The following is a 52,801-nucleotide window of genomic DNA, read 5'->3' as shown; positions in this document are numbered from 1 at the left end:
GCCAAAGCCAGGTCAAGCAGGCTGGTGTTAATGGTGAGCGTACGATTATTACCCGCCAATATGAATCTAATGGAGAATTAGTTCATAGCGAGGAAATCTCTAACCAGATTACCAAAGAAGCTGTTAAGGAAATTATTGCCGTAGGTACTGGCACAACTAGCCAGGTTCCGGGTGATGCGCCGAAACATGAGTTGCCAGAGGCAGTTGTAACTTCTAAAGATGTGACGACTGTAGAAAGTCTTCCTTATCAAACCGAGCAAGTGGAAACAGATGAATTGGCTCAAGGCCAAAGCCAGGTCAAGCAGGCAGGTGTTAATGGTGAACGTACGATTGTTACCCGCCAATATGAATCTAATGGCGAATTAGTTCATAGTGAAGAAATTTCTAATCAAGTTACCAAAGAAGCTGTTAAGGAAATTATCGCTGTCGGTAATGGTACAACTAGCCAAGTTCCAACTGACGCGCCGAAACATGAATTACCAGAGGCGGTCGTGACAACTGAAGATGTAACCAGCACCGAAAGTCTGCCATTTGCGACTCTTGAAGAAGCGAGCGAGGACCTGGCGGAGGGAGTTCGTGAGATTGCCCGTCCAGGTGTTGCGGGTCAAAAAACGACTGTTACCCGTATTTATAAGGTAGATGGTCAAGAAGTGGACCGCCAAGTAGTTTCAAGCCAAGAAACTCAAGCCCCAGTAGACCAAATTGTTAAGGTCGGCACAGCCAAAGCTAGCCAAGTTCCTAGTGAAGCACCCAAGCATGAGTTGCCAGAGGCGGTTGTAACTTCTAAAGATGTGACGACTGTGGAAAGCATTCCTTACCAAACCGAGCAGGTAGAAACAGACGAATTGGCTCAAGGACAAAGCCAGGTCAAGCAGGCTGGGGTCAATGGTGAACGTACGATTGTCACCCGCCAATATGAATCTAATGGTGAATTGGTTCATAGCGAGGAAATCTCTAACCAGATTACCAAAGAAGCTGTTAAGGAAATTATCGCTGTCGGTACTGGCACAACTAGCCAGGTTCCTGGTGAAGCACCCAAGCATGAGTTGCCGGAGGCAGTCGTAACAACTGAAGATGTAACCAGCACCGAAAGCCTGCCATTCGCGACTGTGGAAGAAGCGAGCGAAGACCTGGCAGAGGGGGTTCGTGAAATTGCCCGTCCAGGTGTAGCAGGCCAAAAAATAACTGTTACCCGTATTTATAAGGTAGACGGTCAAGAAGTGGACCGTCAAGTAGTTTCAAGCCGAGAAACCCAGGCGCCAGTGGCCCAAATTGTTAAGGTCGGCACAGCTAAAGCTAGTCAGGTTCCTGGTGATGCCCCTAAGCATGAGTTGCCAGAAGCAATCGTAACTTCTAAAGACGTGACGACTGTGGAAAGCATTCCTTATCAAACCGAGCAGGTAGAAACAGATGAATTGGCCCAAGGCCAAAGTCAGGTCAAACAGGCTGGGGTCAATGGTGAGCGTACGATTGTCACCCGCCAATATGAATCTAATGGTGAATTGGTTCATAGTGAAGAAATCTCTAACCAGGTTACTAAAGAAGCTGTTAAGGAAATTATCGCTGTCGGTACCGCCAAGCCTAATCAAGTCCCGGGTGATGCACCAAGCGAACCTACCAAACCTAGCTTGGATCTTCTGCCGCTCTATCAATTATTGACGGAAGCTGATGCTACTAAAGATAGTGTGGTCTACTACAATGCTTCAGAAGTGCAGCAGAAAAACTACCAAGAAGCAGTGTTGGCTGGACAGAGCCTGTTAGAAAAATCAACAGTTAGTCCTGAAGATTTGAACAAGGTAACTCAAGCACTGCGCCAATCGAAAGCGCAATTACAAGGCCAAGCAACTAATAAGTCTGCCCTCCAAACTGAGTACAATCTCAAGGACAACACTCAATCTTCCAGCGCTTATTACAATGCGACTAGCGCCCAACAACGTGCCTACACTAGCCAGTTGAGCGCAACCAAGCAGGTCTTGGACAACCAAAAAGCTAGTCAAGCCCAGGTTAACCAAGCCCTGCAAAACCTGCAAGCAGCCCGCGCTAGCCTCCNNNNCCAGGTCTTGGACAACCAAAAAGCTAGTCAAGCCCAGGTTAACCAAGCCCTGCAAAACCTGCAAGCAGCCCGCGCTAGCCTCCAAGGTCAAGCAACTAATAAGTCGGCCCTGCAAACCGAGTACAATCTCAAGGATAGTACTCAATCTTCCAGCGCTTATTACAATGCGACCAGTGCGCAGCAAACTGCCTATACTAGCCAGTTGAGCGCAGTCAAGCAGGTCTTGGATAATTCACAAGCTAGCCAAGCCCAAGTAGACCAAGCTCTCCGCAGTCTCCAAGCAGCCCGCGCTAGCCTCCAAGGTCAAGCAACCAATAAGTCTGCCCTGCAAACCGAGTACAATCTCAAGGACAGTCTGCAAAAGCAGGGACTTTACCTCAATGCCCAGGCTGCTAAGAAGGCTAATTATGACCGCAATCTATTGGCAGCTAAGCAGGTCTTGGATAAGGCCCAGGCCAGTCAGACCCAGGTTAACCAAGCTCTAAGTAATCTGAGCCAAGCCCGCACCGCTCTAGACGGTATCAATAAGACCAAGCCAAATCTAAGAATTGTTAACTTGACTAAGGACGAGATAAATAAAAGGGTGACTATTGACTACCGTTTGGAGGATCCAACAGGCGCTTACAAGGGCGCCCAGGTCAAGCTCTATCAAGAGGGCAAGTTAAGTAGAGAATTTGCTTTGACTAATCCCCAAGGACAATTAGTCTTATCAGATTTGGACTATTATAGTCCTTATCGCCTAGTGACCGATATGGCCTATAGTCTGGATCAGGGGAACTTTACCAGTCCAGCTGAGGCCAGCCAAGACTTTGACTTGGCCTTCAAGCGGATTGAATTAAAGGATATTCAAAAAATGGAGCTCTACAGCAAGCAAGGGTCCGATTATCGGCCTATCTATAGCCTAGCTGAACGCCCAAGTGATTTATCCAAGTATTTTGTCAAGATTCAATCTAAAACAATGAAGGACTTGCTCCTACCAGTAGCAGCAATCGAAGAGCAAGACTCAGACAATTATCAGGTGACAGCAACCCTAGAAGGACTGGTTCAAGACCGAGGACAGAACTACCAGGAAAATTATTCCTTTAGCCTAGCCAAGGATAGGGACCAAGGCAATGTCTATACAAACTTTGCCCGTCTGCTTGAGGCCATGAAGCAAAATCTAGCAGGTCATTTCTTCCTGGGAGCAGATATGTCAGCAGACGATCTCCAGCAAGATTCAGCAGATGAAAGCTATGTGACAGGTGTCTTTACAGGAAGTTTGACAGGTGTCTACAATGGCAAACAACACCATATCTATGGCCTAAAGAAACCGCTCTTTGCCCAGCTTAAAAATTCCACTATAAAGGATTTAAGTCTACAAGATGTGGCTATTTCCAGCGAAACAGATACAGCAGCCCTGGCTCTTAAAGCTGAAAATAGCAAGATAAGTAATAGCCATGTAGCTGGAAATATCAGCCTAAGAGGAGAGCAAGCGGCTAGTATGGCAGGTCTTCTCTTAGAAGGAATCGACTCACAAGTAGTGGATAGTTCCTTTACTGGAGTTCTAAAGGCTAGTCCAACAACGGAAAAAAAGACAGCCAATGTCGGCGGTTTAGTTGCTAACCTTAAGGGAGCCAACTCCCTGGTTGAGCGTAGTTGGGCTGATTTGACCATTCATTCGGTTACCAATAATACTGGCTTTAGGATTGGTGGCTTGATTGGGACTCTAAGTAACAATGCCCGCCTCCTCAATTCCTATGTCAAGGGAGCAATTAACAATAATAATAACTCTGGTCAAGTCGGTGGTGTGATTGGTTCGACCTATGGTGGTGGCGGCGGAAGAGTGGATCAGGTCATTAGCGATATTCATGTCGAACGTGGCTTTGCCATCACAGGAGATCAGGGCTATAAGAATGCTAGCATTCGCAATGCCTTTGCCCTAAGCGGCAAGAAAACACGGGCAGCAGATCCATTTGCCACAGCCAATCTCAGTGAGCAAGAGGCTGCAAGTAAATTAGCTAGCTGGCAACTGACCTCCAATCCAGCAGAAGCAGTGACAGAGGCTGCCCTTGACTACCTCGGCCAAGCCAGGGCCCAGGCAGACCGTCGCATAGCCTATGAAAATATGCAAAGACTGTTACCTTTCTACAATAAGGAAACAATCATCGCTTATGGAAATCAGGTAGCCAAGGATAACAAGCTCTATCACAGCAAGCTCTTATCTGTCCTACCGATGAAGGACCAGGAAATCTTGACCAACCTTTACGGTCGAGAAAGAGAAGTCAATCGTCTCATGCTCCATTTTGCTGATAATAGCCTGGACTATTTGGACCTTTCCTATCAGGGAGCCTTCCAAAATCCAGCCATCAGTGAATACCGGATTGCCAATAGTTCCCTCATCTATACACCAGAGCAGCTAACTAACAGTTATCAGGCTATTTTAGACAAGGTCCTACCTAGCCTGCAAGCCCTGCAGTATGACTCGGCAGAAATTCGCCAAAGTCTTGGTCTAGCTGAAGATGCGGACTTGTCAGAGCTCTACCTAGCAGACAGCTATCAGGAAGTTCAGCAAAACCTAGCTCGAGAGTTAGGAAAGGTCCTAGCCATGGACCAGGCGGTCATTGCAGATAGTCCAGCCATTAGTGACTATCTGAGCCAGAAGATTTCAGCCAATAAAGAGGCGATTATGCTTGGTCTTAGCTATCTCAACCGTTGGTACAATATCAACTATGATGACCTCAATATCAAGGATTTGGCTAGCTATAAGACAGACTTCTTTGGTGAAAGTGATAAATCCCCTCTCGATACCATTATTTCCTTGGGACAAGCGGGTATGGACCACCTCAAATCAAAGAATAACTACCAGACCCATGAGCGTTACCTAAACAAGGCCCATCAAAAGGCTGACCTCTTTGACTACTTGGAAAGCCTGAGACAGCTCTTTTTACCACACAAGACCAATAATGAATGGTTTAAGACCAATACTAAGGCCTATGTGGTTGAGATGAAGTCAAATGTAGCCGAAGCGCGGCAACTACAAGACCAGGCAGCTGATAAGAGCAAATACTCTGTCGGAGCCTATGACAAGCTTACTAGCCCCAAATGGGGAGAAAAGGGAATGTTGCTACCTCTTTTAACCATGAAGGAAAAAGGGGTCTACATCATTTCTAACCTGTCTACCATCAGTTTTGGTTCTTACGAACGTTACCGCGACGCCGATGAAAAAGGCCAAGTAAGGACTGGTCAAGACTACTATGACTATGTAGAGGGCTTGGTTGACCGGACAGCTACCTTCCAGAGGGACCATTATGACTTCTGGTACAAGACTCTGGAGCCAGAGTTCAAGGATAAACTCTTTAGAAGTGTCCCTGTCTATGATAGCTTCCGCTTCAAAGACGAACAGGGCCAAGAATACTGGTCTAGCCAGCATGACAAGCGTTCAAAAGCCATACAAAACTTCTTTGGACCAGTTGGTAAATGGGTTAACCATGCTGGAAATAAAAACGCCTATGCTACAGGTAGCATGGTCCAATTCGAATGGGCTAAACTCTTGGAAGACTACGGTAGCTCCGTCTACACTCATGAGATGACCCATAACTCAGATGGAGGCATCTACTTTGAAGGCTTTGGTCGGCGTGAGGGACTGGGAGCCGAGCTCTATGCTCGCGGTCTTCTCCAAAATACGCCAAACATGTCAGATGCGACCATTACCCTAAATACCATCTTCCAGGACGATCCAAATTCGACCAGTCGCCTGCATGCCTACAATCCAACTGAGCGCTTCAAAAATGCCGAGGATTTACATGAGTATGTCCATGGTATGTTTGATATGATCTACACCCTAGACTATCTGGAGGCCAATTCCCTCCTCAAACAGTCAGATGAGGTCAAGTCCAAGTGGTTTAACAAGATTGAAAACTACTATGTGACTGAAAAAGACGGCAGACAAACCCATGCCGGCAACCAAATTCGCCAGTTTACCGCTGATGAAATCAAGCAATTAAAGACCTTTGAGTCCTTGATTGATAATGATGTCATCAACCGCCGTGAATACTGGGTGGAGAAAGATGTCAAGAATGGTATCTATAGCTATAAACGAAATAGTTACTATAGCCTAAGTAGTCTATCGCCGATTTATTCTGCCCTCAGCAACGAAAAGGGAGCGCCAGGAGACATCATGTTCCGCCGCATGGCCTATGAACTCCTAGCCGCCAAGGGTTACCATGAAGGTTTTGTCCCTTACGTTTCCAATAAGTTTGCAGACCAAGCCCTGGCTAAAGGTGAGGTCGTTTGGAATGATTGGTATAAGAAGAATTTGCCACTGGTTAGCGATAAGCTAGTACTGGAAAATATCTTCCAGGGTCAATACAAGACTTGGGGCGATTTCAAGAAAGCCATGTACCAGGAAAGAATTGATCAATTAGCCAATCTCAAACCAATTACAATTGAGTATGAGCTCAATCAACCAAAGAGTCAGAAAAAGGTGACTATCAACTCCTTCGCCCAATTACAGGAGATGATGGATGCAGCGACTGCTCAGGATATTAAAAATATTGATCGCTCTACTAGCAAGGTAGAGACCAGCTGGGTCAACCTACTCAAGAAGAAGGTCTACAATGCTTATCTGCGCCTGACAGATGACTTTAGAAGCTCTATCTTCCAGAAAGACTAGTCCCTTTCATGGATAAGAAAGAAGCAGAAAAAGTCTGACCGCTAGAAGCAAAAAAAGAACAAGCTGATTGGCCATTTGGCTTTTCAGACTTGTTCTTTTTGATTTTTTCAAGAGTGCTCTTACTGATAAAAAAACAGTAAAATAAGTTTCCTAGCTATCATAGACCAGCCCCAAAAGCAGTAATTATCTAACTTAGGGGGCTGTTTGTTTCTTCAATTTTAAAAGGGAAAAATCCTTTTGGATAAAAATAGTGAAGATAGGATGCTATCAAAATTGCCAGAAGCGAACTTCTTAGCTTAAAATTTTCCCTGCAATAGCTTTAAAATTCGATTTTCTAATTCGGCCTGGGACTGGCGGCCATTGCTTTCTAGATAAGCCTTGGCAATTCCCATCAGACCGCCAGCCAGAAAGCTCAGGATAAAATTGCGGTCCAGCTCGTCCTTATTTGGGAGCAGGAGCTGGTTTTGGCTGAGCTTGAGATAGAGATTATCATAGAGCAGATAGAGAAGCTTTTGCTGTTTTAAAATTTTTAGAAAAGCAATATTTCCCTTGAGATAGAAGCTAAAGCGAGTAGCCAGAAAGGGGAGATTAAATTCCTGGTTAGCCGGGAGGACTTCCTGGCCCTCAAGTAGGCTAAGGAGAATATTATCCTTGGCCTGGTAGAGACTGTAAAAGGTCTGGCGTGAGACCTGGGCCTGGCGACAGATTTGACTAACACTAATCTTGTCAAAGGAGTCTTCCTTAAGCAAGGCCAGAAAGGCTTGACTGATTTGTTCTTGCGAAGCAAGGGCTGTTTTATTGGTTCCTCGGTACATGGCAGTCTCTTTTCTATCTATATTTTACTAATCAAGCCAAAGGAGTAGGAGTCTGGTTCTCAACTAGCTAGTCTTGATTTTCTTTGACTATGATTGTAGCAAAAAGTCGGACAAGTGTAAAGTATTTTTCTTAGGCTTTCTTAGGTTTTTCCAACTCTTTTTTAGGAATATCGAATTAGTCCCAATGAAAGTTTAATTTTCATCTATTTTTCAAGAAATAATCTGCTTCAAAGACTCCATTTTATAGACAAATATGGTACAATTGTAGTGGATATCTAAAAATGAAAAAGGACTGAGTTTCAGACTTAGAGGAGATTCATTGGAAGATAAATTTTATTTTAGGAGGAGTAGACATGCAAACAGTCAAACAGGCTAGCAGCAAGTTTTCCAGAGCTTTGATGTTAGCCCTTTTGTTAGTGGCGAACTTACTTCCTATCTTGCAGCTGGGCAACCGAGTCAAGGCAGATGAGATAGATTCGTCCAAGTACAGTCTAACGACCCGTTTTTTGATTAACAATAATACGGTCAAAAACGGAAGCGAATATGGAGAAGGGAAGTTCTATTTTGAGCCAGCCTTCACCTTTACCAATGATGCGGTTCTTAAGAATGGGGACACCCTCAACTATACCGTACCTAGTACCTTTGCCCTAGAGGCCTCACCGGTAACCAATCTGACTGGTAGTGATGGCACCGTAGTGGGAACCCTAACGGTTAATCCAACGACCAATGTAGCCACCATTACTATTACCAATGAGGACTACTTCAAGGCCCACCCAGATGATAAGACCATTAAGGCCCTCTTTACAGCTACTTGGGCTCCAAGCGTTCCTCGTAACGTTGAGCAGACCTTCACCGTTCCTGGTCTAGGTGAATATAAGCTGACCCGGGTTGTTCCAGACAATGACCCAACCGGCTATACCAAGTGGGGTGGTCAGGACAAAAATGACCCGACCCTAGTGAACTGGCGGGTCCGGGTCAACCGCTATGCTAGCGAAGATGTAACCAATGCGGTGATTAAGGATACCATTCCAGCCAACCAGACCCTGGTCGGAAATGTCACCGGTTATTACTTCGACTCTTGGAGTGTTACTGGTAAGATAACTGGCCAAAAATCCTTTAATCAAAGCATTGTCACTGAAAAGACCGACAATAGCTTCACCGTTACTCCGGACGGCCAAGGCCTTAAAGGACGGGGGATTTACCTCATCTATCAAACCAAGATTACAGGGCCAGTCGATTTAGTCGAAAAGAAGGTCTACAATAGTGGGGTTGTAACTTCTGCTGAAGGAGACCATCCTTTTGACGGCTTTGCTGCCCTGACTGTTACCGACGGTCTAGGAGGAGCGACCAGCGAGGTTGAGGCTAGCCTGGCCGTTACCAAGAAGCTTGAAGGTCGTAGCCTACAAGCCGATGAATTTAGCTTTGAACTTTTTGACCCAACTTCTAACCGTGTTCTCCAAACCAAGAAGAACCAAGCAGACGGAACTGTTAAATTTGATAATCTCAAGTTTACTAATGTTGGTACTTACACCTATAAGATTCGTGAGCTAGCAAGCAATCTTCCAGCCGTGCAAAATGATGCCAATAGCGAAATTACAGCTACGGTGAATGTGACCGAGGAAAACGGTGAGAAGAAGGTAGCAACCATCTATGATCGACCTAGCTTTACTAATACCTACACCCCAAGTCCAGTAGATGTGACCCTTGCAGCCAAGAAGATTTTCTTGGGTAGCAAGTTGCTAGAAAAGGGCCAATTTACTTTTGAATTACTCAATCAAGCCGATTCTAGTGTCCTAGCCGAAACGACAAATGAAGCTGACGGAAGCATCGTCTTTCCTAAGTTAAGTTTCAAAAAAGCCGGTGATTACTACTATCAAATTAGAGAGAAAAGTCTAACCAATACCCTGGGCATCACCTATGACCAAACAGTGATTCCAGTACATGTCAAGGTTACAGATGACAATCAAGGAAATCTATCAACCCAGGTAGATTATGGACAAACTCCTAACTTCACCAATAGTTATAAACCTCTGGATGGCAGCCTCCAATTCAAGGCCAAAGCTAGTCTTGAAGGTCGTGATTTGAAAGCAGGAGAGTTTAGCTTCCAAGTCAAGGATGAGAATGGGAAAGTTGTCGACACCATTAGCAATGACGCTAATGGCCAACTCAATTTCAAGTCACTTAACTTTTCAGAAGCAGAAGTAGGCAAACATACCTACACCATTTCCCAAGTCAAGGGTTCTGACCCAACCATTACCTATGATGAGAAAGAAGTCAAGGTAACGGTTGATGTCAAGGATAACAATGGTCAGATTGTTGCCACCCCAACCTATGAGACCGAGGCTGAATTTAAAAATACCTATAAACCAAGTCCGACAAGTGTCCAACTTAAGACTCAAACAAAATTAACTGGTCGTGACCTCAAGGAAAATGAATTCCAAGTAGTCCTTAAAGACAGCCAAGGAAACACCTTGCAAGAAAAGCCAAATGCGGCAGATGGCCAAGTTAACTTTGACCAGTTGACCTTTGATAAGCCTGGCACCTACACCTATAGCTTGCTACAAAAATCAGCAACTATCCCAGGTGTGACCCTTGATTCTAAAGAAGTTCAAGTAACCGTTACTGTGACCGATAAAGATGGCAAGTTAGAAGCTCAGGTTAGCTACGATGGTCAAGATGCAACTAGCTTTGATAACCGCTATGAGCCAGCTGCTACCACAGCTGACCTAAAGGCTCAGGTTAAGCTGACTGGTCGTGAGCTCAAGGAAGGTGAATTTACCTTTAAAGTCGTTGATGAAGCAGGAAATGAGTTGACTGCGAAAAATAAGGCAGACGGTAGCTTAGACTTTACCCCTCCAGCCTTTACCAAGCCTGGCACCTATACTTATACTGTAAGTCAGGTCAAAGGAAGTGAGCCGGGTATGACCTACGATGAATCTAACCAAAAGATTACAGTGACTGTGACTGATGATGGTCAAGGTCAGCTGAAAAATACTGTTTCAGCCGCTCCAAGCTTTAGCAATCATTTTGCAGAGCCAAATGCAGCCACTCTTCATGCCAAGGTCAACCTGAATGGTCGCGAGCTCAAAGAAGGTGAATTTACCTTTAAAGCAGTCGACCAAGACGGAAACGAAATTTTTGCTAAAAATAAGGCAGATGGTAGCTTGACCTTTGTTACTCCAGCCTTTACTAAGCCTGGTACTTACACCTACACTTTAAGTCAAGTCAAAGGAGATGATCCAGGTGTGACCTATGATGGATCTAGCCAAAAGATTACAGTGACTGTGATTGATAATGGTCAAGGCCAACTTGTAGTAGAAGTATTAGGAACAGCCCCAAGCTTTAATAATAGCTACAAGGAACCAAATGTTCCAAATCAGGACGATTCTGATCCAAGTAATAGACCTACAAGCCAAGGTCGTAAGACCGTTCTTCCAAGAACAGGACAAGCTATGAGTAGCTTCCTAGTCTTGCTAGGACTAAGCCTACTTGGTCTAGCCCTTGTCTTTACTAAGTGGAAAAAAGCCTAATTTAAGGAAAGTCCTAGCTTTTAGCTAGGGCTTTTTGGTATAATACTTAGAGGAGTTCAGAGCAAGGATGTGTCTCAATATAGCGGGACAGCTTTCTTAGTATCCTTAGATTTAGTTTAGCTAAAAAGCTCTTAGTAAAAGCAAGCAGGGAAAGTGATTTTCCAAAGATAAAAGGAGACCAGAAATGACAGAAACATTGACCTATTTACAAGAATTGCTAGCCATTCCTTCACCAACTGGCTATACTAGGGAGGTAACCGATTATTTATTGGCTACCTTGAGCCGTCTAGGCTATGAGCCTAGACGGACAGCCAAGGGAAATGTAATGGTTACTGTTAAAGGGGCAGATCAGAGCAAGCACCGGTTGGTGACAGCCCATATTGATACCTTGGGGACCATGGTTCGGGCTATCAAGGCTGATGGCCGTCTCAAATTAGACCGAATTGGGGGCTTTCCCTGGAATATGATTGAGGGGGAGAATTGTCTGGTCCATATCGCAGCTAATGGTAAAACCGTCAGTGGGACGATTTTACTACATCAGACATCTACCCATGTCTATAAGGATGCAGGAACAGTGGAGCGGACCCAGGATAATATGGAAGTGCGCTTGGATGAAAAGGTGACTACGGAAGCTGAAACCAGGGCTCTAGGCATTGAGGTAGGAGATTTTGTCTCCTTTGATCCAAGAACGACGATTACAGAGACAGGCTTTGTCAAAAGCCGCTTTCTAGATGACAAGGTTAGTGTGGCAGTGCTTCTACATCTTTTACAAGTTTATCAAGAACAAGGCCTCAACCTGCCCTATACGACCCATTTCCTTTTCAGTAGTATTGAAGAGGTGGGAAATGGAGGCAATAGCTCTATCCCTGACGAAACCGTAGAGTATTTGGCAGTGGACATGGGAGCCATGGGGGACGACCAGCAGACCGATGAATATACAGTCTCCATCTGCGTCAAGGATGCTACGGGACCCTACAATTATGACTTTCGCCAACACTTGGTAAAGCTAGCCAAGGACCAAGAGATTCCTTTCAAGCTGGATATCTATCCCTACTATGGTAGTGATGCTTCAGCTGCTATGGCAGCCGGTGCAGAGGTTAAGCATGCCTTGCTCGGGGCAGGTATTGAGTCCAGTCACTCCTATGAGCGGACTCATAAGGATTCGATTGAGGCGACTGAGCGCCTGGTAGACGCCTACCTAAAAAGTAATTTGGTGGAATAAAGTCAAGCAAGACAAGAAAAGAGAGCATATGAAGTACCTTTTACTCTTACGCGGTATCAATGTCGGTGGCAGGCACAAGGTAGTCATGGCTGACTTGCGAGTAAGTTTGGAAAAGCTAGGCTACAGCCAGGTGTCTACTTATATCAACAGTGGCAATATTTTGCTTACTAGCGATCGTCCTGTAGCGGTTTTGGAAAGAGAAATCACGGATTTGCTAGCGCAAAAGTATGATTTTCCCCTACCTTTTATATTGATTGCTAAGGAAGATTATTTGGCGGAGAAAGACAGCCTTCCTACTTGGTGGCAGGAGGATTTGGAGCGCAAGAATGTACTCTTTTATACCCGTGAGACAGACCCCCGCTTGGTTCAAGAGGATATTGCAGGCTTGAACTTGCGCAATGAGCTGGTGCACTTTGGAAAACTAGCTGTCTACTGGGGCGAATACAATCGCAATAGTGCCTATGCAGAAGATTTCATCAAGCGCCCTGCTTATAAGCAAGTTACCATTCGCAATGCCAATACCTTTCACAAGTTAGCCCAGCTTTTGCAAGAAGAAGGTTAGGAGAAAACGAAAGCAAAAGAGATGTTCTAAGAACATCTCTTTCTTATTTGAAAGATTCATTTTAAGCCTAGCTCCTCCAAACAAAATAATTGTTAAATTCCCTTTCTTATCGTAAAATAAGACTAATCAAACGATAAGGAGCTGGAAGTATGAAATTATACTATGCACCGGGTACTTGTGCCCTTGCTTGTTGGATTGCCTTTGAGTGGGCAGGAGCTGATTACGAGGTAGAGAAGGTCAACTATGCCTCAGAAGAATATCAAAAAATCAATCCCCTAGGTCTGGTTCCAGCCTTAAATATTGGTGGACCACGGGCCATGACCCAGGCTGATGCCATCTTACAGTTCATTGCGGCTAGTTATCCGGAAGCTGATTTGGCTGCCAACCCTGGTTTAGAAAACCAGTTTGAATTTAATGAAACCATGGCCTTTTTAACTGGAGATTTTCATCCAGCCTTCTGGCCTATGTTTGTCCCAGCTCGCTATACTAGCCTCAAGACAGCTAGTGCTCTAGAGGCGGCCCAAGAAGCGAGCTATCCTCGTATTGACAAGGTCATGGAACACCTAGATAGCCTGATTGGTGATAGTCGACATGTCTATCAAAATAAGCGGACAGTAGCAGATGCCTACGCCTTTGTAATGGCTCTCTGGTCTGTTAAAACTCCTAAATCTTGGAAGGAATATCCGCATCTAGCTCCCTTTATGGAGGAAATGAAAAAGGATCCCGCTGTTCAAAAGGTTCTCAGTCTTTCCAAACAGTAAAGATATGGGACACTTTTTCCTGTAAAAGGGAGACATTTTAAGAAAAATATGCTAAACTAGTTTATATTAGACAAGGAAAAGTGTAGGGGGTTCTAGCACCTACACTTTTTTTCTTGCTAAGTAGTGAAAAATTACATCTGCAAAAAAGAGTTTGGGCCTAGGAATTATCCTAATAGGTTTAATGTCTGAGTAAGTAAACAATGTTCATTAAAGGAGAGAAGAATGGGAAATTTAATGGAACTTGGGGAACTTTATAAGGATCTCCGTCTAGCTAGAAAGGTAAAGCTGAAAGATGTCGCCAATGAGCATATATCTATTTCTCAGCTTTCCAAGTTTGAAAATGGTCAGTCTATGCTATCAGCAGACAAGCTTTTTGCTGCTATCTCTGGTATTCAGATGAGCTTTGCTGAGTTTGGTCATGCCTTCAATAACTATGAGCAGAGAGATTTCTTTAAATTGAGCCAGAAAACTGGCCTTTTACGCTCCCAGCAGGATATTGCTGGACTCAAGAGGCTCTTGGAGGATTATTGCCAAGAAAAAGATAGGCCCCTCCTTTATGACCAGCTCAATCAACTAGTCATCAAGGAAAGTATCTATTCTCTAGACAAGGACTTTAGCATTCCCCAAGAGGAGGTAGACCAGCTGACAACCTATCTCTACGATATTGAGGAGTGGACTGAGTATGAACTCTATCTTTTTGCCAATACCCTTTCACTTTTGAGCGATCGTGATTTAATCTTTTTGGGTAAGACCTTTGTCGAGCGTGACAAGCTCTATCACGCCCTTCCCAGCCATCAAAACACTGCTAAGATGACCTTTTTAAATCTGATTATGGCTCTGATTGAAAGGGGCTTGTTTGAGCAAGTGGACTATTTTACCAAAATTTTAGAAGCTTCTTTGACTTTTCAGGATATGTTTGTCGCCAGCAGCCTCAACTTTCTAAAATTACTAGTTGACTATGTCCAGGATGCCAATGAGGAGAAACTAAGGACTCTCCAGGACTATATTCAAAAGGTGGAAGAAATCGGCAACCCCATTTTAGCCCAGCACCTACGCTTAAGTCTGGAGCAGTTTATCAATCAAGAAGTTGAGGAAAAGTAGTTGGCCACCTTTGCCAAGTATGCTTATTTTTCCCAGCGCCTAGAAATAGAACCATTAAAAATCCTTCTATGTTAAAATATAGAACCATTAAAAATCCTTCTATATTTTAACATAGAAGGATTTTTAACTTATATAATATTCTTAACAGGCAGGAACATGGATAAAGCCCAACATTCCCTCACCTGAGTATCCTCTGAAGGTGAAGAAGTCAATAAAAGCAAACATAAATTACCTCCTTATTCATGCACTAGAAAGTAAGACTATCCAGGGATAATCTTACTTTCTACCTAAGTATCTTGAACCTTGCTTTGAAAAAGGGGGGAGAAAACAAGATTCGTACGATATAAATGGTGAACGTAACTATCTCAGCCACTATTCATTTAAATTATACCATTTATATCCCCCTTTAAAGGTCATTATCATATATGAAATTAAAATATTTTTAAAAAGAAAAGGTTGAAATTTTATTCTTTTAAATGAATAAGACCTTGGATATTTTTCTCTTTTCTTGTTAAAGAAAAGAAATTTTTCTTTTTTTTCATAATTTTCTAAAATAAACCTTGAATTGGAAGCGCTTTAATTATATAATAGATGCGTGAGCTTTCCTAAAAAGGCTAAGAAAAATAGAAAAGGAAGTTTTCTGATGAAAAAGAAAAAACTACTAACCGTCCTTTTGCCGAGTCTCTTATTGGCACCAATGGTTCTGGCCCAGGTGGTCCAGGCTGAGGAAGTCAAGGCCCAGACAGAGAATGTCGAGTCTGAGCCAGCTGACCTGGCAGCCTCTAGTGGGCTGATAGTCCAAACAAATCCTAGTCCAGACCAGAGCCAGGAGAACCAAATCTCTAAGGAGCCTGTCCAGCCCTTGGAACCAAGCCAGGACCCTAAAAATGAGGACCAGGAGAAGGTCAGGTCTGAAGTTCAGCCTCAGGCGGAAAAAGAGCAAGAAGGCTTGCCTTCTGAGCCCAATCGTCCCGCTATAAAAGAGGCCAGTGTCTTAGCGACAGCTCCGGCTGGTTTATCGGCCAAGGATTTGGCTGGCTACACCGGTCAGGCTAGCGATGGCTTATCTGATCAAGTCTTGAGCGTTCAAGAAGCTGTTTACCAGCTCCTAGATTGGGCAGCCCTTAAAAAGGAACAGTTGGGTAGCTCTCAAGAAGATTACTTGAATTTTGCTAGAAGTCTGGGGATGATTAGTCCTGATCAGGATTTAAGTCAGCCAGTAGATGCCAGTCAGGCCCAAGCCATGTATAGCATTGCCCAAAAGCTCTATCAGGCCTATCGGGCAGATAAAAAGGCTCCGCTCTTTCTCAATGGTCGGGCCCAGCCTATCTTCCCTTATAGTAGTGGTCAAAAAGACAAGGACGAGGATTATTCCTATGAGAATAGTGATATTGTCCGCTTTACTGTTTATGTGGAAACCGACTATGACCTAGACGGTGATGGCAAGCGGGATTTGGTCAAAACCCTGGTCCAGCTACCTAAGGCTGTTGCCCAAGGAGATTTCAAGGCTTCGACCATTTTTGAGGCTCGTCCCTATGTTGCAGGTACCCTGAATGAAGACTATGTGACCTTAGAAAAGCTAGGTATGCAAAGTAGTGGTCCCTATGATTTGGAGGAGGTTAGAAAAAATCCGCCAGCCAAGCGTACCCCTTTGGGCAGTAAGACAACAATTGAGGCGGCCAAGGAAGCCAAGGCCTCTGACTGGTACTACTATAGTCCTTGGGAGTACCTATATGACTATGAGGATTTGACCTGGTATGATTACTTCCTAGTTCGAGGTTATGCCTTTGTCAGCAGTGCTGGTCTAGGTACCAAGGGGTCAGAAGGTTTTAATACGACTGGTTCTGACCTTGAAATTGCGGCCTTTAAAAATATTATTGAATGGATCAATGGCAAGCGTGTTGCCTATACCAATAAGACAGACAATATCCAAATCAAGGCAGACTGGGCTAATGGTAAGGTAGGAATGACAGGTCTTTCCTGGGCTGGGACAACAACCTTTGGCGTAGCGGCAACGGGAGTAGAAGGACTTAAGACCATCGTTCCTGCTGCTGGAATTGCTAGCTGGTATGACTATTTTAACAGCCAAGGAAGCGCCTTTAGCAATCCGCCTTTTAGCGACTTATCCTGGTTGTCCTTATATGTCGCTTCCCGTATTCTTGACCCCGATGATTGGAATGCCATTCAGGGCAAGTATGCAGACTACATCAACCAATTAAACAAGGACCAGGCAGCTCATGGCCATCATTACAGTGATGTTTGGCAGGAGCGTGACTATACACTTGATGCTCCTAATAAGCTGAAAACCAGCGCCCTCTTGGTTCATGGTCTTAATGATGACAATGTCAAAACCAAGCATTTCGAGCTCATGTATGAGGCTCTTAAAAAGGCCGGTCAGAAGGTCAAAATGTACCTGCACCAAGGAGACCATATCTATCCGGCCAAGATGTCCTTGGGCTATGGCATCAAGGCTAATGGCCAGGATTTCTATGATTTACTCAATACTTGGCTGTCCCACTATCTCTATGATGTGGACAATCAAGCTGAAGATTTGCCAGCAGTTCTGGCTCAGAACAACTATGATCCAAGCAAGTGGACTAGCTATGATAGCTGGGAGTCTAAGAATCGCTTGACCTTATCAGCCCAGTCCAAGGATCAGGAGGTAACGATTAGTAGCGATTATGAAAAAGCTGGTATCAGCGACCCTCGCACCAACCGTAATCAGGCTGTCAGTCATCAGTCATCTAGTGCCAATGCCACCTATGTGGTCCAAGTTCCTAAGGATATCACGATTAAAGGGAATATTCCTGTCCAGTTTAGGGCAGCTCTAGCCAAGGGACAAGGCAGCAATTTCCAAGTCAATGCCATGTTGGTTGACCTTGCTGATGAGGACTTCTCCGTTGTAGGAACGGGAGCAGTAGAGGCTAATGGTCAGAAGGGAGCTTTCTGGATGGGCAGCAATCTGGAAAATCTAGACATCAAAACCTTTGCTACCAATCCAAGTAAATACAAGGTGATTGCCAAAGGTTGGCTCAACCTAGCTAATCCAGGCTCTGGTTATGCTTCCGCAAGTTCTCGTCAGAGCATTGAGCCTAAGCCAGGAGAGTTTCATGACTATACCATGTATCTCCAACCCAATGTCTATCAGGTCCGCAAGGGACATAAGCTAGCCCTGGTCCTTAATACCTACGATCCGACTGATTTAACTATTGATAGTCATTATGAGGTGACCTTTAAGACCGATTCTATCAAGGCCCTTATTCCAATCGTTGAGGACTCCTTGGCCCTAAACGCTGGCTATCTCAGCTACCTGCCTGAGGAGATGAACCAGACCAAGGAAGAGGATCCTGGAAGCAGCAGACCAGAAAGACTGGAGCAAAGTCCAGAAACCCCTCAAGTAATCAAACTTGGAGTGGGACAAAGCTGGCTCGGCAATTCTCCAGCTCAAGGTGCTCAATTACCAAAGACTGGAACCAAAGAAAACTCAAATGTCTTCTGGTTGGCGGCCCTAGCTATAGCAGCCAGTCTAGGCTTGAACTTTTCTAGAAAAAAAGAGGATTGTTAAGGCTAATCATCCTTGACTAGAAGTCTGAAACAGTGAAATTCTTGAGGCGACAAGCTAGATAGATTTCACTGTTTTCTGCTAGTCGACCCTAACTTTTGCAAGTTGGCGGCTGTATTAGCCTATACGTTTTTGAAAGTTTTCTAGCCTCGGTTGTCCAAGTATTTTATAGTTAGGCTCTATCCCACTATTTAGATAATATGAAAAGAGTTGTCCATGAAAGAAACTATTTTAAAAATATTTAAAGAAAGTATGGCCATCAAAAGCTTTAGTCATACGGAATCAGAAGGCGATATTGAGGCCTTTATTGACCGAAAGTTACGGAGCCTGCCCTACTTTAAGGAGCGGCCAGACCTCTGTGGTCGCTACGCTTTAGCAGATGATGTTTTAGGTCGCAGTCTCAACTGGGCCCTGGTCCAAAATGGTGGAGCTGATACAGTTATTCTTTTTCACCATCATGATACGGTGGATATCGAAGACTTTGGTTCGCTCAAGCACTTAGCCTTTGATCACGACAAATTGCAAGTAGCCCTTGCAGCCACTAGTAAGGATCCGACAGTCTTGGCCGATATTGCCTCCCAAGATTGGTATTTCGGTCGCGGTTCCTGTGATATGAAGGCCGCCCTAGCCCTCCAGTTAGGGGTTCTAGCAGAGTATAGCCAGTTGGACAAGCGTAAAGTCAATCTTCTTTATCTTTCAGTTCCTGATGAGGAGAGTTATTCTCAAGGCATGCGAGCAGCAACTGGCCTACTGCTAGAATTAAAGGATAAGTACAGGCTTAACTACCTGCTCGCCATTGATTCAGAACCTTTTGAGAGCAATTCGGATCAAGAGAAGGTCCTCCATATCGGGACTGTCGGCAAGATTTTGCCAGTCCTTTTGACCCAAGGGATTCTATCCCATATGAAAGAGCCATTGACAGGTGTCAATGCAATTTCCCTACTTAGCCGCATTGTTGAGAAATTGGATTTGAACCCAGCCTTGGCTGATCAGGCTCTGGGAGTTCAGGCACCCTTGCCTTCCTGGTCCTATATGCGTGACCTCAAGGATAATTATGATGTTTCGACCGTTCTTCATGCTGCTGCCTGTCTCAGCCTCCTCTATCTCAAACGAAGCCCGGCTGATTTGCTTACTAGCCTTAAAGATTTGATTGAGGAAGCTATTGATGATTTTTATAATCAACTCCAAACTTTGCAGCAGGCCTGGGGAGAAAAGAAGCAGATTGAGAGGCCCCGCCTTTTAAGCTACCAGGAGCTCCTAGCAGAATGCCAAGAAAAAGAAGGGTTTACAAGTGTCAAGGAAGAACTTGATTCGATGGCTCGTGAGGCCTGGAGGCAGGGGCAGTCCTACCAGGAGATTACTATTTTTAAGATTCAAAGACTCCTAGATTTTTACCAGGAAAAGGAGGCCTTGGTTATCCTAGCTCTGGCCCCTCCTTACTATCCTTCCTTATCTTGTCGTAAGCTCCAGGAGGCTCCCATTAATATTGAGGCCTTTATCAAGCTCTATGAGAATTTTTTGGCTCAAGAGGAGCAGGAAGTTAAGCTTGAAGAGTATTTTATGGGGATTTGTGATCTTTCTTATTGTGCCCTAGACCAACCCCTTGAAGTCTACCAAGACCTAATGGCTAGTCTGGCCCTTCCAGCGGATTTATACCATATTGACTTTGAGCAGATTGCAGCCTTGCAGATTCCAGCGGTCAATCTAGGCCCTTGGGGTAAGGACCTACATCAGATTAGCGAGAGAGTTTATAAAAAGGATATGCTAGAGACTATTCCGAACTTTCTGCTCTATTTACTGGAAAATATCGAGCAAATTAAGTCTGGTTTAGATACTTGATAGTTGTCTAACTTTTCTAGAAAACGTTTACAAAAATCTAGATAAAGGCTATAATAATAGATAGAAATATCGAGTGAATTTTGGGGGAGGATTTACTTTTTTATAGAAAGGTGACTGCTTATGAATAAAAGTCAGAAACAGTTAACCTGGATTATGGTAGGGCTCATTGCCTTTAACATGGTCTGGGGACTGGGAAATGTCGTCAATAACTATGCCCAACAGGGTATCTCGGTTATTGTCTCTTGGATTTTAATCCTTGCTATTTATTTTGTGCCTTATGCCTTGATTGTCGGCCAATTGGGATCGGCTTTTAAGGAAAGTGGCAGTGGGGTGAGTGACTGGGTTGAGCATACCAGTGGTAAGCGGATTGCCTACTTTGCTGCCTGGACCTACTGGGTAGTCCACATTCCCTATCTGGCTCAAAAACCACAAGGAGTCTTGATTCCCTTGGGCTGGGCCCTCCAGGGCAATGGTCGCTTTCTAGATGGTCTGTCTATGCCAGTCATCGTACTTTTGAGTTTGGTGATTTTTGCTGCCTTTCTCTATCTATCAACCAAGGGACTAACCACCTTGAAGGTCATTGGCGGCTTGGCAGGTAGTGCTATGTTTATCATGTCCCTTCTCTTTATCCTCTTGGCAGTAGGAGCACCCATGATAAAAGCAGACTTGCAGCTGGCTACCCCTCACATGGACCAGCTATCGACCTACCTACCAAAATTTGACTTTAAGTATTTCACGACCATTTCCCTTTTGGTATTTGCAGTTGGTGGAGCGGAGAAAATCTCTCCCTATGTTAATCAAACCCGCAATCCAGCCAAGGAGTTCCCTAAGGGAATGATTGCCCTAGCAGTTATGGTCGGTATCTGTGCTGTCTTAGGCTCTTATGCCATGGGCATGCTTTTTGATAGTCAGAATATTCCACAAGATTTGATGCGTAATGGGGCCTATCTAGCCTTTCAAAAATTAGGGAACTACTATGGTTTAGGCAATCTTTTGATGATTATTTACGCCTTGACCAATATGGTAGGGCAAATTGCAGCCCTAGCCTTTTCAATCGATGCTCCTCTACAAATCTTGCTCAGCAATGCCGACGCCCAATTTATCCCTGCTTGGCTGCGCAAAAGAAATCAAAAAGGGGTCCTGGTCAATGGCTACATTTTGACCGGTATTCTGGTTAGCTTCCTCATCATCCTACCAATTTTTGGTATTCAGGAAATTGATGGCCTAGTCAAATGGATGACCAATCTAAATTCGATTGTCATGCCTATGCGTTATCTCTGGGTATTCTTTGCCTACATGCTACTAAATAAGGCCTGGAAGAAGTACCAAAATGTTGAATATAAGTTTATCAAAAATCCCAAATTAGGCTTTCTTGTGGGGGCTTGGTGTTTCATCTTTACCGCCTTTGCCTGCATTATGGGAATGGTACCCAAGGAAGACTACGCAGCCAATCCAGCTGCCTGGCATTTCTCTCTCTTGACTAATATCTTAACCCCCATTATCTTAGTAGCTCTAGGAGCAATCCTGCCCCTCCTCGCAAAAAGAGATAGGAAAGAGAAGGTAGCAGAGCAAGTAAAGGAATGAGCATAGCCGATACAAGGATTTAAAAAGTAGGAGGTGAGAGCAAGAAGGCCCACCTCCTTTCTTTTTGAGAAAAATCCCCAGCTGTCAGTTGAGCGAGGAACAGAATGAGTTGATAAAGGGGGGGCATTTGAAAATCCATGAAAAATACTTTAAATTTTGTTACAATGATTGAAAATGTTTGTGTGAAAGGAAAGGTAATGAAACGGATTTTAATGGTGAACCTACCTTTTTCTGGGCATACCAATCCAACATTGGACTTGGCTCGGACTTTTGTTGACTTGGGGCATGAGGTGACTTACATTCATTCGCCGACTTGGCGCGACAAGATAGAAGCTACTGGTGCGATTTTTATACCTTATGATCATTACGAGGCAGGAAAAACAGCAGAGATAAAAAGTTGGGCCTGGGCTTATGAAACGATAAAAAGGATTGGGCAGAATTTTGATTGTTTGGTTTATGAAATGCTGTTTACGGCAGGGAAAGCCTTGGCTGACCAACTCGGTATCCCTTCTTTTCGCTTGTTTTCGACCTTTGCTTTAAATGAGCAGGTGCTAAGCGATTGTGGACGGACAGGCGGTTTTTATCTGACGCTGATTTTTCGTTTTCCAATCTTGCAGCGCCTTTTATCGCGTCCATTGGCTAGGCGTTTCGGCTGGCGCTATACTGATATGGTGCGTGAAATGATTGATAATGCCCCTGAGTTTAATTTTGTTTATACAGTCAAGGATTTTCAGATTTATCCTGACCAATTTCCGGCCGAGCACTATTATTTTGTAGGTCCTTCTATCGGGCCTAGACAGGAAAATAATCTTGATTTTTCAAATTTTCCAGACCCCATTGTCTATATCTCGCTAGGAACCTTGCTCAACGACTCGCCTGATTTTTTCAAAAAATGTATCCAGGCTTTTGGCAATCAAAAATTGTCGGTCATCATGTCGATAGGTGACAAGATTGATGCGAGGAAGCTCGGAGACATTCCAGACAATATTTTTCTGGCTCCTTTTTTGCCTCAGTTGCAGATTTTGGAGCGCGCTAGCCTTTTTATTACCCACGGTGGCATGAACAGTGTCAATGAAGCACTTTATTATGGCGTGCCTATGCTGGTGGTTCCCATGGGAAATGACCAGCCCAGAGTTGCCCAGCAGGTAGTGGATGTGCATGTGGGAAAATGTCTAAATAAGTGTAGCTTGACAGCCCAGCAATTGCAAGAATCGGCAGAGGAGCTACTTAAGAATAAGTCTTATCGAAAACGAGCGCAGGCTTTCCAAAACAAGTGTCGAGCCGCCGGCGGCAATCAGAGAATAGCCCAGCAGATTTTGACAGCATTGAACAAATAAAAATTTCTATAAAAATTTGCTATGAAAGCGTTTTGATTATATAATAAAAGAGGACTTGTTGATTTATTAAAACAAACCTAAACAGAAAGATTGGTGACAGATGATTTATCTGATAACAGGAGCTTCCCACACGGGGAAGACGCTTTTGGCGCAGAAAATGTTAGAAGAGTTTGGTTATCCTTATTTATCGCTGGATTTGCTGAAAATGGGTTTGATAAGAAGCGGGCAAACGGACCTGACAGTAGCAGATAGCGACTTGCTGACCGACTACTTGTGGTCTATTGTCAAAGAAATGATTCAGACGGCGCTTGAAAATCAGCAAGATTTGATTGTTGAAGGTTCTTATATTCCCTTTGACTGGCAACAGGATTTTTCGAGTACTGACTTGAAAAATATCCACTATATTTGCTTAATCATGAGCGATGAGTATATCAAAAAATCTTTTCCAACTATAAAAAAGCATGCTTGCGATATAGAAAAGCGAGTGAATGACAGCTATTTTACGCTGGATTTTGCTTTGGCAGAAAACCAGAAATATCTTCGTTTGTGCCAAGAATATGACTGCCCTTATCTATTGCTGGAGAAGGATTACCAGCCTGATTTGATTTTTGAAAAAGTAAAAAAGAGACAAGATGAAAGAGAAAATTCTCAAAATATTTAAGGAAAGTATGGCAATCGAGAGCTTCACTCATACCAGCTCAGAGCGTGATATTGAAGCCTTTGCTGTCGGGCAAATAGCTGCGCTGGCTTTCTCAATCGAGCAAATCTTGCTCAACAATGCAGATGAGCGATTCGTGCCGTCCTGGCTGCGCAAAAGAAATCAAAAAGGGGTCCTAGTCAATGGATACCTATTAACCGGCATTTTAGTCAGTGCCCTGATTATTCTACCAATTTTTGCTATCCAAAAGATCAACAATCTGATGCAATGGATAACCAATCTCAATTCGATTGTCATGCCGATGCGCTATCTCTGGGTTTTCTTTGACTATATGCTTTTAAACAAGACTTGGAAGGACTACAAGAACGCCGAATACAAATTTGTGAAAAATCCCAAACTCGGCTTTGTTATCGGTGCTTGGTGCTTTATCTTTTTTAACCGATATTCTCACGCCGATTATTTTGGTCGCGCTCGGTGCTATCTTACCGATGATTGCAAAGCGGGAGAAAAAGCAAAAATCATAAGCAATACCAAAAACAAGTTTTTCTTTTATCAAGAAGAACTTTTTGCTGTCAAAAAAATTGAATTTTTTGGTCAATATGTCTTTATTTTTGCACTTTTTTATTATATACTTAGTATATGAAATAATTTGTGTAAAAATGGGAGTTATGTTTATGAAAAAGATAGTAAACAAGGGATTAAATCTATTTGCTTTATCCCTCTTAATGCTGGGATCTTTTTCTCCGAGCTTGACAGTGCTAGCTCAAGAACAAGGATCAGACCATGTGCTTGCTGATAAGGAGGCTTTAGAAGCTAGCCAGGTCAGTCCACCTAGTCTTCCGCCTTCTTCAGAGGAACCTCCTAGCTCTTTTGAAGAAGCTCCAGCAAAAGAGGACTCTCAAGTTTCCGCCTCTAGGGAGCAAGAAGGAGTTAAGGAAGAGGCAAAGGAGGAGTCAGCGGGTGGAGCAGCCTTTCGTAGCAAGACCATACAGGGCTCTCTAACCATGACCCTGAAGAATTCTTCAGGAACTGAGGCTCAATACACCAGCCAGATTAGAAATGGAACGATTAACCTAGATGGCTCTAATCTGACAGAAAACCTCCAAGGGGCCTTTGCGGAAATTCGTCTACCAGCAGCCCACATCGAGGAAAAGTCTATTACAGTAGCCAAGGGTGGGCTGGTCAAGGACTCGGGCACTGTGACCCAAGAGGGAACTGATTTTATCTTAACCGTTCCCTTGGCCGAGATAAGCACAACAACATCCGGTGGTTTCTTCTTTAACTTTAAATTTAAGGACAGATTGACACCAGATGGTTATACGATTCAACCAAAAATTGTCATTCGTCAAGCAGACAATAGCATGATTACCTCTGTGGATACTAGCTTGTCTTACAAGGTCAAAACAGATCCGATTAAGCTGAAAAAATACGTCCGCAGCAATGCAGATGCCAGTTTTAGCAATGACAATCAAAATGTCTATGCCAGCAAGTCCATTCCTTTCTTTTTCGGTCTTAGTAGTCAGTACTCGGAGCCAGGTAATCTCCAAAACTGGGGTGCCGGTCTATCCAAGACTAGGATGATAAAAACAATCAAAATTACCGATACTCTACCGACCTATACCAAGAAGGATAACAGCCAAGCCAAGGCAGTCTTTGACCCTGGTAAAAACCCTAATTGGACCCAAAATCCAGATGGGACTGTCTCTTATACAGTTGAAGCGACTGCTATGACCGACGAGGGAGAAGCTGCCCGCCAGCTTCCTAATGTAAAGTTGGTCTTGGACTTTCCAGATGTCAAGGACCAGACTAATTCGGTGAATAGTGCTCAGTTGGAGTTGATCCCCTTTGAACAAGGAGACCAAGAGCCTGTCCAGACCCTGACGGATTCCATCACTTATAAGCTAACCAATCAACTAGTTCCTGCTGGGGCCCTTAGTAAGAATAATAATAATGGCCAGGTTATGAACTTGGAGCCAGGGGCCAACCACTTGGTAACGACCAATTGGACCATCACCCTCCAAAATACCTCGGTCTTTCCTATGGAAAATCTGGTTTTGGCGGATCAAGACTTTGATGAACGACTCTATATTAAATCGGCCAGTCTCTCCTCTAATCCTCATCGCCATACCATCGATGTTTACGGAATCAAGGCTGACGGCAGTGAGGTCAAGCTGGGCAGTCTTAGTAAGGAGAAGGACCAAATCAGTCAGATTGACCAGAAGGCCATTCAAGCCATTGATGACCAGGTCAGCAAGGTCCAAAAGGGAAGTTTGAAAAAGGAGGAGGCTCCTCAAGTAGAGCGAGATTATGTTGGTCTGCGTTACAAGCTTGCTGACGGTCAAAGCCTCCAACCGTCTGAAAAAATTCAAGTCATCCTAGAAACGGCTTTGCGCAAGCCCTATGATATTGATCATATTTTACAGAAAACCCGCTTTGAAAACCAAGTGAGCATGACTGGTCAAGTCAATGATGAAGGGAAAAAAGAAGATTTTTCCTTTAGCAGTAAGAGTGGAGTAACTGCCCGCCTCCTTCCAGAAACAGTGAGAATCAGCAATGTCACTCAAAGAAATTCTAAGGGAGCAGTTGGTGAGGATATCGCCTATGTGGGAACCCTTTATCTAACCATTTCTCGAGGTCATGCCCTCCATAATCAAAAGGTGGTCCATATCCTTCCTCCGGGTATGCAGGCAACTTCTACCTTTATTGATGTGGCCAACCGTCCTTTTATCGCTAAGGAAGAAATCATCCAAGATTATCAGGGGACAGGACGTAGTGCAGCCATCTTTTATCTCAAAGATGCCGGACCAGGAGAGGCCAGACCTAACTTTCGCTATATTGTCAATGCTAAAATTACCGAAGATGCCATTCCAAGCGCCATCCAAAAGGAGGGAGACCCTGAAAAGGATGGTCAGGACTATGTCTACTATCTGGTAGACGAACTTGAGGAAGTCTTAAAAACAGCCAATAATCAAAGTTCTTTAACCAACTACTTTAAACTAGCTAGCAGTGATGGAACAGTGTTGGAACATCTTGTTGGAGCCAAAACCAAGACAGTTGTCAATGTTCCTTATAAGCTTAGTTCGGAAAAGAAAATCAGTCTATCTGATGATTGGACTAGCTTTAAAAAGCAAAGTCTCCTAACAGACTATGAGCAAGCTTTCTATTATAGCTTGGAGACCAAAAACTATACGCCGACAGCTATTGATACCTTTACCCTCTACGATAAATTGCCTGCAGCCAATGATAAACAGGGAAGTCAGTTTGCCAATTATCTGACGGGGCCAGTCCAGGCAGATAGCCGATTTACTGTCTATTATTATGAGGACCAAGGCCTTTCAGATAATCCGGCAGAAGCAGTCAAGACTAGTGGTTGGACGACTAGTCTAGCAGATTATAAAAAGGCCAAGGCTATTAAGATTGTTCTCAATCCTGATTCAAAGATTGAGCCAGCCGAAATTCTTCGCTTTATTCTCCCTATGAAAACGCCGGCCTATACTAATGGAGCAATGAATGGAGCTCAGGCCCACAATAGTTTCTACACCAATCGAGACAAGGACAACCCCGATGACTTTGGGGAGACCAATCGAGTCAGTAACCAGCTTCCTCAGCGCTTTGCTGTCCAAAAGACTTGGCAGGGAGAGCGTAATCTTGAAGAAGTCAGCCTAGAATTGTATCGACTATCTGACCCTGAAAAAGGTCTTTCCAGAGCCCTTGTCAATAGTTTGAATAATTGGTATTATCTCTTCAGCAAGGATAACCAGGGTCAACTCCTGTCCCCTCTCTTTTCAGACTATGCCATCAGAGAAATTTTGCCTGAAAATTACAGTGCAGACTATACTATTTCTCAAAAAGGCTCAGTGACTGATAAAGACGGTATCCAAATCACCAACCAACGCAAGACAGTTTCCTTGACAGTTGTCAAATCTTGGGAGGGTGGAAAGGCAGACCAACGCCCAGCAGTTACCGTCCAGCTTATGAGAGACGGTCAAGCCTTGGCTGGTAAGACTCTTGAGTTATCAGCTGCCAATAATTGGACGGCTAGCTTTGAAGACTTAGCCAAATCAAATAATGGCCAGGATTATAATTACAGTATCCAGGAAATTACCAGTCCCAAGGGCTATTTGGTCGATCAAGGTCAGGTTGATAAAATCTCAGATAGTCAATATCAGGTTAGCATTACAAATAAGTTTGTCCAGCCTAGTGCTAGCGATGTCAAAAGCATTGATATTCGTGGAGCCCAGCAAAGTGGTCAACCACAATTTGAGCCTGGTAAGGTTACTATTAAGGGGCAAGAAGTGAGCGTAGCGCTTGATGATACTCTAGCCGCTAAACTGGAAACAGCAAGTGGAGATTTGGTCTCAAGTCTAGATGTGGCCGGTCAGGGTCATTATCAAGTTGATAAAGCTGGCCGAGTCACCTTTACTCCGCTAGCTAGCTTTGTTGGTCTAGCTGATCCAGTAACAGTTGTTCGGGCCGACAAAAATGGAACCCTAGCTCGAGGTCACTACCAGGCAGAAGTTGTGGATGCTAGACCCAGTGCCCAAGATGCAGAAACTAGCGGTTTTCAAGGTTTGAGCCAGACTGGAATTTTAAACTTCATCGTAGGCAAAGCAACTATTGAGGGTCAAGAAAAGACCGTTCCTCTGAAAAACAAGTCCCTGCATTTCCTTGCTGCTGACGGTCAATTAGTGACTGATACAGAAGTTCCTGCTCTAGATAGCAAGGGCCAGGTCATTGGGACCTATCAGATCAGTCAAAAGGACCAGCAAGCGACCATTCTTTTCCAACCTAAGAAGGACTTTGTCGGAACTCCTCAAGCCATTAGGGTCCAAGCAGAAGATGAAAATGGTCTGACTGCAGTAGCCAGCTACACTCCTCATGTTATCGGTGTTAGACCAAGTGCCAACAGTGTGGCAACTAGCGGTCTGCAAGGTCAAACCCAGAGCGCCAAGCCCGTTTTTAGCCCTGGTCACAAGGAGGTCCCTATGGACGACAAGCTCCCAGCCAAGCTAAAAGATGCAACCGGCCAGGAGGTAGACCAGTTGACTATTCCTAACCAAGGGACCTACAGCATTTCAGCTGATGGAACAGTGACCTTCAAGCCAATCAAGACCTTTGTCGGGACAGCTCAGACAGTGACAGTTATCCGCCGTGATCTCAATGGAACTCCTGCCGAAGGACACTATACTCCGACTGTTATTGCGGTAATCCCGCAAGGTCAAGATGTGGAAACCACTGGCCTGCAAGGTCAGGTCCAAACCGGTCAACCAATCTTCAATCCAGGTCATAAGGATATTCCTATCCTTATCAACCAGAACCAACCAGCCCAGTTCCTGGTTAATGGTCAAGCCGTTAGTGAAACGAAGCTGCTAGCTACCAAGGACGGCCAGGAAATCGGGACCTATAGTTTGGATGCTCAAACGGGCCAAGTGACTTTTAAGCCCAAGAAAGACTTTATAGGAACTGCAGACCCTGTCAGCGTTCAGGTCAAGGACCAAAATGGCACAGCAAGCAGTGCCCGCTACACACCAACTGTTCTTGAGACCTCTCGTTTGGGGGTAGACCAGCTAACGACTGGTTTACAAGGTCAGAGCCAAGTAGCTCAGATGGAATATTTCTATAATCCAGACCCCAAGAATTCACTTCAAAAAGAAAAGATTCTTATTTCTAAGTCCAATCAGGCCCAGTTTGTTCATCAAGGGCAGGTACTTAGCCAGACTCGTCTAGCTGCTAGCAAAGATGGGCAGGAAGTAGGCTATTATGAGCTTGATTCCCAATCTGGACGTGTAACCTTTGTTCCAAAGAAAGATTTTGTCGGGACAGTGGATGCTGTCACTATTCAGGTCAAGGATCCTAACGGGGTTCAAGTCACAGCGACCTATACCCCAACTGTAACACCTGTTCGTCCACAAGGAGAGCAAGTTATTTCTACCGGTCTGCAAGGCCAGACCCAGAGCGCCAAACCCGTCTTTAGCCTAGGCCATAAGGATGTCCCAATGGACGACAAGCTCCCAGCCAAGCTAAAAGATGAGACCGGCCAGGAGGTAGACCAGTTGACTATTCCTAACCAAGGAACCTACAGCATTTCAGCTGACGGCACAGTGACCTTTAAGCCAGTCCAAAGCTTTGTCGGGACAGCTCAGACAGTGACGGTTATCCGCCGTGATGTTAATGGGACAGTCGCTGAAGGTGGCTACACTCCGACTGTTATTGCGGTAACCCCGCAAGGCCAAGATGTAGAAACCACTGGCCTGCAAGGTCAGGTCCAAATCGGTCAACCAATCTTCCATCCAGGTCATAAGGATATTCCAATCCTTATCAACCAGAACCAACCAGCCCAATTCCTAGTTAATGGCCAGGCTGTTTCAGAGACGGACCTTCCAGCTATGAAGGACGGTCAAGAAGTCGGTCGCTACGTGCTGGATCCTGATACTGGTCAAGTGACCTTTACCCCTAAGAAAGACTTTGTTGACACGGCTGAACCGGTTACTGTTCAAGTTAAGGACCAAAATGGCACAGCAACCAGCGCTCGCTATACTCCAACGGTTTTGGCTGTTACTCCGACAGGAGAAGCAGTGACCTCAAGCGGTAAGCAAGGTCAGACTCAGAATGCCAAACCTCTCTTTAGCCCAGGCCATAAGGATGTTCCAATGGACGATAAGACCCCAGCTAAACTCAAAGACGCCCAAGGCCAAGAAGTGGATGAATTGACCATTCCAGACCAAGGAATTTACAGCATTTCGGCTGACGGCACAGTGACCTTTAAGCCAGTCCAAAGCTTTGTCGGAACAGCTCAGACAGTGACGGTTATCCGCCGTGATGTCAATGGGACAGTAGCAGAAGCTCGCTATACCCCAAGCGTGACCGCAGTTGCGATTACTGGCTCAAATGAAAGTTCCCAAGGCCAGCAAGGGCAAAGTCAAAGCCAAACCTTAATCTTTAAGGACCAAGACGGTCAAGAAATTAAGCCAAGCAAGGAACGACCAGCTAGATTTATTGACCCTAAAACCGGTCAGATAACCGAACAAACCAATCTTCCAGCCATGAAGGATGGCCAAGAAGTCGGTCGCTACATTCTCAATGCTTTAACCGGTCAAGTAACCTTCCAACCAAACCCAGACTTTGTGGGTCGTCCTGATCCGATTCAAGTCGTGGTTACTGATGAATATGGCAACCAAGGTCTAGCTAGCTACAGTCCAGAAGTCAAGCCAAGTCCAGTAGCAGACAAAACTAAGACGAAAAATCAGGCAGTGAGCCAGCAGCAGGAAAAACACCAGGCCACAAGCTCAAGTCGCTCAGGTCGAACGCTACCTAAAACAGGGGCCCACAGCTCAGAGTATCTCTTGCTCTTAGGCTTCTTAGTCCTTTGTCTGGTAGATTGGCTGATTCGCAAACGCAATAGCTAAGCTAATAAAAAGTCGTTGAAATCCAGTTTCAACGACTTTTTATTAGGGATTTTTTAGCCAAATTTTCAAGTAGGAGCAGCAGAAAACCGCCAGTTTACTTGGCGGTTAGTAGGTCTTGAAGCTTTCATTATCGTTTGGGGATAGTGATTTTTACTAAGCTAGTCAATCCAACTCAAGTCTCTCCTACATAAAGTAGACAATGGCTAGATATTGGAGGGCAGAAGCAGCTAGGATAAAGAGGTGCCAAATCATGTGAAAATAGGGGCGTTTTTTGGCGTAGAAGCCAGCTCCCACAGTGTAGCAAAGTCCCCCAGAAAGCATGAGTCCCCAAAAGACTGGCCCTGTTTGGCTGATGATTTGCGGAATGACAAAAACTACTGACCAACCCATGAGAAGATAAAGAAAGAGACTAAATTTCTCATTGATTTTTTTGGCAAAAATCTTGTAGAGAATGCCAAAAATGGTTGCCCCCCACTGCAAGACGATAATCAAATAGCCCAGCCAATTATTCATCAAAGATAGGACAACCGGAGTGTAGCTTCCAGCGATAGCAATGTAAATCATACTATGGTCAATGATTCTTAGGATGTACTTGTGAGTCGAACCATAGGACATGGAGTGGTAGATGGTCGAGGATAGAAACATGAGAAAAAGGCTAATGACAAAGATAGAAACGCCAACCGCAGAGAGGAAGCCATTGGTTTCGTAGCTATAGATAGCCGAAATAGGCAGCAAAATCAAGGTTAAAAGTGCTCCGACAGCGTGGGTGACAGCATTGGCAATTTCTTCACCAAAGCTGAGTTGTTTACTTAGTTTGAGACTGGCTGGTTTCATTGCTTGAACCTCCTTCTAGTTGCTTAAAGAGAGTCTGGGTCTGGTGGTAGACCTTAATGGTCTGACAGGCCGAAAGAATCAGTGGATGGTGCTGGCTCTTTGGCTCTTCCCCCTGCATACAGGCGACAAAGTCATTGTAGTAGAAGGCAGATAAATCTTCCTTGGTGACCAAATCTTGTACAGCTAGGATAATATCCTGGATAGAAAAGACCGGTTTTAAGGCTGTTAGGATAATCAACCTGGCTACTTGATGCCGGCTGTACTTTTTCTTGATAGGCTTGGGCAGGTGGCCATGTTTGACATAGTTATTGACCATAGAGGCCGTTAAGGCCTTTTCTTGGCCCTCAAAGGCCTGGTTGTTAATCTGATTGACATAGAGCAGGACCTGATCCAGATAAAGATCCAGCTCAGGCAAGTCCTCCCATTTGGGGAAAGAAAAAGAAGTCAATTTTTATCTCCTTTTTATCTAGTATTCATAACTAGATTATATAATATAGATAAATAAAAATCAAGAAAAAAATGCTTTTGAGCAGTCAAAGTCAGGATTTTTTGCTAGAATAGAACTATGAAAATCCTGATACCAACCGCTAAAGAAATGAATGTAGAGCTAGGAGTGGTCCAGCCCCAAGCTCTGTCAGCTAAAAGTCAGACTATTTTAGACCTTTTAAAGTCTTACTCTCCCTCTGACCTGACCAGCCTTTATAAAATCAGTCCCCAAAAGGCCCAGCTGGAATACCAGCACATCCAAGATTTGGCAAGCGGCCAGGCCTCTCATTATCCGGCCCTCTTGCTCTTTGATGGCCTCATGTATCGCCATATTAAAAGGGAGGACTGGACTAAAGCCCAGCAGGCCTATATTGAAAAGCACCTCTTGATTACTTCTAGCCTTTATGGGGTCCTACCGGCCCTTAGCCCCATTGCCCCGCATCGCTTGGACTTTATGGTCAAATTACGGCCTCAAGGTCAAAGTCTCAAGAAATTTTGGCAGGAAACCTACGGCGCCTCCCTCCAGGGAGAGGATTTAGTTCTTTCCCTTTTATCCAGTGAATTTGAAAGCGTCTTTCCTAGTCAGCTAAGAAAAAAATTCTTCACCTGTAAATTTATGGAAGAAAAGACAGGCCAGCTCAAGATTCACTCGACCATTTCTAAAAAGGCCAGGGGCCAATTTCTCAGCAGGCTAATCGAGCTAGGGATTACTGAAATTGAGCCCATGAAAGACCTAGAATTTGCCGGTTTCAGCTATCGCGCAGACCTTTCTAGTCCCCAGGAATTAGTCTATGTTCGCTCACTTTAGATGAATAGTCAAAAAAAGGCCTCTAGGCCTTTTTTCTTGTCTTATAGGATTTTTCTTTTTGTTAACTTAAAATTCAGAAAGCATTTTCTGGATTTTGTCCCCTAGTTGCTTATTTAATTGCTTCAACTAGAGCTTGGGCTTGTGCTTGGAGTTGAGCTTACTTTTCTTCAGAAATCAACAATTCTCCATTGCCCCAGGCTTCTGGATTGATTCCTACGCCGGTGAATGGCTCAAGGACCTGCATACGGATAAATGGTAGGAGGCTACTGTAGTGCTTAAAGACTTCATCTGGTGAAGTTCCGTTGGCTACAGCAGAGACAGTAACCAATTTGTCATTGATGGCAGATGGGCCAGAAGGGTCTGATAAATCAAGAGCCCGAGATAGCCAGTCCAACAAGTTTTTGACCGGACCAGGGATAGCCCAGTTATAAACTGGTGAGAAGATCCAGATAGCATCTGCAGCCAAGATTTCTTGGCGAGCTTTGGCAACAGCAGCAGGAGCAGGGCTTTCCAAATCTTGGTTAAAGACAGGAACTTCCGAGTAGTCCAGGTAGGAAACCTCAGCCTGACCTGCTAGGGCTTGTTCAGCCTTTTTAGCTAGTTGGTGGTTAAATGACCCTTGACGAAGAGAGCCGACGATAAATAATACTTTAGACATATCTTTCTCCTTTAAAAATACTGACCAACAATAGGGACTGCATTTTACCTTATTGTTGTATACATACATGTTACAACAATAAATACTAATTAGCAATAAATTAGCTCAAATTTTTAAACTTTTTTAGAATCCGAATCAAATCCTCCTTGTCTTGGGAATCTAAAACAGCTAGGGCAGCGTTAACCGAGCGGATATGATCGGGTAAAATTTCCTCCACCTTGGCTCGGCCTTGTTCGGTAAGACCGACCAAAAAAGACCGTCGATCATGGGGGTCACAGGTCCGAAAAATCAAGCCATCTCTGACCATATTTTTGATAACTACTGTCATATTTCCAGAAGTGGCTAGCATCTTGTCAATCAAGTCCTGAATACGCAAATCCCCCTTGCTATAAAGGGTCTCCAGGACGGCAAATTGGGTGGGGGTGAGTTTATTTTCCTTGATTGCCCGATGTTCGAGAGCCCGAATCTTTCGTTCAGCCTTTCTAAAGACAATCATGGTTTTTAAGTCTAGTTGATTTTCTGTTAAGAGTTTGTCTAATTTGTTCATATATTTATTTTATCAATAATAATAGGTGAATTCAAATAAAACGAGGGTCAAATCAAATTTTGTAAAAAGATAGAAATATTAGCCAATTTGTAGTATAATGAACGAGTGGAAAATAGAAAAAAAAGCAAGAAAAATCATCCTTTTTGGCAGTATCTAGTTGGGATTGGTCTGGTCTTGACCGTCCTGACCTTTTCCCTGCTTTATATTTTTGAACTCTCCCTCCTTCCCAAGCAAGAGGGGCAGGCAGAGGCGCTTGAGATCGCTCGCAAGTACACTGATTTAGAGGACTTGGAGCAGTTTGCCTTTTACAATGGCAAGGCTAGCTATTATAGTCTTTTAGGACAGAGCAAGACCAAGGAGCCCTTAGCTGTTTTGATTGATCGGGAATCAGGGAAGATTTATTCTTATCAACTTTCTCAAGGAATCAGCCAAAAAGAGGCTGAAAAGTTGGCCCGAGAGCAAGGGGCAGGAGAGATTGATAAGACCACCTTTGGCTATCTAGACGGTCAGCCTATTTGGGAAGTCAAGTCAAAAGCAGCCTATTACAACATTAGCTTTAAGCAAAAGACCATGGTCAGCAAGGAGGGCTTATGAAATTATCAAATCGTGTTTTACAAATGGAAGAAAGTGTAACCCTAGCAGCCAATGCTAGAGCCAAGGAACTAATGGCGCAAGGTAAGGATATCCTCTCTCTCACCCTGGGAGAGCCTGATTTTCCAACACCAGAAAATATCCGCCAGGCAGCTATTGAGGCCATAAGGGACGGCAAAGCCAGCTTTTATACAGTTACTAGTGGCCTACCAGAGCTCAAGGCAGCCATTGTTAATTACTTTGCCAACTACTATGGCTATGGAATTGAGTCCAATCAAGTCTTGGTAGCCACAGGAGCTAAATTCTGCCTTTATAGTTTCTTTATGAGTGTTATTGACCCTGGTGATGAGGTCCTCATTCCTACGCCTTACTGGGTCAGCTATGCAGACCAAATTAAGATGGCTGAGGGACGGCCAGTCTTTGTCGAAGGAAAAGAAGAAAATCAATTCAAGGTCACAGTAGACCAACTAGAGGCTGCTCGGACAGCCAAGACCAAGGTTTTGGTCTTAAATACCCCTTCCAATCCAACTGGAATGATTTATACAGCCGAGGAACTACTAGCGATTGGAAACTGGGCGGTTGCGCAAGATATCTTGATTCTAGCAGATGATATCTATGGTCGCCTGGTCTATAATGGCCATGAGTTTACTCCCATTTCCAGCCTATCAGAGGCGATTCGTAAGCAAACCCTGGTTATCAATGGAGTATCAAAGACCTATTCGATGACAGGTTGGCGGATTGGTTATGCCGTGGGAGAGCCAGAGCTGATCCAGGCCATGAGCAAGGTTGCGGGTCAGACCACCTCTAATCCAACAACTGCTGCCCAATATGCAGCGATTGAGGCCTTGACCGGTTCGCAAGAGCCCTTTGAAACTATGCGCCAGGCCTTTGAAGAAAGACTCAATACTATCTATCCCTTGCTAGCTGAAGTACCAGGCTTTGAAGTTGTTAAGCCTCAAGGAGCCTTCTATCTCTTTCCAAATGTAGAGAAAGCCATGGCAATCAAGGGCTATACAGATGTAACAGCCTTTACCCAAGCTATTTTAGAGGAAGTAGGTCTAGCCCTAGTAACTGGTGCTGGCTTTGGGGCGCCAAAGAATGTCCGGCTTAGCTATGCGACAGATATGGCTAGCCTGAAAGAGGCCATTAAACGCCTGCAAAAATTTATGAAGGATTAAAAATAGGAAGAAGAGAATAACGTGTCGAAAAAGTATATTTCAATCAGAGAAGTCAAAGATTATGTCGGTCAAGAGGTGACCATAGGTGCCTGGGTGGCTAATAAATCAGGCAAGGGCAAGATTGCCTTTCTCCAGCTGCGTGATGGAACAGCCTTTTTCCAGGGAGTAGCCTTTAAACCCAACTTTATCGAAAAGTTTGGCGAAGAAGCAGGACTGGTCAAGTTTGATACTATAAAAAAACTTAGCCAGGAGAGCTCTGTCTTGGTCAAGGGCCTAGTCAAGGAAGATGAACGTTCAAAGTTTGGCTATGAGCTAGATATTACAGACCTAGAAGTCTTGGGCGACTCCCAAGACTATCCCATCACCCCCAAGGAGCATGGAACAGACTTTTTAATGGACAATCGTCATCTTTGGCTGCGTTCCCGCAAGCAGATGGCCATTATGCAGATTCGTAACGCTCTGATTTATGCTTCCTATGAATTTTTTGATCAAAATGGTTTTATCAAGTTCGATAGTCCTATTCTTTCAGGAAATGCGGCAGAAAATACAACCGAACTATTTGAAACTGACTACTTTGGCAACCCTGCCTTTCTCAGTCAGTCTGGCCAGCTCTACCTGGAGGCAGGAGCCATGGCCTTGGGTCGCGTCTTTGACTTCGGACCAGTTTTTCGGGCTGAAAAATCCAAGACCCGCCGTCACTTGACCGAGTTCTGGATGATGGATGCCGAGTATCCTTTCGTGACCCATGAGGAATCTTTAGACCTGCAAGAAGCCTATGTCAAGGCCTTGATTCAGGGAGTCTTGGAGCGGGCAGGTCAAGCCCTGGATATTTTGGAGCGGGACCAAGACCTGCTTAAGAAATATCTGGCAGAGCCCTTCAAGCGGATTTCCTATGATGAGGCGATTGATCTTTTGCAGGCTCATGAAAAGGACCCAGACGCCGACTACGAGCACTTGGAGCGGGGGGATGACTTTGGTTCACCTCACGAGACCTGGATTTCAAATCATTTCGGCCTACCAACCTTTATCATCAACTATCCAGCTAGCTTTAAGGCCTTCTATATGAAGCCTGTTCCTGGAAATGAGGACCGGGTCCTCTGTGCCGATTTGCTAGCGCCAGAAGGCTATGGCGAAATTATCGGAGGTTCAGAGCGGGAGACTGACTATGATAAATTATTAGAAAAAATCCAGGCCAATGGCCTGGATCCTAAAGACTATGATTGGTATTTGGACCTTAGAAAATACGGCTCTGTCCCTCATGCAGGTTTTGGTCTAGGACTAGAGCGCATGGTGACCTTTGTGGCAGGGACCAAGCATATCCGCGAAGCCATCCCCTTCCCAAGAATGTTACATCGGATTAAACCATAAAAACTATATAAAAATAGGACTAGCAAAAGAATGCTAGTCCTATTTTTTATATTCGCTTTTCACTTGTCATTCAAAAGTAGACTTACCTGTCCTTGTATATATGTCTGGAAAAAATATTTATTAAAACTTGACATATAATTTTTTAATATATATAATGTATTTTTATATATAATAAAAAAATATATACAGAAGGAGGACCAATGATGAAGCTATCATTTTTGAAAAGCGCTGTGGCGCTAGTAACGTGTGGTTTGATTGCCTTTGGAGTGGGACAAGTCCAAGCCGACGAGCAAAAGTTGCCGTCAGGCACGCCTTATGACCAAATTGGGCAGAAAATTGAAGATTACTACAAGAAGAATGAAAAAACTAGTGCTGGTATGGTAACAACCATTGTCGACAAGGATGGTCAAACCATTTACCAAAAGAACTTTGGCTATATGGATAAGGAGAAGAAGTTGGCAGTGGACGATAACTCGGTCTTTGAGTGGGGCTCTGTGACGAAATTAACTGTCTGGATCAGCGTCATGCAGCTCTGGGAAGAAGGAAAAATTGATTTCAACACCGACATCAAAGACTATCTGCCCAAGGATTTTCTCAAAGGCAAGCTCAAATTTGATAAGCCTATTACCATGCTTGATTTGATGAACCACCGAGCGGGATTTGATGAAGCAGAGCTTTATATGGGGACAGATAAGAGCTTGGGACAGGTACTCAAAAAGCAGCCTATTTTTCAATCTCATGAACCAGGGACAACGACAGCTTATTCAAACTATGGGACAGCCTTGGCAGGATATATCGTGGAGCGCATCAGCGGGCAGAAGTTTGCCGACTATGTCCACAAGCATATTTTCCAGCCTTTGGGTATGAATCATACCGCTCTCTTGCCCGACCTATCAGATAATGCCTATGTAGCCAAAAAGCGTAAATCAGAAAAGGCCTATGATGCAGAAGGAAAGTTAATTGGGGAGGCTGACTTTCCCTACGCATTTTACCCAGCGGGTCGGGCGGCGGGAACGCTAGTCGACCTTAAAAAGTTTGCCCAGGCCCTCTTGCAAAAGAAAAGGCTGTTCAACCGTGCAGAGACTTGGGCTAGTCTTTATTCAGCCAGCCATACTTTTCCAGAAAGTGATGTTCCAATCAATGCGCATGGATTTTGGAATGTGGGGACTTATAAAGACCGTGTGCTTCTAGGTCATAGCGGAAATACATCAGGCTTCACCAGTCAACTAAGCTTGGATTTGAAGTCGGGAGTGGCAATGGTTATTTTGACGAATCAATTATACGAACACAATTATACTGTAAAAATCCCAGAAATGATTTTTGGCAAGACCGAAAAAACCTCTGACAAGACCAAGACTGCTCTGCGTCCCGGTTTTTATCTGCCAGTTAGAACAATCAATCATGGTCCGATGAAAATAAATCGTCTCTTTCCACAGCTTACGATTTATCTTGATAAACATTCCAAGAAGCTCGAGGAGAATTATTGGGAAGTTGACACATTGCAGGGGAAGGCCCGCATTGTGAGCCCGATTACGGATTACATTCAGCGTTCAAGTCTAGAACTGGTCATGGATTATGGGACGGTAGCCTTATGGGGCTTGGCTCTTCTTTATACGGTGCTTAGTTTGCTGATTGGTCTCTTGCTCAAGATTTATCGTCTTATCTTCAAGAAAAAAAGTAAGAAACCTGCATCGTTCGTTTGGTCTATCTGGCATTATGTCGTGTCCGGTCTAACACTTGTCTCTGCTTTTGTCTTAATTTTTGCCTTTAGTCAAGGTTTAGGGGAGAGCCTCACTTTACCAGTCATGCTTTTTGCGGCTCTCTTGCCCCTCTTGTTTATCGGTGGTATTCTACCACTTTTCTTGAAAGGTCACTTTTCTGTTAGAGGTGGCAAGAAATTCCTGACCTATCTGACCAGCACCAGTGCTCTTATTGTTGTTTGTAATATCCTCTACTGGTCGCTCTATCAGTGGTGGTTGATTTAGGATATAAATTTAGTCCGTATTTAATTTCTATCATTTTAGAAAGGAAAATATGATAAAAATGAGATTTTTGAAAAGCATTGTGGCGCTAGTAACGTGTGGCTTGATTGCCTTTGGAGCGGGACAAGTCCGGGCCGACGAGCAAAAGTTGTCCTGTCCCTAATCCTTAGATTGATGTCTACCTTTTGGGAGGCAGGATAAGATATTCTAGCTTTTTATATATGCTCTTTTGCAACCTCCTCTAAACCCGTCTCACTCAGACAGTAAATCTTCTGGCAAACTTCTTTGAGAAAGAGCCGGTCATGAGAAACGGCAATCAGCGCGCCAGGGTATTCTCTGAACAGTTGCCGTACTTGAGGTTGCGAGGTCGGTGAGAAATTTCGCGTCGGCTCATCCAAAAGCAGCAGATTATTCTTCTGCAAGACCATTTTCAAGAGGAATAGCTTGGCTTTTTGCCCGCCAGACAAATGGCTAATGGCATGTCTGGCTTCATCACGAGTGAATTGGAGGCTAGCTAGCCGACTGAGGACCAGTTCTCGCTCAGCCTTATCAGCAGAAGGAGCTAGAAAATCCAATGGGCTCATATCATCTTTAAGAAGCTCCTCATAATTTTGTGGCATATAGCCAATCCTTATGTCAGCTCGTCCTTGCAATTTTTGATACATTTGTTTCAAAAGGGTTGATTTTCCGACACCATTTTGTCCGATAATGCCTATTTTATCTTGCCCAGCAAAGCTCAGCTTGATGGAGTCAGCCAGACAGCGACCCTTGATTTCGATTTTTTCTTTTTCCAGTTGGAGAATTCTTTTGGACAATGGCAGAGCTTCAACCTCAGCAAAGCGAAGGGCGATAGCTTCTTCCTGGATGGGTAGTTCGGTTAGATTAGCAGCCTCCTTTTCAAAACGCTTGCCCTGTGAAAGGACAGCTTTCATCTTCTTAGCCAGAAGTCGTCCTGCTGTGCTGTCTTTGGTTGTCCGCAGAGAATGCTCGACGTTTTGCTTGACGCGGCGGTGTTTTTCCATGCTTTTAGCATGTTCTTCTCGCTCTTTTTTGGCCGTTTTTTCCTGCTTATCAAAACTTGCCCGTCGCTCTTTTTGATAAGAATGATAATCCAGATTGACAACTTGTGTCCGCGCTTCCTGCTTTTTCTTGATGCGCTCCAAATGAATGATTTTAGTGGCAGCATGCGCTAGCAAACTCTCATCATGAGAGACGAAAACAACTGTTTTTTCTGTCTTTTGGATAAAATTCTCTAACCAGGTCAAGGTCTCCAAGTCTAGGTCGTTGGAGGGTTCGTCCAGAAAGAAAATCTCGCTTTCTGTCGCTAAATTTTTTATCAACTGGACCTTTAATTTTTCGCCGCCTGACAAGTCAGCTAGTCTTTGCGCGCTAGTAAAACGTTGGCTGTCAAAGTGCAATTCTTGAGCATAGCGGTAGAGCTTAGCGTAGTCTAACTCCTGCTCAAAATCTGCAAAAAAGTAATCATTTAGAGAGAGCCCTTCTAGCTCAGTTGGTAGCTGTTGAGGTAGATAAACATAAGTTGAAAAATCACGCTGAATATCTCCCTCGAAATCTATGTAGCCATGAATAAGCGCTTCATCCATCATCAGCTTAAGGAGACTAGATTTGCCATTGCCCTCCTCGCCAATAATAGCAACCTTGTCGCCAGCATTGACGACGATTGTCAAGTTTTTGACCAAATCTTTCAAATCCTTTTGGTGTGTCAGGGTCAGATTTTTTATTTCTAGCATAAGTGCCTTCTTTCTCTTACAAACAAAAAGCTCTACTTTATCTAGTAGAGCCTTGTCGTTTACAAAATCCAGTTAGCCAAAAGAACCCTTGCGAGTGTGCAGCGAGCCGAATCAATAAAAAATTTTTTGATAGAAAAAGACAAATTAAATCTACTAAATAAAGTTTCCTTCAAAATAGATTTAATTTTTCATGTCTCCTCTACCTCCGAATGTTACTGCTTTCATTTTAGCAAATGAAGGGGAAGAAGTCAAGAAAAATTGGGAAAAGAAAAAGACCGTGCGGTCTTTTCTTATACATTCAACACCTTGTCCAAAAAGTCCTTGAGACGTGGGTGTTGAGGATTATCAAAGATTTGGTCGGGTTTGCCGTCTTCTAGAAATTCTCCGTCAGCGGTAAAGATAACCCGATTGGCCACTTGGCGGGCAAAGCCCATTTCGTGGGTCACGATTAACATGGTCATACCTTGGTGGGCCAAATCCTTCATAACATTGAGAACATCGCCGACCATTTCAGGGTCAAGAGCAGAAGTCGGCTCATCAAAGAGCATAATATCTGGCTTCATGGCTAGACCGCGGGCAATTGCCACCCGCTGTTTTTGACCACCAGATAGGCTGTCTGGATTGGCATCAGCTTTGTCGGCCAGACCGACCTTTTCTAGCAGTTCCATACCCAGCTGGTCTGCCTCGGCCTGACTCATGAGCTTGTGTTCGACTGGAGCAAAGGTGATATTTTCCAGAACGCTCATGTGGGGGAAGAGGTTGAAGTGCTGAAAGACCATACCGATATTTTCTCGGACCAGGTCGACATCGGTCTTTTTATCAGTCAGGTCAAAGCCGTCCACTGTAATGGTTCCACTGGTGACTTCCTCAAGCAGATTGAGACTGCGTAGAAAGGTCGACTTACCAGAGCCAGAAGGGCCGATGATACAAACCACATCCCCCTCATAGAACTTGGTGCTAATCCCCTTTAAGACCTCATTATCTCCATAGTATTTGTGTAAATCATTGACATCAATTTTTAACTTAGCCATTATTTAATCCTCTTTTCTAACCGTTTGGCAAATCTCGTTAAGAGGGTGATAATAACGAGGTAGAGTACCGCAAGAATCGCATACATCTTGAAACTTTGGTAGTTACGGGCGATGATGATTTTTCCTGTTTGGAAGAGCTCGACCAGTCCAATAGCAGATACGATAGTGGTATCTTTTAGGGCGATGACAAACTGGTTGACAAAGTTGGGCAGCATAATCTTGGTTGCCTGAGGCAGGATAATCTTTCTCATGGTCTTGGAGTAAGAAATTCCCAAACTGCGACTGGCCTCCATTTGACCGATTGGTACGGCTTGGATCCCCCCGCGGACAATTTCAGCGATATAGGCACCGGCATTGAGTGAGAGGGCGATAGTCCCTGCCACAAAGTCATTGATAGGGCTTTGATGACCCGTCATAGACTCAATCAGGTTAGGAATCCCCCAGAAGATAAAGGCTGCCAAAATCATCAAAGGAATCCCCCGGATAACATCGACAAAGAGTTCAGCAATCAGGCGGAGCCCCTTATAAGGGCTGACACTAAACATTCCAAAGATAATCCCAATCACCATGGCGATAGCAAAGGAGAGGAGGGCCAGGGCAATTGTTACGCCCAGTCCGCTCAGGAGCTGTTTGTAATTGTTTTTCAAAAGTCCCCAAATAGTGGTCTCGTCTGCTGTTTCACCCTTAGCCTCTGCATCATTATCAGCTAGATACTTATCGAGAATTTTTTGGTATTGACCATTAGCCTTGAGGTTGGCCAGACCATTATTGAACATCTCAATCAGTTCAGGATTGCTTCCTTTTTTAACAGCAAAGGCTGTATTTCCGATTGGTGTTCCTTTGATTGGTGTCTTGAGCTTTTGCCCTTGACTAATGGAATATTTAACAACAGGCTCATCGTCCATGACAGCAACTACTGAACCAGAGTTCAAACTATCATACATGGACGAAGCATCTGCGAAGGTCTTAATTTTATAACCGTATTTTTCCTGATTCTGATCGAGGAAGGTTTGAGAGGCGGTTCCGTTTTTGACACCGACCGTCTTGCCCTTTAAGTCTTCATAAGACTTGATCGGACTATTTTCCTTGACTGCTAAGACCGCATTGGCTGTATAGTAGGGCTCAGAGAAGTCAAAGGTTTCCTTGCGGGCCTCGGTTACCGACATACCAGCAATCATACCGTCTGCTTGGCCGGACTGGACCGCATTGATAGCTGCATCAAAGCCAGGGTTTTTGATTTCGATAGTAAAACCTTGGTCCTTGGCAATGGCCTTTATCAGCTCCATATCAATTCCAGTGTACTTGTTTTGATCATCTTGAAAAACGAAGGGAGCAAAAGAAGAGTCGCTGGAGATAACGTATTTTTCCTTGGTTGGGGTTGCCTTTTGGCCACTAGGAGTAGTCGTTTCTGGAATATTGGAGTTACTTTTCTCCTTGCTAGAAGTCCACTTTTGGATAATCTGCTCTAGCGAACCATCTTTTTTCATTTGGCTTAGGGCATCATTAAATTCCTCTACCAAGTGTTCGTGCTTACTGCCTTTTTTGACACCAAAGGCAAAACCACCGACAGCCTCACCCTCCATAGAAATCTTCAGATTTTGCCCCTGCTGGATGGCGTACTCAATCACCGGTTGGTCGTCCATAATGGCATCGACCGCACCAGCAGACAGGCTGTTATTCATCAAATCCCCTGTATCAAAGGTCTTGAGCTTGTAGCCGTACTTATCCTTATTTTTATCTAGGAAACGTTGGGCCGCAGTTCCGTTTTTAACACCGACTGTCTTGCCCTTTAGCTCCTCATACTTACTAACGGTATTGGCCTTGGTTGTTGCAATGACTACCTTGGTATCGTAGTAAGTATCAGACATGGTAAAGACTTTTTCTCTTTCCTTGGTCTTGGTCATCCCAGCCATAATGGCATCCGCCTGGCCAGCCTGGACCGCATTGACTGCTGCATCAAATCCTGGGTAGGACATGTCTAGAGTCCAGCCCTTAAGCTCGGCAACATGATTGATGATATCCACATCAATCCCCTTATAAGTCTGGTCAGAGTCCTTAAATTCAAAAGGGGCATAGGCGGTGTCGGAGACGACCTTGATGGTATCCGCCTGCCCTTGAACACTAGCCAAGCCTAGCAAGGCTAGAAAACTCAGCATCATTATAAATAGTTTTTTCTTCATGTGACTCTCCTTTTTAGAATATTGTAAGATTATACCAGAAATAAATAATTAAAGCAAATTTTTTCTAATTTCATGTTAGGTTTTCTTACATTGTTTTTGCTTAATTTTTATCAAAAAGTCAAATAAAATGGACACATGAAAGGAGTAATCTAATGAAAGAAGTTAAAATTTTAAGTGATGTCAAACAGGCCAAACGTCTCTTGCCCGCTTGGCTAGCGCCCTTTGTTGCTTATTTATTGATGATTATAGGGCAAATTTTTGCCTCCTTTGCTCTCCTAGCCTTTTATCTCTTGCTTGGTTCTAGGCTGGGTATGTCGCGCGACATTGCAAGCTTGCTGAGGAGCAATTCCTTTATTCAGCTGTCAGCCTTTCTTTTTATTGCTCTAGTGGTTTTTGCCTGTCTCTATCTGCTTGCGTCCGACACAATTTGGGGGATAGCTGGTATCCACAGTGCCTGGAATTTTGTGCAGGGCAATATCTAGGGCGGCCAGGTCAGCGGCCAAAGTGGGGGTAGCGCTCTCTTTCTTTATCATAACCAATCCGACTTGACTTGGTTGACGAGTGGCGATTTTGGACTAGAAGGTTCGATTTTTACAACTGTGCTCTATCTTCTCTTTATCCTCTATTATTATAGAAGAATGAAAAAGCAGGCCATCATTTAATTGCTTACTAACTCACCTGTTTAAGGTGAGTTTTGCTTTTATCGATGAAGAAGCATTTAAATTGTGATAAAATATAGGAAGAAAAGCAAGAAAGGGACAGCATGATTAACCGAATTACCGATAATAAGTTTAAGCTAGTATCCAAATACCAACCCTCTGGCGACCAGCCCCAGGCCATCGAAACCCTGGTGGACAATATCGAAGGGGGAGAAAAGGCCCAGATTCTACTAGGGGCGACCGGGACCGGGAAGACCTACACCATGAGTCAGGTTATCCAAAAGGTCAATAAACCGACCCTGGTCATCGCCCACAATAAGACCCTGGCCGGCCAGCTCTATGGCGAGTTCAAGGAATTTTTTCCCGATAATGCGGTCGAATACTTCGTTTCCTACTATGATTACTACCAGCCCGAAGCCTATGTCCCGTCCAGCGATACCTATATCGAAAAGGACAGCTCGGTCAATGACGAGATAGACAAGCTCCGCCATTCGGCGACCTCAGCTCTGCTAGAGCGCAACGATGTCATCGTGGTGGCATCCGTTTCCTGTATCTACGGTCTGGGTTCGCCCAAGGAATACTCAGATAGCGTAGTCAGCCTACGGCCGGGACTAGAAATCTCGCGCGACCAACTGCTTAACGACTTAGTTGATATTCAGTTTGAGCGCAATGATATTGATTTTCAGCGGGGAAAATTCCGTGTGCGGGGCGATGTGGTCGAGATTTTTCCTGCTTCTAGGGACGAACATGCCTTCCGAGTGGAATTTTTCGGCGATGAAATTGACCGGATTCGCGAGGTGGAAGCCTTGACTGGTCAGGTCCTGGGCGATGTGGACCATTTGGCCATTTTCCCGGCCACCCACTTCGTTACTAATGAGGACCATATGGAAGTAGCAATTGCTAAAATCCAAGCCGAGCTGGAAGAACAGCTAGCGATTTTTGAAAAAGAAGGCAAACTCTTAGAAGCCCAACGGCTCAAGCAAAGGACGGACTACGACATTGAAATGCTGCGGGAAATGGGCTACACCAATGGCGTTGAGAATTATTCCCGCCACATGGATGGCCGAAGCGAGGGCGAGCCGCCTTATACTCTGCTGGACTTTTTCCCCGAGGACTTTCTGATTATGATTGACGAGAGTCACATGACCATGGGCCAAATCAAGGGCATGTACAATGGTGACCGCTCCAGAAAGGAAATGCTGGTCAATTACGGTTTCCGCCTCCCATCTGCCTTGGACAACCGTCCACTGCGCCGGGAGGAATTTGAAAGCCATGTCCACCAGATTGTCTATGTCTCGGCAACGCCGGGTGATTATGAGAATGAGCAGACCGAGACCATTGTCCAACAAATCATCCGACCAACGGGGCTTTTGGATCCTGAAGTGGAAGTGCGGTCAACCATGGGGCAGATTGATGACCTTCTAGGGGAAATCAATACTCGTGTCGAGAAAAATGAGCGGACCTTTATCACAACCCTGACCAAGAAAATGGCCGAGGACTTGACCGACTATCTGAAAGAAATGGGAATTAAGGTCAAGTATATGCACAGCGACATTAAGACCTTGGAGCGAACCGAGATTATCCGTGATTTGCGGCTGGGTGTCTTTGATGTCCTGATTGGTATCAACCTCCTGCGGGAGGGGATTGATGTGCCTGAGGTTAGTCTGGTTGCTATTCTAGATGCCGATAAGGAAGGATTTCTGCGCAATGAACGCGGGCTGATTCAGACCATTGGCCGCGCCGCCCGTAACAGCCAGGGGCATGTGATTATGTATGCTGATACCATGACCGAGTCCATGAGAAAGGCTATTGATGAGACCGCCCGCCGGCGCCAGATTCAAATGGCCTATAATGAGGAACATGGCCTTGTACCGCAGACCATTAAAAAGGAAATCCGCGACCTGATTTCGGTCACCAAGGCGGTCACAGCTGAGGCGGAAGAAGTGGTCGATATTGAGGCCATGACCAAGCAAGAACGCCGCGAGATGATTAAGAAACTAGAAGGCCAAATGCAGGAAGCCGCAGGCCTCCTCGACTTCGAGCTGGCCGCCCAAATCCGCGATATGATTTTGGAAATTAAGGCTGTGGATTAGGGGGAGAAATGATAGAAATTAAAGGAACTTTTAAAGATTTCCCGCTTCCAATTCAGTCCTATCTTCGAGCCAGTCGTATTTATGATAGTAGCTCCCATTCTCAAGCAAAAGTGTGGTATTTAGACTCCGACTATTATTTAAAAATGGACAATGTGGGAAAATTGGAGGAAGAAGCAAGGCTCACTCAATACTTTTTTGAGAAGGGACTTGCTGTTGAGGTCGTGGAATATGTATCGTCAGAAGATACGGACTATCTCTTAACAAGAGCTGCTGACGGAGAGACTGCCCTAGCTTATCTGGATAAACCGCAAAAACTTTGTCAGATAATGGCAGAGACTCTGAAATATTTACATAGTCTAGACCAGAAAGAATTTTTCTTGCCCAATCGACTAGATTATTATATCGCGAGTTTCTATGATAATTATAAGGCAGGTACTTTCTATGAAAAGGCTCTTTTGCCGAGGTTTGGGATTGCGAATCGGGAAGAAGCATTTGAAATTGTCCAAGCAAATCAAGAAAATTTAAAAGCAGATACCCTTATTCATGGTGATTTTTGCCTTCCTAATATTGTGTTAAAAGATAATCAATTTTCTTGTTTTTTAGATTTGGGCCTGGCAGGTATCAGTGACAAACACGTCGACCTCTTTTGGGCAATTTGGTCTCTCCATTATAATTTAGGTAGGGACGATTATGCAGATTATTTTCTTGATTGCTATGGTCGGGAAAATGTTGATGAAGAAATGATAAGAGTAGTAGCTGCTTGTGAAGCGCTTAGGTGAGGATTTTACCAACCATTGTCATTTCCTATCTAAGAGCAAGGATGGGCAGGCTTTTTTGGTCCGTCTTTCCCCCCTCTCTTGTCTTAAAGGCAAAAGCAAAATTGGCCTGGTCTTTTCTCGTGAAAAAATTTGCTTAACTCCAGATGGTTGGGCAGGCTGGGGGGACCTCTTTAGCTAGGTAGGGTCGCTCAAGTACTGGAATACTTGGCTAAATAAGAAAATGAAATGAGGTTGGGACTTGGTTCTAGCCTTTTACTTTCTGCTTTATCTCTTGTGAAAAAAATATTATAATAAGGTAAATGATTTTCAGGTTTTGGGAGAGAAAGTCAAATCAACTGAAGCAGATGGAGGTAGTCATGATTGAATTTAAAGATGTAAGCAAGGTATACGAGGGAAAAGTAGCGCTGAGCGGGCTTAATCTGGCTATTGAAAGTGGCCAGATTGTGGGCTTGATTGGGCATAATGGGGCTGGCAAGTCCACGACCATTAAGTCCTTAGTCAGCGTTATCAATCCTTCTCAAGGGCAAATCTTTGTGGACGGTAAGGAATTAGCCAGCAACCGTCTTGAAATCAAGCAAAAGATTGGCTATGTGGCAGACTCGCCGGATCTCTTTTTGCGCCTGACGGCCAATGAATTTTGGCAGTTGGTGGCGACTTCCTATGATATGCAGGAGGAGGTCTTTGAGGAAGGGCTGACTCGTTTACTGGACTTGTTTGACTTTGCGGCCCACCGCCACGAGGTGATTGAGTCTTTCTCTCATGGAATGCGCCAGAAGGTTTTTGTTATCGGGGCCCTCTTGTCGGATCCAGATATTTGGGTCTTGGACGAACCCTTGACTGGTCTGGATCCCCAGGCTGCTTTTGATTTGAAAAAGATGATGCGGGAGCATGCTGATAAGGGCAATACTGTTGTCTTTTCAACCCATGTCCTTGAAGTAGCCGAGCAGATTTGTGACCGAATCGCTATTTTGAAAAAGGGGAGCCTCCTTTTTTATGGGACCATTGAGGAACTAAAAGGGCAACATCCTGAAAAGTCCCTAGAGTCTATCTATCTCGATTTGGCTGGACGGAAAGAAGAGGTGGAAGCCTATGCGCCTTAGAGCAGTAAAATCTTTGGTTGAAATCAATCTTATCTATACGGCGACCTCTTCTAATCTCAGCACGTATCGCAAGAAAAAGCAGACCAATATTGCTAAGACCCTTTTAAGAAACTACCTACTTATCGGGGTTCTTTATGCTATTATCTTTGGAGCTCAGGCCTGGTCTGTTTCACTCGTTGACAATCCGGGGCGCTTTAGTAATTTTGTCGGTATATTTTATCTCTATATCTTTGCCCAAGGTTTTTTAGCCTTCTATAATGTTTTCTATGAGAGCAAGGACCTCCAAGCCTACCGTCCTTATGCCTTTACAGAAGGGGAGATTATGGTTGGCAAGGGATTTTCAGTCCTTTTGACGACCTTGATGGGAATTTTTCCTATTATCGTCTATCTGGCTGTTCTGCACATTCAGGCTGGACAGGCGATTTGGCTAGCCCTGCCTAGTCTTCTTTTATCTATCTTGGTCATCTTTTCTGCTATGACCTTGCTGATTTTGGTGGGGGTGCATTTTATCACCAAGACAGCCCTCTTTCGGCGCTATAAAAAGCTGGCCTCCAATCTTCTCTTGGGCCTAGCAACCTTGGTAGCCATTGGTGCTATTATCCTAGTCAATATGCAAAATAGCTCCAGTATGAGAAATCTTAGTCAAGATCAGGCCAGTTATTTCTCTCCCCTCCTTGCCTTTCATAACTTTGCTCTGAATCCTTTTTCTAGTTCAGCCCTTTTGGGCATGGGGGCTTGGATTTTATTTACCCTCTTGCTCTTGGGCTTGGTACGTTATAAGGTTTTACCAGAGTTTTATGAGGCAGCCCTGACTACAAGTACCAGTCAGTCTAAGCAAAAGCGGATGCGCTCATTGAAGCTTGACGGACTTAAGAACTTTCCGCGATTTGTCTGGCGTTACCAGCTCAATCTGATTGGCGAAGGCTCAGTCTTTCTCCAGTCCATTTTCCTATCCTCAATCTTACCTTACTTTTTCCTCCTACCTTTGGCTGGTTTTGTCTTTAATAATCCTAAGCTCCTAATCCAGTTTGCGACCTTAAGGTATGCCTTTCCCTTTATCTTATTAAGTGTCTTTATTGCCAGTCTCAATGCTGGTGGGGCCAATCTAACGGCGATTGGGATTTCTCTGGAAAGGGAAAATTATGACTATCTCAAGGTCCTGCCTTTTGATATGCGCCGCTATCTCAATTTGAAGTTTTGGGATTTATTTATCCTCCAATCCATTTTACCGGCTATTTTATTTCTGGGTTTTTGCCTTCTCCTAGGTCTGCCCTTGCTTCTGACCTTGGTCATGCTAGTTAGCTGGGGCTTGACCTGTATCTTCTCCAGTGCCTGGGGTTATGCTCGAGACAAGCGACTTTTGACCAATAATTGGACCAATATTACGGAATTATTGAATAGGGATAATAATGCCCTCAAGGGGCTCTTGGCCCTTTTGGGGCTTCTTGTCTCCCTGGTTTTGATTGTTCTCAGTGCGGTTCTGGTTTATAATAGTCCGGCCTTCCTGGGCTATCTTTTAGCAGGTGTCAGTCTTTTAATTTTACTTATCCTGACCTATATTATTAGCCGCTCTTGTCTCAAGAAGGTTCATCTAGACCTTGGAGATTAAATATTTAATAAAGAGTCTTTTAAAAGCTGGGCCTTGTCCCGGCTTTTTTAAGTGAGTAAAAAGATTATTTATTAAGAAAATGATAAAAAATACATAAATACTTGACATTTTTTTAAATAGAAGGTATGATTATTCATAATTTAGAGGAGGTGGCCCCATGAAGTTAAAAACGATTGTCCTATCTAGCCTAGCCCTTATCCTGTCCTTAAGCCTCTTTGCCTGTGCTTCAAAAAAGGAGGGGGCCTCTGTCTTAGAGAATATTAAGAGCCGGGGAAAATTGGTTGTCGCGACCTGTCCCAATTATGCTCCTTTTGAATTTCAGACCCTAGTTGATGGAAAAAATAAGGTGGTCGGAGCAGATATCGAGCTAGCCCAAGCCATCGCTGATGAAATAGGGGTGGACTTGGAGTTGTCCTCTATGAGTTTTGATAATGTCCTCTCCAGTCTTCAATCGGGGCGGTCAGATCTGGCCTTGGCCAGTCTTTCGGTAACCGAGGAGCGTCAAAAGGTCTTTGACTTTTCTGAGCCCTATTATGAAACGCAAAATAGTATTCTCATCAAGCAAAAGGAGCAAGAAAATTACCATCAATTCAGTGATTTTGCAGGAAAGAAGATTGCTGTCCTAAAGGGGAGCATCCAGGAGGGGCTAGCTAAGCAGCAACTCAAAGAAGCCCAAGTCACTCCCCTGCCAGCCACTGGTGAGGCTGTAAATGAGCTCAAGGCCGGTAAGGTCGATGCGGTCTATATGGAGGGGCCGGTGGCTGCTGGCTTTGTGGCTCAAAATAAGGATTTGGCCCAGGCCCAAGTTCAACTCCCTGCTAGTGACGGTGCTTCCCTGGCTATTGCCCTAAAAAAGGAGGAGCAAGACCTAAAAGCAGTGGTCGACAAGGTCGTCCGTCGAGTGAAGGCCAAGGGAGACTACGATAAGTACATCCAAAAGTCAATCCAGCTAACCGCTGTCTCTGAATAGGAGTTCTCAATCGCAACTCTTGGACCTGAAGGTCTAGGAGTTTTTTATAGCCAGCCTTTTCAGAAAGAATAGCTAGTAGGCCGCCATCTTTTGAATACGAAAGTCTTGACCAATTTAGATTTAGAGGGCTGGTTTTTTAATCATGTTAAATATGCCAGAAATTCCCATAGTTTGGGAATTGATTTACTTAAAATGTGTTATAATAACTACATGCACAAAAAACCAACCTCTGCCTATGTTCACATCCCCTTTTGTACCCAGATTTGCTATTACTGTGATTTTTCCAAGGTCTTTATCAGAAATCAACCGGTAGACCTTTATTTGGAGCACTTGATTGCTGAATACCAATCCTATAATATTAAGAAGCTACGGACCCTATATATTGGTGGAGGGACACCGACTGCCCTATCAGCGGCCCAGTTGGAATTTTTATTAAGAGAATTAACCAAAACCCTGGATTTGTCCAGCCTAGAGGAATTAACCATTGAAGCCAATCCCGGAGATTTAGACCCTGATAAGATTGCTGTCTTAAAGGATTCGGCGGTCAATCGGGTCTCGCTGGGCGTGCAGACTTTTGATAACCGTATGCTCAAGCAGATTGGGCGGGGCCATAGTGAGCAGGACATCTATGATAATATCGCTGCCTTAAAGTTGGCTGGTTTTGATAATATTTCAATCGACCTGATTTATGCCCTCCCCAAGCAGACCATGGATAATGTAAGAGAAAATGTTGCCAAGGCGATTTCTCTAGATATTCCCCACATGAGCCTGTATAGCCTGATTTTGGAAAACCATACGGTCTTTATGAATCGCATGCGCAGGGGAAAACTTCCCTTGCCCAAGGAGGACTTGGAAGCGGAGATGTTTGAGTATATCATTGCTGCCCTGGAGCAGGCTGGCTTTGAACACTATGAGATTTCCAATTTTTCCAAGCCAGGCTTTGAAAGTCGCCACAATCTCATGTACTGGGACAATGCCGAATACTTTGGTCTAGGGGCGGGAGCTTCGGGCTACCTTGATGGGGTTCGCTATAAAAACCATGGACCGATTCGCCACTATATGGAAGCAGTCGAAAGGGGTCAGGCGCGTGTCCAAG

32 protein-coding genes and 1 pseudogene (2 of these 33 cut by a window edge) are annotated in these 52,801 nt (G+C 44.4%); 25 read left to right on the top strand and 8 right to left on the bottom strand.

Annotated elements, in window-relative coordinates:
• On the top strand, positions 1-6,704 hold the 3' portion of the coding sequence (locus C4K46_RS00450; protein WP_476756096.1) for a ZmpA/ZmpB/ZmpC family metallo-endopeptidase. Its footprint begins 1,936 nt before the window's first position; the window shows 6,704 of its 8,640 coding nt (coding positions 1,937-8,640); the start codon falls outside the window, past its left edge; the stop codon is at positions 6,702-6,704.
• 296 nt (positions 6,705-7,000) lie between these two features.
• Here C4K46_RS00450 and C4K46_RS00445 read toward each other — a convergent pair whose 3' ends face one another.
• Complete coding sequence (locus C4K46_RS00445; RefSeq protein WP_209626282.1) at positions 7,001-7,519, bottom strand: TetR/AcrR family transcriptional regulator; 519 nt, start codon at positions 7,517-7,519, stop codon at positions 7,001-7,003.
• A 353-nt stretch (positions 7,520-7,872) separates the two neighbouring features.
• Between C4K46_RS00445 and C4K46_RS00440 the strand changes: the two genes are divergently transcribed.
• The 12 genes and pseudogenes from C4K46_RS00440 (at position 7,873) to C4K46_RS00385 (ending at position 31,081) form a co-directional block, all read left to right on the top strand.
• Entirely contained in the window at positions 7,873-11,049 is a 3,177-nt protein-coding gene (locus tag C4K46_RS00440; RefSeq protein WP_209626281.1) for a Spy0128 family protein, read from the top strand.
• Positions 11,050-11,233: 184 nt separating this feature from the next.
• Positions 11,234-12,271, top strand: coding sequence for a M42 family metallopeptidase (locus C4K46_RS00435; RefSeq protein WP_209626280.1), 1,038 nt, complete (start codon positions 11,234-11,236; stop codon positions 12,269-12,271).
• A 28-nt stretch (positions 12,272-12,299) separates the two neighbouring features.
• The gene (locus C4K46_RS00430) at positions 12,300-12,833 is read left to right on the top strand and encodes a DUF1697 domain-containing protein (protein ID WP_209626279.1); all 534 of its coding nucleotides are present in this window, start codon (positions 12,300-12,302) and stop codon (positions 12,831-12,833) included.
• 149 nt (positions 12,834-12,982) lie between these two features.
• A complete protein-coding gene (locus tag C4K46_RS00425) occupies positions 12,983-13,594 on the top strand; it encodes a glutathione S-transferase family protein (protein WP_209626278.1) in 612 nt (203 codons plus the stop codon).
• Positions 13,595-13,816: 222 nt separating this feature from the next.
• Entirely contained in the window at positions 13,817-14,695 is an 879-nt protein-coding gene (locus C4K46_RS00420) for an Rgg/GadR/MutR family transcriptional regulator (RefSeq protein WP_209626277.1), read from the top strand.
• Between the two features lie 643 nt (positions 14,696-15,338).
• Positions 15,339-18,260: a CocE/NonD family hydrolase gene (locus tag C4K46_RS00415; RefSeq protein WP_209626276.1), complete on the top strand. Its 2,922-nt coding sequence runs from the start codon at positions 15,339-15,341 to the stop codon at positions 18,258-18,260.
• Between the two features lie 213 nt (positions 18,261-18,473).
• Entirely contained in the window at positions 18,474-20,096 is a 1,623-nt protein-coding gene (locus C4K46_RS00410; RefSeq protein ID WP_209626275.1) for a M20/M25/M40 family metallo-hydrolase, read from the top strand.
• 120 nt (positions 20,097-20,216) lie between these two features.
• Complete coding sequence (locus C4K46_RS00405) at positions 20,217-21,680, top strand: APC family permease (protein ID WP_209626274.1); 1,464 nt, start codon at positions 20,217-20,219, stop codon at positions 21,678-21,680.
• 182 nt (positions 21,681-21,862) lie between these two features.
• Positions 21,863-23,017, top strand: coding sequence for a macrolide family glycosyltransferase (locus C4K46_RS00400; RefSeq protein ID WP_420853768.1), 1,155 nt, complete (start codon positions 21,863-21,865; stop codon positions 23,015-23,017).
• Positions 23,018-23,117: 100 nt separating this feature from the next.
• Complete coding sequence (locus C4K46_RS00395) at positions 23,118-23,678, top strand: ATP-binding protein (RefSeq protein WP_209626272.1); 561 nt, start codon at positions 23,118-23,120, stop codon at positions 23,676-23,678.
• 64 nt (positions 23,679-23,742) lie between these two features.
• Positions 23,743-24,199, top strand: a pseudogene (locus tag C4K46_RS00390) (amino acid permease); the annotation flags it as partial.
• A gap of 150 nt (positions 24,200-24,349) precedes the next feature.
• Positions 24,350-31,081 carry a Cna B-type domain-containing protein gene (locus C4K46_RS00385; RefSeq protein ID WP_209626271.1) on the top strand — a complete coding sequence of 2,244 codons (6,732 nt, stop codon included), beginning with the start codon at positions 24,350-24,352 and terminating at the stop codon, positions 31,079-31,081.
• Between the two features lie 183 nt (positions 31,082-31,264).
• On the opposite strand, the gene trhA is transcribed toward C4K46_RS00385, so the two are convergent.
• On the bottom strand, positions 31,265-31,915 hold the full coding sequence (trhA, locus tag C4K46_RS00380; RefSeq protein ID WP_209626270.1) for a PAQR family membrane homeostasis protein TrhA: 651 nt from the start codon (positions 31,913-31,915) through the stop codon (positions 31,265-31,267).
• Positions 31,887-32,363: a DUF1836 domain-containing protein gene (locus C4K46_RS00375; protein WP_209626269.1), complete on the bottom strand. Its 477-nt coding sequence runs from the start codon at positions 32,361-32,363 to the stop codon at positions 31,887-31,889. Before C4K46_RS00375 ends, trhA begins: the two co-directional genes overlap by 29 nt.
• Before the next feature lie 117 nt (positions 32,364-32,480).
• Here C4K46_RS00375 and yaaA point away from each other — a divergent pair, with 117 nt between their 5' ends.
• On the top strand, positions 32,481-33,209 hold the full coding sequence (gene yaaA / locus C4K46_RS00370; protein WP_209626267.1) for a peroxide stress protein YaaA: 729 nt from the start codon (positions 32,481-32,483) through the stop codon (positions 33,207-33,209).
• Positions 33,210-33,366: 157 nt separating this feature from the next.
• Here the strand turns inward: yaaA and C4K46_RS00365 are convergent, their stop codons facing one another.
• On the bottom strand, positions 33,367-33,867 hold the full coding sequence (locus C4K46_RS00365; protein ID WP_209626265.1) for an NADPH-dependent FMN reductase: 501 nt from the start codon (positions 33,865-33,867) through the stop codon (positions 33,367-33,369).
• 100 nt (positions 33,868-33,967) lie between these two features.
• Positions 33,968-34,414, bottom strand: coding sequence for a MarR family winged helix-turn-helix transcriptional regulator (locus C4K46_RS00360; protein WP_209626263.1), 447 nt, complete (start codon positions 34,412-34,414; stop codon positions 33,968-33,970).
• Between the two features lie 105 nt (positions 34,415-34,519).
• Between C4K46_RS00360 and C4K46_RS00355 the strand changes: the two genes are divergently transcribed.
• From C4K46_RS00355 to C4K46_RS00340, 4 genes are all read left to right on the top strand, one after another.
• On the top strand, positions 34,520-35,008 hold the full coding sequence (locus tag C4K46_RS00355; RefSeq protein WP_209626261.1) for a cell wall elongation regulator TseB-like domain-containing protein: 489 nt from the start codon (positions 34,520-34,522) through the stop codon (positions 35,006-35,008).
• Positions 35,005-36,183 carry a pyridoxal phosphate-dependent aminotransferase gene (locus C4K46_RS00350; RefSeq protein ID WP_209626259.1) on the top strand — a complete coding sequence of 393 codons (1,179 nt, stop codon included), beginning with the start codon at positions 35,005-35,007 and terminating at the stop codon, positions 36,181-36,183. The genes C4K46_RS00355 and C4K46_RS00350 overlap by 4 nt, the downstream gene beginning before the upstream one ends.
• A 21-nt stretch (positions 36,184-36,204) precedes the next feature.
• Positions 36,205-37,551 carry an asparagine--tRNA ligase gene (gene asnS / locus C4K46_RS00345; protein WP_209626257.1) on the top strand — a complete coding sequence of 449 codons (1,347 nt, stop codon included), beginning with the start codon at positions 36,205-36,207 and terminating at the stop codon, positions 37,549-37,551.
• Positions 37,552-37,754: 203 nt separating this feature from the next.
• Positions 37,755-39,536, top strand: a complete 1,782-nt coding sequence (locus C4K46_RS00340) for a serine hydrolase domain-containing protein (RefSeq protein ID WP_209627085.1) — start codon at positions 37,755-37,757, stop codon at positions 39,534-39,536.
• A gap of 212 nt (positions 39,537-39,748) precedes the next feature.
• Here the strand turns inward: C4K46_RS00340 and C4K46_RS00335 are convergent, their stop codons facing one another.
• From C4K46_RS00335 to C4K46_RS00325, 3 genes are all read right to left on the bottom strand, one after another.
• Entirely contained in the window at positions 39,749-41,284 is a 1,536-nt protein-coding gene (locus C4K46_RS00335; RefSeq protein WP_209626256.1) for an ATP-binding cassette domain-containing protein, read from the bottom strand.
• A 290-nt stretch (positions 41,285-41,574) separates the two neighbouring features.
• Positions 41,575-42,315 carry an amino acid ABC transporter ATP-binding protein gene (locus C4K46_RS00330; protein WP_209626254.1) on the bottom strand — a complete coding sequence of 247 codons (741 nt, stop codon included), beginning with the start codon at positions 42,313-42,315 and terminating at the stop codon, positions 41,575-41,577.
• Positions 42,315-44,474: an ABC transporter substrate-binding protein/permease gene (locus tag C4K46_RS00325; protein ID WP_245335110.1), complete on the bottom strand. Its 2,160-nt coding sequence runs from the start codon at positions 44,472-44,474 to the stop codon at positions 42,315-42,317. Before C4K46_RS00325 ends, C4K46_RS00330 begins: the two co-directional genes overlap by 1 nt.
• A gap of 173 nt (positions 44,475-44,647) precedes the next feature.
• Between C4K46_RS00325 and C4K46_RS10525 the strand changes: the two genes are divergently transcribed.
• From C4K46_RS10525 to hemW, 7 genes are all read left to right on the top strand, one after another.
• The gene (locus C4K46_RS10525) at positions 44,648-44,977 is read left to right on the top strand and encodes a hypothetical protein (protein WP_245335090.1); all 330 of its coding nucleotides are present in this window, start codon (positions 44,648-44,650) and stop codon (positions 44,975-44,977) included.
• A gap of 281 nt (positions 44,978-45,258) precedes the next feature.
• Entirely contained in the window at positions 45,259-47,247 is a 1,989-nt protein-coding gene (gene uvrB, locus C4K46_RS00315) for an excinuclease ABC subunit UvrB (protein ID WP_209626250.1), read from the top strand.
• 8 nt (positions 47,248-47,255) lie between these two features.
• Complete coding sequence (locus C4K46_RS00310) at positions 47,256-48,026, top strand: aminoglycoside 3'-phosphotransferase (protein ID WP_209626248.1); 771 nt, start codon at positions 47,256-47,258, stop codon at positions 48,024-48,026.
• 356 nt (positions 48,027-48,382) lie between these two features.
• Positions 48,383-49,126, top strand: a complete 744-nt coding sequence (locus C4K46_RS00305; RefSeq protein WP_209626246.1) for an ABC transporter ATP-binding protein — start codon at positions 48,383-48,385, stop codon at positions 49,124-49,126.
• Positions 49,116-50,735: a hypothetical protein gene (locus C4K46_RS00300; RefSeq protein ID WP_209626244.1), complete on the top strand. Its 1,620-nt coding sequence runs from the start codon at positions 49,116-49,118 to the stop codon at positions 50,733-50,735. Before C4K46_RS00305 ends, C4K46_RS00300 begins: the two co-directional genes overlap by 11 nt.
• A 157-nt stretch (positions 50,736-50,892) precedes the next feature.
• On the top strand, positions 50,893-51,705 hold the full coding sequence (locus tag C4K46_RS00295; RefSeq protein WP_209626242.1) for a transporter substrate-binding domain-containing protein: 813 nt from the start codon (positions 50,893-50,895) through the stop codon (positions 51,703-51,705).
• Between the two features lie 210 nt (positions 51,706-51,915).
• Positions 51,916-52,801 carry the 5' portion of a radical SAM family heme chaperone HemW gene (hemW, locus tag C4K46_RS00290; RefSeq protein ID WP_209627083.1) on the top strand. 248 nt of this gene lie beyond the right edge of the window, so the window shows 886 of its 1,134 coding nt (coding positions 1-886); it begins with the start codon at positions 51,916-51,918; its stop codon lies off the right edge, out of view.

It is taken from the genome of Streptococcus oricebi (genome assembly GCF_017883985.1).
GTDB classification, from domain to species: domain Bacteria; phylum Bacillota; class Bacilli; order Lactobacillales; family Streptococcaceae; genus Streptococcus; species Streptococcus oricebi.
Note: the sequence above shows the minus strand (reverse complement) of the source record. Positions and strands in the feature narration are given on the sequence as shown.

Bases quoted from the DNA above. Each gene is read 5' to 3' on its own strand.
- C4K46_RS00445 (WP_209626282.1), bottom strand. From the start codon at position 7,519: ATGTACCGAGGAACCAATAAAACAGCCCTTGCTTCGCAAGAACAAATC.
- C4K46_RS00440 (WP_209626281.1), top strand. From the start codon at position 7,873: ATGCAAACAGTCAAACAGGCTAGCAGCAAGTTTTCCAGAGCTTTGATG.
- C4K46_RS00435 (WP_209626280.1), top strand. From the start codon at position 11,234: ATGACAGAAACATTGACCTATTTACAAGAATTGCTAGCCATTCCTTCA.
- C4K46_RS00430 (WP_209626279.1), top strand. From the start codon at position 12,300: ATGAAGTACCTTTTACTCTTACGCGGTATCAATGTCGGTGGCAGGCAC.
- C4K46_RS00425 (WP_209626278.1), top strand. From the start codon at position 12,983: ATGAAATTATACTATGCACCGGGTACTTGTGCCCTTGCTTGTTGGATT.
- C4K46_RS00420 (WP_209626277.1), top strand. From the start codon at position 13,817: ATGGGAAATTTAATGGAACTTGGGGAACTTTATAAGGATCTCCGTCTA.
- C4K46_RS00415 (WP_209626276.1), top strand. From the start codon at position 15,339: ATGAAAAAGAAAAAACTACTAACCGTCCTTTTGCCGAGTCTCTTATTG.
- C4K46_RS00410 (WP_209626275.1), top strand. From the start codon at position 18,474: ATGAAAGAAACTATTTTAAAAATATTTAAAGAAAGTATGGCCATCAAA.
- C4K46_RS00405 (WP_209626274.1), top strand. From the start codon at position 20,217: ATGAATAAAAGTCAGAAACAGTTAACCTGGATTATGGTAGGGCTCATT.
- C4K46_RS00395 (WP_209626272.1), top strand. From the start codon at position 23,118: ATGATTTATCTGATAACAGGAGCTTCCCACACGGGGAAGACGCTTTTG.
- C4K46_RS00385 (WP_209626271.1), top strand. From the start codon at position 24,350: ATGAAAAAGATAGTAAACAAGGGATTAAATCTATTTGCTTTATCCCTC.
- trhA (WP_209626270.1), bottom strand. From the start codon at position 31,915: ATGAAACCAGCCAGTCTCAAACTAAGTAAACAACTCAGCTTTGGTGAA.
- yaaA (WP_209626267.1), top strand. From the start codon at position 32,481: ATGAAAATCCTGATACCAACCGCTAAAGAAATGAATGTAGAGCTAGGA.
- C4K46_RS00365 (WP_209626265.1), bottom strand. From the start codon at position 33,867: ATGTCTAAAGTATTATTTATCGTCGGCTCTCTTCGTCAAGGGTCATTT.
- C4K46_RS00360 (WP_209626263.1), bottom strand. From the start codon at position 34,414: ATGAACAAATTAGACAAACTCTTAACAGAAAATCAACTAGACTTAAAA.
- C4K46_RS00350 (WP_209626259.1), top strand. From the start codon at position 35,005: ATGAAATTATCAAATCGTGTTTTACAAATGGAAGAAAGTGTAACCCTA.
- C4K46_RS00340 (WP_209627085.1), top strand. From the start codon at position 37,755: ATGAAGCTATCATTTTTGAAAAGCGCTGTGGCGCTAGTAACGTGTGGT.
- C4K46_RS00335 (WP_209626256.1), bottom strand. From the start codon at position 41,284: ATGCTAGAAATAAAAAATCTGACCCTGACACACCAAAAGGATTTGAAA.
- C4K46_RS00330 (WP_209626254.1), bottom strand. From the start codon at position 42,315: ATGGCTAAGTTAAAAATTGATGTCAATGATTTACACAAATACTATGGA.
- C4K46_RS00325 (WP_245335110.1), bottom strand. From the start codon at position 44,474: ATGATGCTGAGTTTTCTAGCCTTGCTAGGCTTGGCTAGTGTTCAAGGG.
- C4K46_RS10525 (WP_245335090.1), top strand. From the start codon at position 44,648: ATGAAAGAAGTTAAAATTTTAAGTGATGTCAAACAGGCCAAACGTCTC.
- uvrB (WP_209626250.1), top strand. From the start codon at position 45,259: ATGATTAACCGAATTACCGATAATAAGTTTAAGCTAGTATCCAAATAC.
- C4K46_RS00310 (WP_209626248.1), top strand. From the start codon at position 47,256: ATGATAGAAATTAAAGGAACTTTTAAAGATTTCCCGCTTCCAATTCAG.
- C4K46_RS00305 (WP_209626246.1), top strand. From the start codon at position 48,383: ATGATTGAATTTAAAGATGTAAGCAAGGTATACGAGGGAAAAGTAGCG.
- C4K46_RS00300 (WP_209626244.1), top strand. From the start codon at position 49,116: ATGCGCCTTAGAGCAGTAAAATCTTTGGTTGAAATCAATCTTATCTAT.
- C4K46_RS00295 (WP_209626242.1), top strand. From the start codon at position 50,893: ATGAAGTTAAAAACGATTGTCCTATCTAGCCTAGCCCTTATCCTGTCC.